This is a genomic window from Mucilaginibacter ginsenosidivorax (assembly GCF_007971525.1).
GTDB classification, from domain to species: Bacteria; Bacteroidota; Bacteroidia; order Sphingobacteriales; family Sphingobacteriaceae; genus Mucilaginibacter; species Mucilaginibacter ginsenosidivorax.
The window spans coordinates 1,320,089-1,377,759 of sequence record NZ_CP042437.1 but is presented as its reverse complement, the minus strand read 5'-3'; the positions used below and the strand labels follow the sequence as shown (position 1 = coordinate 1,377,759).

Genomic DNA, 57,671 nt, shown 5'->3' with positions numbered 1-57,671 from the left:
GGGCAGTGCGGCACCAACTTCAATTTTAATTTTCTCGGCAGTACGGTCGCCAATCATGATGTTATGCTGGCGGCGGATGTATTGAACGATGTCCGAATCGAAGTTATCACCAGCAACGCGGATAGACTGATCGCAAACAATACCCGATAAAGCGATAACCGCAATTTCGGTAGTACCACCACCAATATCAATGATCATGTTACCCATAGGCTCTTCCACATCAATACCAATACCTACTGCGGCAGCCATTGGCTCATGTATCAGGTAAACCTCTTTGGCGCCGGCAATCTCGGCCGAGTCGCGCACCGCACGTTTCTCAACCTCGGTAATACCCGATGGGATACAGATAACCATACGTAACGATGGGAAGAACCATCCTTTACCCTGGTTTATCATTTTTATCATGCCCCGTATCATGTGTTCGGCAGCGTTAAAGTCGGCAATTACACCATCTTTAAGCGGGCGAACAGTACGGATATTATCATGTGTTTTACCCTCCATTTGCATGGCCTGGCGCCCAATGGCAATAACCTTGTTGGTAGTCCTGTCGAACGCCACGATGGACGGTTCGTCAACAACAACTTTATCATTATGTATAATAAGGGTATTGGCAGTACCCAAATCAATAGCAATTTCCTGTGTAAAAAAGTTAAATAAACCCATCTAATGTTTCCCTTGAAATAATCTGCAAATTTTATAAAAATACGCTTAATAAAATTACATACTTGCAATTAAAAGCGTTAAAAATTAATATTTATTGTTTAGGAAGTTGATTTAGTTGGATTGGGTTGATTATGTTGATTAAGTTAAATACACTCCGCACTTTTCTTAACCACTCACCTAATCAACTCAATCAACCATTCACTTTTTTTCAAAAATTAATGCTTAAAATGACGCACTCCTGTAGTTACCATCGAGATGTTTTTTTCATCGCACATGGCTACAGATAGTTTATCGTTTATTGATCCGCCTGGTTGCAGTACCGCGGTAACACCGGCTTCGGCAGCCAGTTCCACACAATCAGGGAACGGGAAAAACGCGTCGGACGCCATCACTGCACCATTCAGATCGAAGCCGAAACTGTTGGCTTTAATAACGGCCTGTTTCAACGAATCAACCCTTGAGGTTTGCCCAACGCCACTTGACATCAGCTGGCCGTTTTTGGCAAATATGATGGTGTTTGATTTGGTGTGTTTTACCACTTTATTGGCAAAAAACAAATCTTTTAATTCCTGCTCAGTTGGTTTGCGGTTGGTAACCGGGGTCATTTGTGCCGGGCCCTCAATAACCGCGTCTTTATCCTGCTCAATAACACCATTCAGCAAGGTTTTAAATTGCTTAACAGGTAATTCAACCGGTTGGCGAACTAAAATAATACGGTTCTTTTTTGCCTGTAATATTTGTACTGCTTCGTCTGTATAGGCAGGCGCAATCAGCACTTCGTAAAATATCTTGTCAATCTCGGTAGCGGTAGCGGCGTCTATCTCATCGTTGGCAATAATTACACCACCAAAAGCCGAAACCGGGTCGCAAGCCAGTGCATCAATCCAGGCTTCTTTAATAAACGAGCGCGAAGCAATGCCGCAGGCATTGGTATGTTTCAATATGGCAATGGTTGGCTCGCCGGTAAATTCGTCAATTAACGCAACTGCCGCGTCAACATCTACCAGGTTATTGTATGAAAGCTCTTTACCGTTCAGTTTGTTAAACATGGCATCCAGGTTACCATAAAACGTACCTTTCTGGTGCGGGTTTTCGCCGTAACGCAAGGTTTGGCTGGTAAGGATGCTTTGTTTAAACACCGGTAGCGGCTCTTCCTGGTTAAAATACTGGAAAATGTGTGTATCGTAGTTTGAAGTAATGTTGAATGCCTTTTGCGCAAATGATTTACGCTGATCGATAGTGGTAACGCCATCCTGTGTTTTCAGGATGTCTTCCAATATGCCGTAGTCGTCTTTTGAAGCAACGATGGTTACATCTTTAAAGTTTTTTGCACCGGCACGGATCAGGGAAATACCGCCGATATCAATTTTTTCGATCACGTCTTCGGCACCTGCGCCAGATTGTACAGTTTCTTCAAAAGGGTAAAGATCTACGATAACCAAATCCAACTCAGGAATTTCGTATTCGGCCAGCTGTTTCTCATCACTATCAAAGCTACGGCGGGCCAAAATGCCGCCAAACACCTTAGGGTGCAGGGTTTTAACACGGCCGCCTAATATAGACGGGTACGAGGTAAGGTCTTCAACAGGTATTACATTTACCCCTAAATTGCGGATAAAAGTTTCGGTACCACCGGTAGAATATATATTAACACCAAGGCGATTTAACTCGAGAATTATAGGCTCTAAATTGTCTTTGTAGTAAACAGAAATTAAAGCATTTTTTATTTGAACAGACTGGCTCATTTACAGTGATTTTTTGAGCCGCAAAGGTAGTGATATTTTTTGTTAGTCGGGAAGGGAAATTAGTCCGAAAGTCGGGAAAGTCCGGAAGTCCGAAAGTTTAATTAAAGTTTTACAAATCAGGCACTACTATCGGCTCTCGATATCGGGTTTTACAATTTATAACACGATCTTTTTTTGCTTTCGGATTTCCGGTCTTTCAGAATTTATAGCCTGAATATTTTTTGCTTTCAGACTTCCGGACTTTCCCGACTTTCGGACTTTTCACAATAAATAACTAACTTCACCGCCCGAAATAGTACATAAATGAAATTATTAGAAGGAAAAACCGCACTTATCACCGGTGCATCAAAAGGAATAGGCCGTAAAATAGCCGAAAAATTTGCCGAGCACGGCGCTAATGTAGCTTTTACCTACCTGTCGTCTGTTGAAAAAGGACAGGCTTTAGAGCAGGAATTGCAAAGCTTTGGCACACAGGTTAAAGGTTATCGCTCCGATGCCTCAAAATACGACGAAGCCGAAAAATTGATAGCCGATATTATTGCCGATTTTGGCACCCTTCATATTGTGGTTAACAACGCCGGTATCACCAAAGATGGTTTACTGATGCGCATGACCGAAGAAGCCTGGGACGAAGTGATGAACGTTAACCTGAAATCTATCTTCAACGTAACCAAAGCCGCTTCAAAAATCATGATGAAAAACCGTAACGGTGTGTTCATTAACATGAGTTCGGTTGTTGGTGTGCAGGGTAATGCCGGGCAGGGCAACTATGCCGCTTCAAAAGCAGGTATTATTGGGTTCTCCAAATCAATGGCTAAAGAATTAGGCTCACGTAATATCCGTACCAACGTTGTGGCGCCCGGTTTTATCAAAACAGAAATGACCGAAGTATTAGATCCTAAAGTTGTTGAAGGTTGGGCTGCTGCCATCCCGCTTAAACGCGCCGGCGCTACCGAAGATGTGGCCAATGCCTGCGTTTTCCTGGCATCAGATATGGCAACCTACATCACCGGGCAGGTTATTCCTGTTGACGGTGGGATGTTATAATTGTAAGTAAAAATTCAAAAGTAAAAATTCAAAAGCTCGCATGGCGGGCTAATAAAATACAACAAGAAAGGCAGGCGTAAAGCTTGCCTTTTTTATTGTAAACCTCTCACCAGTCTTCTAGGTTCCGCTATCGCGAGGTTTCAACTCGTGACTAATATGGTTGCAGCTTTTAGCTGCCTTCTGGCAACTTCAGCTACTCCGCTGTCGCGAGGTTTTACCTCGTGGTTAAACATGGTTGCAGCTTTCAGCTGCACAAAGTAAACCTGCGCATTAGCACAATATTGTTTTTTACCATCATACTATTAAAGGCCGAAAGTAGTTAATTTTATAAAGCTTCAATTTTACTTGAATCGTGAAAACACTCCTGCTTACTTCATTGATATGCTTAGTTTTTTTTGCAAGCTATGGACAAAATAAAAAAGTATCAGCAAAAAAGAAAGCGGAGAGGCATGTTTACGACTCAGTTGAAAAACCTCCTGAACCTGTTGGAGGGTTAGGGGATTTGACCAGGCTGATTTCCCGAAATTTGAAATTCCCTAATACTTGCGCTGATTATGCTGGTAAAATAATTGTGAACTTTGTTATTGAACCAGACGGAAGTATCGACAATAAAACAGTTATGCGAGACCCATCCGGCGATAAGCATTTATTTGCCGATCAGGTTTTTAAAATAATCGAATCTGTAAAATGGAAACCCGGTAGGCTGAACGGCAAACCTGTAGCTACCTGGTATGCTCTGCCGCTTACAATCTGCCTGGGAAGTGATGATTAATTCCCTGCAATTCGGCATATTTTCTGATATTGCACCATAACGTAAAACGTACAACGTAATACGTATCACTTATAATATGCTATTTCTATTTTCACTTACATGGGGTTCGGTTTCGGGATGGTGGGTGCCCGCCTGTTTGCTGTTAGGAATTGTATATGCCTGGCTGCTTTACCGGCAACCGGTAAACCTTGGCAAATATTACAGGTACGGGCTGTCGGTTATCCGCGCGGTGGTGGTTTTTTTTATCGCGATGCTGCTGGTATCTCCGTTGGTAAAATCCATCAAGTACGATCCCCAGAAACCTTTGGTGTTGATAGCGCAGGATAATTCATCATCCATCAATACATTTAAAGCCCCCGGTTTTAATGCCGGTAAACTGGTAGGTGATCTTGCAAAACTTAAAGAACAGCTGGGCGATAAATACGATGTGCAGGAGTTTAATTTTGATAAAGACCTGAATAATGGTTTATCTAATAAATTCAACGGTAAGCAAACCGATTTAGCAAATGCCCTGCACCAGCTAAACAACAAATTTGTAAACCAAAACATTGGTGCGCTGGTTTTAGCTACCGATGGTTTATATAACCAGGGTAACGATCCGCAATATGAAGCCAAAAACATCAAGACGAGTATTTATGCCATTGCCCTTGGCGACACGGTAGCCAAACGCGATTTGTTGATTGGTAATGTGAACTATAATAAAACCGCTTTTTTAGGTAACGATTTTGAGGTAGAGGTATTAACCGCCGCCTACCAAAGCAAAGGCGAAGATATCCATTTAACCGTTGCCGAAGATGGCCGGCAAGTATTCTCGCAAACTATCCCGGTAACCGGTGCCGATTTTAAGAAGCTTGTACCTGTTAAGTTAACAGCCGATAAAAAAGGAGTACGCAAATTCACCATCAACATAGCCCCGGTTAAAAACGAACTATCAACCCAAAATAACACCGAAGTTATTTATGTAGATGTATTGGATGCCCGCCAAAAAGTGTTGGTGCTTTATCAAAGCGCGCACCCTGATATCACGGTCATTAAACAAGCTATCGAGACAAATAAAAATTACGAGGTGAAAACAGCGCTACTGGCTGATATGACCGGCATAAAATTGCCCGATTACAGCCTTATTGTATTATACCAAATTAATGCAGGTACCCTTGCGCCTGTTAAAAAATTCATTGCCCAAAGCAAAACCCCGGTTTGGTATATTTTAGGTTCGCAAAGTGACCTGCAGGCATTTAATGCTGAGCAAAGCGTGGTAAAGATAAGCGCCGGCCGCAGCGAAACTCAGGAAGTTTATGCCTTGCCCGAAGCTGGTTTTGCCGCTTTTACCCTGTCCGACTCGTCACGTAAAAAAATCAGCAATTTACCGCCATTGCTGGCGCCGTTTGGTAGCTACGGAACAGCCGCGGGCACCTCCATTTTATTAAAGCAAAAAATTGGCGCCATTGGCACAAGCTATCCGTTGCTTGCTTTTGGTGATGAGGGAGGCCACCGCACAGCTGTTTTAACCGGAGAGGGCATCTGGCGCTGGCAGTTATCGGAGTTTCAAAACTTCGGCAACCGCAATGCTACAGACGAGTTGTTGAGCCAAACAGTACAGTATTTAACAGCCAACACCAACCGCCAGCGTTTCCGCGTTTACCCGGCCCGCAACGTATTTGACGAGGGCGAAAACGTGATCCTGAACGCCGAGTTATACAATGATGCACTTGAATTAATTAATACGCCGGATGTAAAAGTAGACCTGAAAAGCAGCACAGGCAAAAACTACAGCTTCCTTTTCAGTCGCAGTGGCTCAAGTTACCAGTTAGACGCCGGAGCCTTACCTGTTGGCGAGTACAGCTATACTGCATCAACCCAAAACGGGAAAAGCCAGTTTAAAGCAGCTGGTCAGCTTACCGTTAAAGCTTTAAACCTGGAAACCCGCCAAAGCGCAGCCAATCACCAATTGTTAAAAGCGCTTGCCCAACAAAGCGGCGGCCAAATGTTGGGGCCTGACCAGCTGAGCCGGCTTGCAGATATGATCCGCAAGAACGACAATATCAAAACCGTGGTGTATGAAGATAAACACTATAGTGACATCATTGATGTAAAATGGCTGTTTGTGCTGATAGTGATTTTGCTAAGCAGTGAGTGGTTTTTAAGGAAAAGGGAAGGGGAGGTATAGGGAAAGAATCAAGAGTCAAGAATCAAGAGTCAAGAAATCAAGAGGGTACAAAATCCGGAGCCAAAAGCAGGTGGCTGTACGATGCCTTCCCAACGGAGGGTGCAGTGTGTAAACATCTGTATAAGTAAAGAAAATTGTCATTTCGATAGAGCATGCGTGGGGTTTTGCGGGAGCGCGAAAGAGAAATCTTATACAATTTGCATCGCACCACGCAAGTTTGCAAGCATGACGTAAAGTATAGTTTCTCCTCACGCCAACGCTCAATGCCCGCCCCAGTTCGTTCGAAGTGACATTTTTCTATTTATTGATAAGTTTCCAAAAGATGTGTACACACAATAGCCCGTTGGGAGGGAATCGCACGAACCCATATCTTTTAAGTATTTTCAAACACAAAACCCACTAATGTCATCTCCCGAAACTATTCCGTTAAATATATCAGGTAAGCACAAACTGTTAGGGTTAGATCACTTGCGGGCGTTGGCTATTACCTATGTTTTATTGTTCCATTACCAGATTTTTGCACACCCGGACTGGGAGAACAAAGTGGGTGGTTTCGGGTGGACAGGTGTAGACCTGTTTTTTGTTTTAAGCGGTTTTTTGATAGCGGGACAGCTTTTTAGTACAGTTGCAAAAGGGAAAGCGATTTCCATGCGGGAGTTTTTTGCCAAGCGCTTTTTCAGGATCATTCCGCCTTACCTGTTAATACTGGGCTTGTATGCAGCTTTCCCGGTTTTACGCGAGCGCGAACAAATGGCGCCGCTTTGGAAATACCTGACGTTTACATTTAATTTCGGTTTAGATTATCGTTACACAGGTACGTTCACCCACTCCTGGTCGTTATGTGTAGAAGAACAGTTTTACCTGGTGCTGCCACTAATGTTCTGGTTGTTTGGCTATTTTAAGGGAGGACGGAAAGCTATATACCTGCTCATCGCTTTGTTTTTGGCAGGTTTTGCTATCCGTTATTTCAACTGGCACCACTTTGTTGAACCGGCGTCAACATCTGATCATTTCGGGGCTTTTTTTAATAAATACATCTACTATTCAACTATAAACCGGCTGGATGGCTTGCTGGTTGGGGTAGGTATAGCCGGTGCTTATACATTTTACCCGGCCTTTAAAGCAGCAATAAATAAATATGCCAACATGGTGATGTTGGCTGGGTTACTGGTTTTAATTGCGGCTTATTTTGTTTGCACACCACAGGCTGCCTTTAGTACCGCCATTTGGGGATACCCTTTAATTGCATTAGGATACGGGCTGATAGTAGCGGCAATAGTATGCCCGGGTAATTTTTTGTATCATATCAAATCGAAAGTAACATCGCAAATTGCTACCCTTTCTTACGGCATATATCTTAGCCATAAATTAATCATTCACGTTACCCAGGCCCTTTTGGAGAAGGCCGGATTGGATAAAAATGGCAACCTGATGATGTTGTGTTGTTTTTGCGCTTGTATTGTTGGTGCTTTGGTGTTGAGATACCTGGTTGAAAGACCAACAATGCGGTTGAGGGATAGGGTGCTACAGCGATGGAAGCAGGAAACGGCCTGATGAAAAAATGCGGGGCAGGACTATTGCCTTCCCGGATGAGCGTTTTTTTGCAGCGCGCTACACCGGAATACCTAAAAACAAAAAAAGCGATGATCCAAAATCACCGCTCTTATATAGTTTCATATCTCAAAGCAACCTACCTCAGGTCAACCACTTCAACGCCGGGGTGTGCTTTGGCGTCCCAGCCAAATGTACTGTCGGCAATAGGAGCGTTGGGGGTAAAGCTTTTTACAACATAGTTGTATTTGTTGCCGTTTTTATCGAATAAAAGGGCGCTATAGATCTGTTTTTTAGCTTTATCAACCAATAGGCGTACTTTAAAAATGCTCGCTTTTTCGTTTTCGGGTGTCAGGTCGATAGCCTGGTATGCTTTGCCGGCAATTTTTTGTTCGCCGGTGTAAAGGTATTTATAGCCTTTTTCGTAGATGGTAAAAATCTGCGAAGGATTGCTTAACCCATCACCGCCTTTGCCTGCATCGCCTACCTGTACTTCTTTGTCTTTTTTAAGGTAAGTCCACTGGCTTTTACCATCGCTGATGATCTCTTTATCCACATCCTTTGCCGATGCTGAGCTGTATAAAGTAACCCTGTATTTGCCGGCTTTCGCTTTTGATATCAGCGTACCTGTCTGGGTTTCTTTTACGCCGGCCTGCTGGTTATCAAGGGTGAAAGAAAAATCGGCTTTAATAAGATCGTATGATTTGTATTTGGCGCTTACCTGGTTTAAAATCACTTTAGCCTGGGCATCTTTCTGGGCAAAAGCATTGGTGCAGATAGTTAGCGCTAACAGGGTGTATAAGATTGTTTTTTTCATGTTTGTTTTATCATCAACAACTATTCATGTTAATAGTTATTGGTTTGGAGCATATTTATTGTATTTGGTTTAATCTTTGCCTTTTTGAAGGGTTTCCAGGTATCGTTCAAGGCTGTATTCGTCGGGGTACAGTACATCACGGGCTTTGCTGCCTTCAAAGGCGCCCACAATGCCGGCGGCTTCCAGCTGGTCAATAATCCGGCCGGCGCGGTTGTAGCCCAGTTTCATTTTACGCTGAATGAGCGATGTTGACCCCTGCTGGTGCAATACAATCAAACGGGCTGCTTCTTCAAACATCGGGTCGCGGTCATCCGGGTCGTACTCTTTAGGGCTGCTGGTTTCGCCTTCGCCAAGGTATTCCGGCAGTAACAGGGCGGTAGGGTAACCCTTTTGGTTACCTATAAAATCAGATATGGCCTCAACCTCTGGTGTATCCACAAAGGCGCACTGTAAGCGGATAAGGTCGCTGCCGGTTGAAAATAACATATCCCCGCGGCCAATCAGCTGATCGGCGCCGCCCGCATCCAAAATGGTACGCGAATCTATTTTAGATAGCACCCTGAATGCCAGCCTGGATGGGAAGTTGGCCTTAATAGTACCCGTAATAATATTTACCGATGGCCTTTGCGTTGCAATAACCAGGTGTATCCCCACGGCACGGGCCAGCTGGGCAATACGGGCTATAGGTACTTCTACCTCTTTACCGGCTGTCATCATCAAATCGGCAAATTCATCAATTACCAGCACTATAAATGGCAGGTAACGGTGTTTTTCGGGGTTGCTTATTTTACGGTTAACATATTTTGCGTTATACTCTTTCAGGTTACGTACCTGCGCATCCTTCAGCAAATCATAACGCTGGTCCATCTCGATACAAAGCGAGTTAAGGGTATTTACCACTTTTTTGGTATCGGTAATAATGGCATCGGCCTCATCGGGTAGCTTGGCCAAAAAGTGCCTTTCTATCTTACGGAAAAGTGTAAGTTCCACCTTCTTAGGGTCAACCAGTACAAATTTCAGTTCGGCGGGGTGTTTTTTAAATAGCAAAGAAACCAATATGGCATTTATACCAACCGATTTACCCTGGCCGGTAGCACCAGCAACCAGTAAGTGGGGCATTTTGGCCAAATCGGCTATAAAAACCTCGTTTGATATGGTTTTACCCAAAGCAATAGGCAAATCCATCGTGGTGTTCTGAAACTTCTCGGTCATCAGGATCGACCGCATCGATACCATTTCGGGGTGTTGATTAGGCACCTCGATACCAATAGTTCCCTTGCCAGGCATAGGCGCGATGATACGGATACCCAAGGCGGCCAGGCTCAGGGCGATATCATCTTCCAGGTTTTTGATTTTGGAGATGCGGACACCTGGTGCAGGTATAATTTCGTATAAGGTAACCGTTGGGCCAATGGTGGCTTTTATTTTATCAATCTCGATGTTATAATGGTTCAGCGTTTCAACAATTTTGTTTTTGTTGGCTTCCAGCTCTTCGGCATTTACCGAAATTTTGTTTGAACCATGGTTTTCCAGCAAATCAAGGTGCGGAAATTTGTAGGTGGCAAGGTCAAGCCGATGGTCATAAATGCCAAATTGGTTTACCAGTTCCTGCGCTTTTAAATCGTCGGCTTTTTCAACACTTAATTCGGGCAAAGGGCGGTTAACGTCGATAGTAAGGGGTATTTCGGTTTCGTCCTCGGGGTCCGCTTTTGCGGTACTGGTAGGTGTAAGCACAATAGGCTCATGATAAACCGGTGTTTGCTCCAGCGGCTGCTGTTTTACAGGCTCGGGTTTAACAACGTTAACCGGGCTTAGGGGTATATCTTTTACACGGTTGCCGCGGGGCCATTCAACGGGTAGGTCAATTTCGTCGTCAATCAGTTCAACGGGTTCTGGTGATATATCTTCGACAGCTATCGGGGTAACCTTTTTTTCCTTGCGGGAAGGTATTTTAAAATCGATGTTATAAGCGATAACCAGCACGGTAAGCGCAGCAAATACAAGCAGGCCGCCGGTACCTGCAGGCCCTATCTGAGCATCAAGCAACCGGTTGCTCCAGTAGCCAAAGCCGCCCTCTAAAAAGTGAGGGTAATCTATTATAAACGCGTGAAAATAGCCAATGGCTGTTGATACAAATACAATACTGAAAATAGAGTAAGCGATTGTTTTAGGAAGCGAAAAAAGCCTTACTTTAAACAGCAGGCGGTAACCCAACACAAAAAATACAAACACAAACAGGAACGATGCTACGCCGAACCATTCATAAATAAACTGGTTGCTTAGCAGCGCGCCAAATTTACCCAGCCAGTTTTGGGCAATATGCGGCGTACCGGTATCGGCAATTTCCTGCACGGTTTTGCCGGTGGCCAGGTTATGCCAGCCGCCATTGGTTGATGAAATATAACTTTGGTCTTCCTGCCAGGTAAACAGGTACGATGTAAAGGCGATAAGGAAATAGATGGCCAACAAAAGCGAAAATAAGCCCGCTATTTTTACGCCACGCCCGTTTTCCATGTCAAAGCGGGGCATTTTAGGGAGCAGTTTTTTGGCTTCCTTCTCTTTTTCGGCCTTGCCGCCTGGCTGGCGTGGCTGATTATCGTCCTTAAAACTATTTGATTTAAACTGATTTGCTTTTACCGGCATCCTGATGTAACATCCTTTAACTGCAAACTTACATAAAATTTCACCTATGTAAACTTTGCAAAAACAACATATAAATTTTTATCTGCAGTTAGGTCAAAAGCGTTTAATCGCGGGTTTTTAGCCCCAAGTCGTAGGTTCTGAGTCGAAAAAGACAATCAAACTTATGGCTTGCGATTAAGTACTTATGACTTAACATTACCCTCATCAACCACCCAAAAAATACTAAGTGTTGAAATATAAAGTTAGCAGATTAAACAAATATTTAGGCGTATTTTTATTTTTTTAGTATAATTGAAACAATGGCGCGCTTTACGTTCAATGCGTAGGTTTTGCCTTTATTTATGTGCAGATAATGAGTATAGAACAGGTTGAAGAGTACATTGCTGCTGCCGATTTAACCGGACTGGCACAGCTGCTTGCCCAAAACCCTAAGCTGGCCACAACATTAACCAGCCAGCGGGTTTCGCCGCTGATGTTGTCATGCTATTACAAAAAGCCAGGCGTAACCGAACTATTGTTAAAATACAGCGGCGAGCTCACCATGTTTGAGGCCGCCGCTGCCGGTAAGCTTGATTTGATAGCCAACCTTGTTTATGACAAACCCAACTCGCTTGATGATTATGCCGATGATGGTTTTACCGCCCTTGGGCTGGCCTGCTATTTTGGCCACTATGATGTAGCCCGCTACCTGGTGCTAAAAGGGGCCGATGTTAACCGGCCTTCAAACAACGGTTTCCATGTGTATCCCTTACATTCGGCGTGTGCGGGCAGCTATACGCAAATAGCCAGGATGCTGATAGAAAACGGGGCCCTTATCAACATCAAACAACAGGCCGGCGCCACTCCGCTGCACTCGGCAGCCCAAAACGGCAACACCGAGCTGTTGATACTATTACTGGAAAACGGCGCCGAAATTAATACCCGCATGGAAGGCGGCAAACTCCCCGCAGATCTGGCCCGCGAAAAAGGTTTTGATGAGATTGCGGAGATATTGGAATAGGGGAGAGGTAGAGCCAAGAATTAAGAGTCAAGAATCATGATGGAGGGGGCTAGGGCGAGATAATATTAAACATTATGTCATTGCGAGCGATAGCGCGGCAATCCCGTCACATGCATGGCCAATTTGCATAGTTCGCGATTGGTACGTGCTTACCTATTGCATATTTGTTTTCGATGTGTGAGGACCTGTCAGTCTGAGCCTGTCGAAGACTTATGCCGAGAGGCCTTTGCCCGCTATGCTTCGACAGGCTATCCATGACGTATCCAATTTCCCTGTCATCCTGAGGTACGAAGGATCTATCAGCTATGCATGACCGATAGAAAAGTTCGCGAATAGATGCTTCGTTCCTACCCATGACAAGTTTCATTTTCTGTCATCCTGAGCGATAGCGAAGGATCTATTGTACGCCATGCATAACCGCCAACAAAGTTCGCGAATAGATCCTTCGTTCCTCAGGATGACAGTGGTTTATTTTTAATTGTCATTCCCTCTTTCAGAATTTCGCTAAATTTTACCACTCAGCATGACAGTCTTTTATTTTTGAATGTTATTTCCCCTTCAGAATCCGTGGATTTTACTACTCAGCATGATAGCCCTTTTTACGACGTCATTTCTTCTTCAGCGTTTCGCCAAATTTTATCACTACCCATGATGTGTTGAAAATTCCAGACTTACGAAGTTTTTAAAACTTCGTAAGTCTTTCGCATGCATATATTCTGTCCATTTTTAAATTCTGAAAATTCTGATTCAAACAAATGCGTAAGGGATTGGCGCGGATACCGGCCAATGTGGTTAAGGCCTGTGCAGTATGAGCAAAAAGCCCGACCCCAACTTCTACCAGTTGGGGTTACGCCCTATTACATTAATACACTTTCTTCCTTTTGCTTCTCTCCAACCTTCTGCTTCTCCAGCTCCTCAAAATATTTTTTCTTTACAACGGTGGTCATTTTATGATCGCCGGTATGGCTCCAGCCGGGGGGCATTACAATGTACAGGAATTTGTTTTTGATACCGGGGGCTTTGTACACATCTTTGGCTAAAGCCACTATTTCGCCAAAGTAAGCATCCAGGAAACTGTTTTTGATCATGGGGCGGCTAATGCCATATTCTATGGGGATGTTGCGGTCTTCGTTTTGGTAGGTACCAAAAACACGGTCCCAGATGGGGAGCAGGTTGCAAAAGTTGGTATCCATATAGGTTACGTTGCGGGCGTGGTGCACCCGGTGGTGCGATGGCGTAAGGATAATATTGTTCAGGAAACCCAGGCGGGCATCTTTCATGGCATTTTCGCCAATGTGGATAAAGGTGCCCCAAATGCCATCAATAAACATAATAACACTTAGCATAACCGGGCTAACACCTAATAAAATACAAACTGTAGTACGGATAAAATCGGCATATGGAGCCTCTAAAAAGAAATGCGCATTGCTGATGGCGATATTCATGCTTTCGGGCGCGTGGTGAGTGGAGTGCAGGCACCAGAACAACCTTACCTTATGACCAAAATAGTGGTACAAAAAGTGGGCAAACTCCCAAACTATATAGCCATATATAAACCAATACCAGGTGAAAGTGGTCTTGAATATGGCATATTTTTCGAACTTACCAATACAAAACACTACCATAGCTATGACCAAGAATCTGCTGATAAAGGAGTTTAAAACAAACGAAAAAAACGACAGTTTATAATGGATAACATTAAAACGTTTATAAAAAGCGCCGCGAATTATCTCGAGCAGCAACAAAAAAGGCATGATGGGGAATAGCATAGCCTGGAAACCTTCGTAGGTAAGCAGCCTGCCGTAATTGCCCGATTTTACAATGTCGGTTAAGCTACCCCAGCTGCCCCAGCCAAAAAAGCCTTTAAAAAAATCAAGTATGTAATTGAAAAAAGTACTCATCTGAATTTTATAATTGGTATAACCGGCAGGTTAATGTATATACATTACAATATTATAAAAATAGATTTGTAAAATGAAAAGATTTGAGTGCTGTAACAAATAACAATTTGCCTTGTGATGCGGCGTTTAGTAAATAAAGGCTTCCATATGCTGTACATATTCTTCAAACTCCAGCAGGTAATTGGCATCCTGTTCAAAATACCTGGCCTTTTCATAATCTTTCCCGGCAAACAGTTTAATGGAGTCATAGGAATCCCATTTGGTAACCGTCCAGAAATGGCAAACGTCGCCGTCTGTTTTGCGCCATATCTCGGCAGATAGGTTGCCTTTTATGTTTTTGTATTCGGCGATGCCGGTATCTTCAACATATTTAAGGTATAAGTCGGCATCGGTGGCTTTTGTACGGCCGTGCCAGATCCGTGTGATTACTTTTTCCATAAACTATATAACGCCGGCTTTAAAAGTTTGTTTAAGGGCCAATTTGCCGGTATTTTAAACGTCGACGTAAAACAGAACGAATACGTGGATGTTATTTGTATAATTTAATATAAATGAAAATCCCGGCCAAAGCGGGGCAAAACACAACTATGAATGTTTACCAACAAAAATGGCTTACAGTGCTACACCATGCCAGTTTACCCGGATGGAAAATAGAGGCGCGGGGAGATGATATTTTTATTGAAATGCCCCACGTAACCGACCTGAAACTAATACGCGATAACCTGCCCGAAACACTGGCGTTAATGTCGTTAGATATAACAGGGCCAAAAGAAAGGTTAAAATTTATTATCCATAACGGTTACGAACAGTTTGATTACCTGCTAAACCCGGGTGATGCGGATTTGAATAAGACCTAGGTGCTAAACTACGGCATTGCGAGTATCCATCAGGTAAACCCTGAAAAGTCGTCATAACTTGCGACGGATATAGTTAAACAGATATTCTAAAATACCATCATTGCGAGTAACCACCAGCTGTGCTTGAAAAAACAGTGATGACGTGTGCAATGGATATAGTCAAACAAATGTACTAAATTACCGTCATTGCGAGGTACGAAGCAATCCCAAACTATGTGGGACTTAGCACGTCGGTGATTGCTTCGTACCTCGCAATGACGGATATTTGATATTGACAGTCAGTGACTTATAAACACATCATTTAAAGCAGCTGGATGAATTATTCGCTCCGCAAACTCTTCACCGGGTTTGCTTTTGCAGCCTTCACGGCCTGGAAACTTATGGTTACCAGTGCAATGGTTATGGCCGCCAGGCCGCCTATGGCAAATAGCCACCAGCTTATATCAATACGGTAAGCGTAAGCCTGTAGCCATTGGTGCATGTAATACCATGCAATGGGTGCGGCAATAGCAAAGGCTATGGTAATAAGCATGATAAATTCTTTTGAAAACAAATAAACTATACTGCCGGCGGTAGCACCAAGAACTTTACGGATACCAACTTCTTTTATGCGCTGCACCGCCATAAATGAGGCCAGGCCATATAAACCCAGGCAGCTAAGGAATATGGCTATTGCCGCAAAAATTTGATATAAAGCCGATAGCTGGTTTTCCTGTTTGTAAAAACCGGCAATTTTATCATCCAAAAACTTGTATTCGTAAACAAAATCCGGAAACGTTTTCCCTAATATTTGTTTAACCGATTGCAGCGTGGCGGCGATGTTTTTGGTTGCCAGCTTTACGCCAACCTGGTTGTACATGGTTACATTTGTAGTTACAAGTAATGGTGCAAGGTCATGCCGGAATGATCTGTCGTTAAAATCTTTCAGCACGCCAACAACAGTACATTTTATCTGGTCGCCCCAAATGCTTATCTCCTTGTTCAATATATCTTCCGGCTTTTTTATTCCTAAACTTTTCAGGAGCGATTCATTAACCAGGAACTCTTTTGTTATGTTGGATGGCTGCAAATTTCGGCCGGCTATCAGCGTTAATTTATAAGTTGGTATATATCCCTCGTCGGCAAATTTGGTTATCGCCTTAAAATCGGTTTCTTTTAGGGCATGGTTAAACCGCATACTGCTCCATGTATCATTGGCATCTTCAACCGGCGTGTTTGAGCTGTAGCTTACTGCCTGCACACCGTTTACCGATAATAATTGCTGCTTTAAATAATCCAGCCTGCTGATGCGAAGACTATCTACCCGGAACGGCACATTTACAATGGCATCTTTATCAAAGCCCAACGGCTGATCCATGAAATAATTCATTTGCTTTACAATAACCAGCGTGCCGATGATGAGCGCCTGCGCAATGATGAATTGAAACACTACCAGCCCCCGCCGTAACGAAATTCCGTTTGCCGGGCTTGCCGTAAGCTTGCTTTTTAAAGCATTAACCGGGTTAAACCGCGATAAAACGATGGATGGATAAAAACCCGCGAGTGCGGTTACAACAATTGTTACCGTTACCAGGAATAAAATAATGGCGGGGTTGTTGAATATATTGAACGAGAGCGAAAGTTCCAACAGTCCACCCACATAAGGCAATGCCAAAATGGTAAATACTGCTGCAATTAATACAGCGCCGGCAACTATCAAAAATGTTTCAATAATAAACTGGGTTTGCAACTGGCCTTCGCTGCTTCCTAAAACCTTACGTACACCAACCTCTTTTGCCCGGTTAACAGCTTGCGCGGTAGATAGGTTGATAAAGTTTACGCAGGCAATTAACAGGATAAATGCCGCAATCAGCCACAATACATTTAGCAGCTGATGGCTGATGGTTTTATTGCTGTAATTACCCACTTGTGTATCATAATGCACCGCGCTTATTGGCTGTATAATATGGCTATCCTTATTGGCAGGTGATTGTACCTTTTGTGAATAAGCCCGTAATTGCTGGTTAAAATTTTCGACGGACGTGTTGGGCGGCAACAAAACATAGCAACCAAAGTCGGGAATGGTGTTCAGCCAATCGGTAGATTTTTCCAGGTAACTCCCTGTAAAACCGGTTCCAAAGGCAACCACCAGTTTCAGCTGAAAATCGGTATTTGCCGGTATGGTGGCCAGGATGCCCGAAACTTTCAATACATCGGTACCGTGCTCAAATATGTAGCCGCCTCCCTGCAATTTAATGGTTTTACCAATTGCCGTTTTCCAGTCGCCGAAATATTTTTCTGCCACCTCTTTGGTAAGCAATACATTGTTAGGGTCTTTTAATGAAGCGTACGAACCTGCAAGCAGCGGAAAATCAAATATTTTAAAAAATGACGGATCGGTATAAAATACGCCGCGCTGCTCTTTAAATACCTGGTCGGTATTTCCATTATTATCAAGCGTAATTAACTGATCATTCTGGCTTGCAAAAACCGGGGCTAATTCTATTTGAGGGAAAGCCGTTTTTAACCCTAATGGCATTGGAAAAGGGACATCTTTCCCGTAGGTAATATTCGCCGATTCGGCATGATGGTACTCGGTTAACACCCTATAAGTGCGGTCTTTTTTTGCATGAAAGCCATCAAAGCTGGTTTGATATTGTATGATGATGAAAATTACCAGGCAAACGGCAATGCCAACAGCCATACCAATAATGTTAATAGCCGCATAGCTTTTATTACGTGTAAGGTTACGCCAGGCTATTTTAAAATAATTTTTGAACATATAATTGCGATTTAATTTGTGAGGAGACCACATAGGGGTGGTCTCCCGGAACGAAATTACCGTCGCAGAGCGGGGCGAACGCCCCGAATTATAAGATGGGCCTTCTTTTTTCTGGTGGTTTTTATATTCAGCCGGGCTTTTGCCGGTTATTTGTTTAAACGTACGGTTAAAAGTTGTTTTAGAATTGAAGCCCGATTCAAATGCAATGCCCAACAGGGTGATATGGTCATAAGCGGTATCCTGCATTTTCTGAACAACAGCAGCAACGCGATATTCGCCGATGAAATCATTAAAGCTTTTTTTGAGTGCCGTATTGATGATTCGTGATAATTCATGGGTACCCAGCCCAAGCTTTTCGGCCAGCGAGCTTAAGCTGAGTTCCGGGTCCTGGTAGTACAGGCCGGTTTGTACGGCTTTTTTAAGCCAGGTAGCTCTTTGCTTCATTTCGGCCGGAAGCGGTGGGGTAAACAGGGCAGGTGTTTCGGCCGGTACACTTGTTTCCTGCCTGAAAAAAGCAACTGCCGCCAGCCAGATGACCATTACCGCTAATAAAGAGTACAACGGGTAATAGGCATGTATACCTAACTGATGATGGTAGTAAAAATAATCTATGGCGATATAAGGCATCCACAATAGCCATAGCAGGCCAAAAAAACTTAGCAAGCGATGCAGCCACCGCAATTGGTACCGGTACCGGTCGTTCACCGTATTAAATTCCAGCTGTTGGTAAAAGCGTTCTATCAGCCTGAAAGATAAATACAAGTATAGGCTGACAGAAATAAACGCGGCAATATCCAGCACCTGGTTCAGTTGCCTGAAAATCAGTGTATCATAAGCGGGAGCAGCCGTATGGATGCTCTCCCTGACCTCCAATATCCAAACCGATAGCTGCAGCAGGCATGGGCTAAAATGGAGCAGATCCTTCCGTCGGAATTGATATTCGGGCCGGGTTATTTTAAGCACATAAAAATAGATGAGCGGGCCAGGCGCCATGGAAAATTGCAGCGGCAGCCAGCTCCAGCGGGGAATATAGCTATCCAGCCTAATGTCAACGCCCAATACCCAGGCCATCCACAAAACGGTAGTTGCCAGGGCCAGGCCAATAAACTGGTTTGCGGCCCGGTTCACTCCTTTGGCCAAGCCTAACTGCAGGCTAAAAGTTAGCCCGATAAATATCGCCCCCAGAAAAACCAGGTCGAACAGGCTGATATGGAATGTGTATGGATTCAATTGAAATAAATAACTTCCAAATTACAAATATCCTGATAGATAGGGAAGGGGAATTTGCATTATGTGGTACGCTGATAAGATCAGCCAAAGTGCCTGTTGCGGTTTTTTATCCTAACAACGAGTGTTTTTCGAATGTAGAGGAACCGGAAATTTAGGTTAGAACCCCAATGATTAATTCATTGCTTTTTGAAATGAAATATTAACAAACTTATAAAGGGCGAATGTAGATCACTGAGCCCTTTTTATTTTTAACTCGTTTTCTATTTCCTCAATAGTTGGTAAACTTGATCGTAAATTTTGGGGCAATGACCTGGTTAATTCGAATTCCGAAACTCCTATGGGTTTACTCATATCTCTTAACGCATACTCTGCCATAACCTTATTTTTAGTTTGACAAAGAATAAGACCAATAGTTGGTTTATCGGTAGGATGTTTTATAAGATCATCCACCGCCGAACAATAGAAATTCATTTTGCCTGCATATTCTGGCTTAAAGTCACCTCTTTTTAAGTCAATAACAACAAAACATCTCATTTTAAGATGGTAGAATAAGAGGTCTAAATAGAAATCTTGATCACCGACAACCAATTTATATTGCCTGCCTACAAAAGCAAAGCCAGCGCCTAATTCCAATAGAAACTTTTCTACATGCTTTATCAGCTCAGTTTCCAATTCTCGCTCCGTAAATGGCTGTGTAATCGTAATAAAGTCAAAGATGTATGGATCCTTTAGTGTTTCCTTTACCAGTTCAGATTGTGAATCGGGCAAAGTTTTTGAAAAATTATTGATCGCCTCTCCTTGTCGAAGATGAAGGTTACTTTTTATCATTAATGAAAGCACATCCCTGCTCCATCCATTTAAGAGCGTTTGCTGTACATACCAAAAACGTATCTCCTTTTCTTTAATCTTTTGCATTAGCAAAATATTATGCCCCCATGGAATTTGTGAAACAGCCTGTTTCATAAATTCGTTTTTAGTATGATTGGTGTTTTCTAATTGTGAAACAGTCCGTTTCACAATTATATTTTCAGTATCATATTCTTTATAAAACTGAACCATAAATAAAAGATTTCGTTCAGAAAAACCTTTTACCTCCGGTAGCTCATTTTTAATATCATTGGCTAACCGGGCTACGACCGTCGCTCCCCAACCTTGTTCGCTTTGAAGTTGCTTGATAGTTTTGCCAATATCCCAGTACAGCATCATCATTTCGGCATTTACCGCGAGAGCTGCTTTAATTTGTGCATTGCGAATTTTTGCCTTTATATCTGCTAACAAAGATTGATAATCTTTAATATTCATAATGATGCGGTAATGATTTAATGATAAACTTAAAGAATGATGAGCAAGATGCCAAATTGGTAGTAAAAGGTTGCTGTATCCAATTTATAACGCCATTCCCTTAAAAAGCGTTCTCAATAGTTAAACTTTTAATATCATCGGAATAATCATTGCTGGATGAAATTGAGCGCTTATAGCTTACACCCCGGCACTAAGAATCGAGTTTAGCTTTGGTAGATACCAAAACTACAGAAAGGCCCATGAGCGCAATAAGCACAAATGAGGCGCGTAATGTGGCAACGCCCGCAATGAACCCGATAACCGGGGGGCCAACAAAAAAGCCCAGGAAACCTATGGTTGATACCGCAGCCAAAGCAACGCCCGGCAGCATAGTTTTTGATTTGCCGGCAGCGCTGTACACCATGGGTACAACGGATGATACACCTGCACCAACTAACAGGAACCCGAATATGGCGGTGTAAAAATTAGGGAAAATTACAGCGATAGTAAGGCCGGTGGCTGTTAAGGCGCCGCTTACCTGTAAGGTGCGTTTTAATCCGTACCTATGGGCAAATCCATCGGCTACAAACCTGCCGATAAACATGGTACACATAAAAGCGGTAAAACCAATACCCACCCACTCGGCAGGCGCAAGCACAATTTTTTTGAAGTAGATAACGCTCCAGTCGAACATGGCCCCTTCGCATATCATCGAACAGAATGCAATAATGCCTAATTTAATGAGCGATTTATCGGGCATAACAAATGCAGGCCCTGCGCTGGCTACTTTATCATCTTTTAAATAACGGGCAGATATAGCCAGCCCCGTTATGATAACCAGCAACATAAACAAAAAGTGATATACGGGCGCTATTTTAAATGCAATCATTAGCGTGCCAAAGCCGCCGCCAACAAAACCTGCCAGGCTCCATAAACCATGGAAGGATGCCAATATAGGCCGTTGGTATATTTCTTCGGCCGCCACGGCCTGTGTGTTTACCGCAATGTTAACGGCGTTACTGCTAAAGCCAAAACAAACCAGGCAAATAATAAGCTGAAAAGTGTTTTGGGCCAGGCCCAAAGTAACCAATGCGCAGGCATAAACCAGTAATGCGCTGATAAGCAACCTGCGGCTGCCAATTTTGGTAATAACCCAGCCGGAAAATGGAAGCGATGCCATCAGCCCAACGGGTAGCGAGAATAATACGGCGCCAAGGGCTGCATCAGACAGGCCCATGGTTTGCTGTACAGTAGCTATCCGCGACGCCCAGCTTGAAAAGCTTAGCCCGGCCATAAAAAACATAGCGCCCACCGCAATGCGCAGTGTTCTTTTGTTATTTAAAACCGGTAGGGCGGGTGCATCTATCATTACTATCTGTATTGAACTAAGTGTATTTTTTACACTTAGTTGTGTTGGTGCAAATATAGGTGTTTTATTGACACAATGAAAATGCTAAATCGTTTTTTACTTTAGCCTGTGTTTTTTGAAAATAAAAATGCTAAATCGTTTTTTACTTTGGCCTGTATTTTTGAAAATAAAAAAGCAGTTGCTTTTAAACAACTGCTTTGCAAATATGACATTGGTTTGGGTAAGGTTATTGCTTTAAGTTAAACGACCCCTTAACATGATGGGTATTAGATGATGCGTCCGTCTCGTCGCCATTAAAAGTGCCTTGAACGGTGCCTTTCATATTGGATGTATGCGTTAAAATTGTTGCTTTAGCTTTACCTGTGGCCTGGCCTGTAAGTTGTAAAGTGGGCGTATTGATGGCTGCCAGGAAAATATCATAAGTACCCGGTGTTATGCCCGTAAAAATTAATGAAAACGAAGTTGTCAAGTCTTTCGGGTTAATCATTGAAAGCTGTGTAGCGCCGTTTGGATAAAGCAGGCTAACGCCCGGATCGCCCGGCGAATAAATAATAAATGCCGTGTTTGTATTATAAGTAACTATTGGATTGGTATCCACCTGGTATGATATAGTGCCAACCGCGCCAATAGGCAGGCCGCTACCATCATTACTGCCCGTTCCAGTCCCTGTACCAGTTCCAGTTCCAGTTCCTGTTCCCGTTCCTGTCCCGGTGCCCGTTCCCGTTCCCGTTCCTGTACCAGTTCCCGTTCCTGTTCCAGTTCCAGTTCCAGTTCCAGTCCCGGTGCCCGTCCCCGTTCCTGTACCCGTATTGGTAGTGTCTATTTTGACAGCATTAGCCGGTATAACATCGCCGCTAAGCCTGCAGCTGCTTACAGTAGCAATAAAAAATAAGCAGATAAATAAATTATAGTATATTTTTCGCATACACACATGATTGATTATCAATCCGTTTTACTGCCTTAAATATAATATTGTTTCGTGTTATTTAAAAATGTTTAAAACTATTTTTTGAGTTAATTGTATAATGCAGCATTTAAAAAAGGCACAGGTTGAATAACGAAATTTATTTAACCTGTACCTTTTGAAATTTATATCAAATGAAATATAATCGCGACAAAACAAAATGCCGGATTTTGCTGGGATTAATCAGTAGTTAAGCGCAGTCGCCGTCCGGTCCGCACGATTCACCCTCAATAATAGTTAGCGCCGGTTTGCTGTTTTCCTGCTGCCATTCGGCAAACGATTTTTGTATAGTCTCCTGGAAAACCGGAACCGCCTGCGCGCCGGATACGCCATATTTGTTATTCATCACAAAAAACGGAACGCCCCTGATACCCAGTTGCTGCGCTTCGGCAATGTCGTGCTTTACATCGTCGGCATAAGTGTCGCTTTCCAGCACTTGTTTTATTTCGGCCACATCAAGGCCAATGCCGGTGCCCAGGTTTACCAGCGTATTGGTATCATCAATATTTAAACCATCGGTAAAGTAAGCTTTAAACAATGCTTCTTCCGCTTTGTCGCCCAGGCCATGCTTTTTAGCCAGGTGGCTAAAACGATGCGCTTTAAAGCTATTGGCAACAACCGACCGGTCAAAGTCATAGGTGAGGCCAACTTCGGCTGCCATCTGGGTTACGTGGTTGTTCATTTGTTGGGCATATTCAAGCGTCCAGCCTTTTACATCGGCCAGGTATTGGCTAATGTTAATGTTGGGGTCAGTTTTCATATCCGGGTTAAGCTGAAAGCTTTTCCATTCAATTTCAACCTGGTCTTTATGTTCAAATTGTTCCAAAGCTTCCTCAAACCGGCGTTTGCCTATATAACAAAACGGGCACATTACGTCGCTCCAGATCTCTACTTTCATCATCGTATTTAAAATTAATTGCTATACAAATTTAAACTAAGCGTTTAGTATCACCGTAAGGTCAAAGTAAAATTTAAGTGGCCGGTAACGCAATTATATGTTTGCCGGGCTTGTATTTGCAGCCGGTTTTTGTTAAATTTGTATAGAGCAGTAGGGGCGGTTGTCTTTTTTTAAGATGATCGCCCCTGGTTGTTTAAAAAGCAAAGCGCTATTCGTTTTTTGATTTATTTAAATACTTGTATTTCAGTATTTTGTGTATTTAAACATGCTTTTAAAAGTATATCAAAAGTGTGTAAAAGTATCAATAAAGTATGCCAAATATGTATGAAATGTATGCGAAAAGTTACATTTTGGTGCAAAAAAAATCGGCGTCCCAAACGGATAGATAAAGGCTGGCTGGCATACCCAAAACAGGCTGCCCCAATGCGTTTAACCGATCAAAAAAATCCAAACTTAATTAGGATAAGCGGCAGTAAAATAATTGCTTTGTATACCCTGAAATAATTACACCATCAATGCAAAAACGCCATATTACTTTTTGTTTGTTATCCATGTTTGTTTTATGCTGCAACGCAACCATCGCCCAGCAAAAAACAAAACCTGCCGGTACCGGCGATAACCTGTTCAGTGCCGGCTTTGCCTCTGGTTTTATAGGCGGGCTGTATGATAACTGGTATCCCTACAGGCAACTTCAAAAACATGGCGATTTTGGCCTCGGTGCCCCCGGCCACCTGGATGGCGAATTGCTGATGCTGCATGGAAAGATATACCAAACGAGGGCAACTGGTAAAACAACCCTGGTTGCCGATACCGGTAAACTGCCATATGCAATAGTTTGCTTTTTTAAAGCAAAAAGAACCTTTAAACATACCGGAAACTTAAATAAAACGGCGCTTTATGCCCTGTTAGATAGCCTGCTCAGCAATCAAAATGGGATTTATGCTATTCATATTAAAGGTGATTTTAAGCTTGTTAAAACCCGGGCTTTCCCGCCGGTTGAAAAGCCTTACCTGCCGCTTGCCTCCATGCTAAGCAGGCAGCATTTTTTTGAACATACCAACCTGCAGGGCGATCTTGTAGGCTTCCGCATCCCGGCATATATGGAGGGGGCCCATATCAGCGGGTATCATTTTCATTTCCTGTCGATGGATAAAACAGCCGGCGGCCACCTGATTGACCTGGATGCAGCGGATATTACGATAGAAGTTGATACCCTTACCAGCTACACCATGGATTTGCCCCAAACTGCCGATTTCAATAACTTCGACTTTAAAAAGGACCGTAAGGAAGAGATAAAAAGCGTAGAAAACGGGAAGAAGCAATAGTCACCAGAATAAATTTTGCCGCTTATTGTTGTTTATTTAATTTTTTAGATAAATTAGGGTCGATTATAAAACCTTGTATTTAAATTTATTGGCTGGCCGCAACGCCCTAAACACATTAAAAGCTGGTATGCCTTATATCCCGTTAGATGAAAACCTGCCCGGAATTACCGGTTTGCTTAATTACAGGCAGGATACAGCCTTGCCCATAAGGCAGCTTACCCAAATCCTGTTGCGGGGAGAATCGACCCTTACGGAGGGCGAGCGTGAATTGATTGCTACTGTGGTGAGTAACGGCAACCAATGCCGTTTTTGCACCAACGCCCACACCGCCGCCGCTGATGTTTTGTTAGGCGAAACCGAAACTGCCGAAAAGGTAAAAAACGACCCCGACAACGCCCCGGTAACTGAAAAAATGAAACATTTGCTTGAAATAGCGCGCCAAACACAGGTAAGCGGCAAAAATGTAATAGCCGACCTGGTTGCAAAGGCTAAACAGGCCGGCGCTACCGACCTTGAGCTGCACGATACCGTTTTAATTGCGGCTCTTTTTAGCTTATATAACCGTTATGTAGATGGGTTGGCCAGCGTAACACCAACTGAACCTGCTTTTTACAATCGCCTTGCAGGTATCTTAAAAACAAATGGGTACCTGCCATCGGCAAACAGGTACGCCGCCTTAAATGCAGACTAAATGAAGAAATATATACACAGACCAGGAATATTTTGGATTGGGATTATTTTGTTGGTTGTACCGGGCCTGGTACATGCCTACCTGCTGATGCCGTTCCCCGGCAGCCAGGATTTGAATGCTATTACGGTATGTTATTACCTTGAAAAAATTGTAAACCCGCTACGCTTAATAGGTGCAATTTTTATTATTTGGTACCTGTTTAAGTTTTACGCAAAAAACACGCAAAAAGGCAAAATAGTTAAAGCCGTAGTATTGGTGCTTTGCCTTGGCAGCTTTTACATTACCGATTACATGTACAAAGCCGAAACTATGTTTAAGGAAACGGAGGCTGCTAAATTTGCCAACGGTTTATCAAACAAAGTCCCTTTAAATTATTTGGTTGTGGGAGTGGTAAATAATGGTGTTGCCAAGGCTTACCCTGTTATTTATTTGGGCTATCATCATAAAGTACAGGATAATGTGGGCCAGCAGCCTGTTTTGGTTACCTATTGTACCATGTGCCGCACGGGCAGGGTTTATAACCCAATTGTGAATGGCATACGTCAAAATTTCAGGTTAGTAGGGGCAAGGCACTATAACGCCATTATTGAAGACGAAAGTACCAAAACCTGGTGGTACCAGGCTACCGGTAACGCCGCGGTGGGTAAATTGAAGGGCCAGCATTTACAGGAGTTGCCTTATGAGCAATTAACTCTCGGAGCATGGTTGCAAAAGCACCCCACATCGCTTATTATGCAGCCCGATAAGCTGTATGCTCCTGATTATGCCGATCTTAAAAATTATGATCGCGTGCAGTACATAGATAAAGACAGCACGCTGAAAAACAAGGATTCGCTGATCCGTAAAAGCTGGGTTATAGGGGTGATCATTAACGGCCAGGCCAAAGCTTATGACTGGCGGCACATGTTTCACAAGCGGATACTGAACGATGAACTTAACAATAATTCGCTGCTGATAGGCATCGAGAAGGATAGCCTGAGCTATCACGTATGGAATGCCGTGCTTAATGGTAAAACACTTCATTTCGACCTGGATAAAAACGATCAGCTTACCGACAAGGAAACTGCCTCTGTTTGGGATTGGGATGGTTTGTGTACTTCAGGAGCGCAAAAAGGGCAACGGCTTACCAAGGTGCAGGCCTACCAGGAATACTGGCATTCGTGGAAACATTTTCACCCCAAAACCATATTCTGGAAGGAAGGTGAACGCGAGGAGCCTTTGGCTGTTATTTTTGGCTTTTAACTTAACCTAAATAACAGCAAGAATTTTTGCTACATCGCCATCGTTCAGCAGGTCGCCGTTATCGATGTTCGGGTAATATTTGTTTAGGATTTTTTGGATAAGCAGGTAGCTTTCCATCGACTGGATAGGAGGGTTGGCCAGTTCGTTGATGATAGAACCAATCATTTTTATTTTTTTAACCTCATACTGGTTTAGCACAAAGTCAGAAGTCTTTTTTTTGCGGCTTTGAGTAATCAATTCGTCCAGTTTCTTAATTTCCTCAATCAAATCAATCAGCTTTAATACTTCCACTTTTTTCATCGGCGGTAAAATTAAACAAATAAATAATGTAGATGCGCAGATTTTAGATTTCAGAAGAGAGTCATTTGAAAATTTGAGAATTTGAAGATTTGAAAATGAGGCGGCAATAGATTATAATTCAATAATTCAATAATTCAATAATTCAATAATTCTTCCCCTCGTAACAATTCCCCTTCCCAACCGTCTATAAAGCGTATGCTTCAGCTTGAAAAGGGAAAATATTTCGGAATCCAGAATAAGGCTATTCATTTGGATAATCTTATTATTACCGATACCGAGTATACACATGATAAGGTTGACTGGCATACACATCAAAACCCCTACTTTACTTTTTTGCTTACGGGTAGCATGCAGGAAACCAACAAAAAAGAAAGCTATGAATGCAGCGCCGGAACTTTGTTGTTCCATAACTGGCAGGATGCGCATTGCAATATCAAACACCCCGGCTATACCCGTGGCTTTCATATTGAATTGGAGCAGGATTTTTTTGACAAGTACCAATTGCCTTTAAGCCAGATGGAAGGCAGCCTGAAACTTTACAACCCGGTTTTCAAACTGCTGTTCCGCAGTATGTATATGGAAACCAAATACACGGCCGGTATCGAACTGCTTTCAATCCGTGAATCGCTTTTTAAAGTCCTGGGTATGTTAGTCAATGAAAAACACCGGGAGACCGCGAGGCAGCCAGCCTGGGTTAAAAAAATAAAAGAGGTTTTAAACGGCAGTGATATATTCGTTTTATCCTGGGATACACTGGCATCCATAGCACAAGTGCACCCGGTACATTTATCGCGCTGTTTCCCTAAATATTTTAATACCACTGTTGGCGATTACCTTAAAAAACTAAGAATAGAACAGGCAGCCGGGTTGTTAACAAAAGCAGATGTTTCGCTTACCCAGGTTAGCTATGAATGCGGTTTTGCAGATCAGAGCCATTTTATCCGGAGTTTTAAGCAGGCGGTAGGGGTTACACCATTACAATACCGAAAAATAATCACCGCACGTTAACAATGTGCTATTTTGCCGGCATTATTGCCATTACTATTGTGGTATAAAATATATATCATGTTATTAAGCACATATTCAAAAAATAGGTTAACTGCATTACTAATCCTGTTGCTAATCAGTTGTGGCTGCATGGCCCAGTCAGGGATGAAACCATACGAAGGCCACTGGGAGGGCTTACTAAATCATCCGGAGAATTTTAGCATTAATGTATCTGTAAAAAAGTTGGGCGCCAATGCATATACGTTTCAATTGTCATCTGCCGGGAAATCAATTCAAAGGAAATTTGGCTTATCGGCCAATAGGTTTGATATCAAAATAGATAGCAATCTTGCTGTTAAAGGCATTGTCGGGGAGGGGCAAATCCGGCTCTTTATCCGTTCTGTTCAGTGGAGCTATCACCTGGTATTGAAACAGCAACCGGGAAATACTTATGCCGGCCGTTGGAATATTCTTTTTGTGCCCAACCTGAAACCTCAATTTTATATTGATGTGGAGAACACCGATTCTACCAAATATGAGGCCTATATTTTCCTGGGCGATACACGTTTTTCGGGATTTGCCAGCGGCGGATTGACTTTGCAGGCCGATAGTGTGAAATTCATGGACTACCGCACAGGCTTAAAATTTAAAGGCAAATTGTTTAAAGACGCCATTACCTTGCAAGCTGGAATAGCCGGTTTGCCCATTAGCGATGTCACTATACACCGCTCGGCCAAGGATTGGGATTTAACAGGTGGAAACCCCAAAATGCCTTTTAATGGTAAAGTGCCGGCCGATATGCAGGACGGCTTGCCTGTAAATAGTTTAAAAGCCGCCGGTTTGGATGAACGCTATTTAAAATTGATGGCAGATAGTATTAACGCCAATAAAATAACAAATACACATAGCGTTCTTATCAGCCGCAATGGAAAGTTGGTTTATGAACAATATTTTAATGGCTATGATGAAGCAACGGTACATGATCTCCGTTCGGCCTCAAAAAGTATCTCGTCGGCAGTTGTGGGCATTGCTATGGACAGAGGTTTACTAAAGGACACGGCTCAAAAGCTGTTTCAGTTTTTGCCGGAGAGATATAAACACGCCGCCGATGGCGATGCCTGGAAACAAGCTATCAGTATCGGCAGCCTGCTTACCATGAGCTCGGGCTTGGATGCGATAGACTTTGGGATTGATCGTAAATCTGTGGCATCCGAAGATGAATACCAGAACTCGGCCGACTGGCTTAAAACGGTGGTTGAGGCCCCCATGATAAACTATCCCGGAACGCATGCCAATTACAGTTCGGCTAACCCGTATTTATTGGGTGTAATTGTAGATACTGTTGTAAAACAACCACTTGAATTCTTTATCGACGAGAATCTTTTTGAGCCCTTAGGTATATCCAACTATATAGTTTTTGACGATCCTTTGCACCGCCCGTATTTTGGAGGAGGTATGCTGTTGCGCCCGCGCGACCTGTTGAAATTCGGTTTGCTTTATGCCGATGGCGGTAAATGGCATAACAGGCAAATCGTTAGTAAAAACTGGGTTGATGCATCATTTAAAAAATACCTGGTACTTGAAAATCACAATGAGAAAAACGAGTACGGGTTTTTATGGTGGCATTATCACTATAAGGTAAACGGCCAAACTATCAGCACTATTGAAGCCCGTGGGGCGGGTGGCCAGTACATTTTTATTGTGCCGCAATACCAAATGGTAGCAGTTATTACATCTGGCAATTTCAGGAACCGGAGGGTATGGCAACCTGAAAAAATCATGGAAAATTATATTCTAAAGGCGGTAATGGCTAAATAGTGTAAAACGTTGATACAGAATTTTTTTTATAATAATTTGGTAACTTAAGTGTTTAAAAAACATCTTATCTTAGATATCAACAAAATTAAATTATGAAAAGAAAGTTTTTTACTACAGCATTATTGGTTGGCTGCTTTATGGCGTGCCTTGCAGCCATTGCCGATCTTAACGGAAAATGGGCCGGAAAAATTGACATAGGCGGTACCGAGTATCCATTGCTTTACAATTTTAAAGTTGAAGGGGATAAATTAACAGGGACCGCTTTAACCCCCGAAGGCGATGTGCCTTTGACCAACGGTAAAACAGATGGTACAACGTTTTCATTCAGCATAGCTACCAGCGGAATGGATATTGCTCATACCGGCAAATTCTACGGCGATTCAACCGCTATCGACCTGGAAATTAACGGCTCAAAAAATCACGCCGTATTAAAAAGGGCTGAAGAAAAGAAATAAAAACTTTTCAAGTAAAAGAAAAAATCATGTCGAAGCTTGTTTTGGCACCTCATAAACAAAGTTGGCCATTATATAGGTTGGTTTGTGAGGTGCTGAAACAAGTTGCGCGTGATGCGTTGTTTTTTTGATGTGTGAAGCTTAGCCGGGCTGTAGCATCAAGCAGATCTAACGTTCGTTGATGGCTTTGTGATGTTAAAATAACAGCCCTGTAAGGTATTTATAATTTTTAACGGTTCTTCTCCGCACAAAAAAAGACTGCCCTTTTGAGGCAGCCTTCATAAGCAACAAGGTAGTGGAAATATTTTAGTTTACATTTACTTTTAAAATTATGGGGATGATATCGCCACTTTTTGAAGTACCTGTAACACTCATTTTTCCGGGTTGATATTGCAGGCTGCCGATGGGCATCAGGCGATTACCAAGCACCTCTTTAAGTTTATCCATCATAAATGGTTTGGCGCTTTCTTTTACCTGGGTAACAATGTCGCTGATATTTTCTATTTGGTTATAGCTGTATAAAATCACCATATTATCAAGGCCGCTAACATCCGTGGTAATAACCTTATTGTTGCCTGGTATCTCCAACACGGCGTTATCGTAAATACGTGGCACCTCTGTTACATTCCCAATCAGGCCATGTGCAGCGCTGAAAGCTTCATTTTTACTGAAGGGGTATAATACCTCGCCCTTGCCATTAGGATCAATGCTAAATACGTAGATATAACAGTTAGAGCTCACGTTTTTTGCAAAAAGTCGTAAATAATCGCCTTTGCTAAATTCGGCATGCAGTGTATATTCGTTATTCTCGAGTTTTGGACTCACGGCATCAAATACAGGTTTATCCTTTTTATCATCCCATGACTGGAAGCGTTCTATCGCAAAATCGCCGCCAACTTTCACCGCGGCATCGGGAGTGGGCCGGTCATCGAGCGTTACCTGGTAGCCGTAATTGGCAAGCCTTGCAAAGTCCTTATAGCTGATATTGAAGTACCCGCCATTGCCCCAGCCAATGCCCCAACTGTTCATCACCTCGAAGGTTTTCAGATAATCGTTGTAACCTACTATGCACATGGCGTGTGATGCCAGCTTTTGCTCGGCAGCGGGGTTGGGCGACCATAGGAAATTAGTTGAATTTACATCGTAAAAGCTGGAATACAGCTGAAAGCCAGCAACAACAGGCTGATGGTTTGCAATGCTATTACGGGTTTCATCAACTTTTTTAGCCGAATCGGAATTAAGAGGAAACACAGTAGCAAAATCTTTAATTCGGTATGGCAAAGCAATGGGCTTTAAAGGTTCAATATCTCCCAAATGATTATCAGATGTGTAATAAGTTTGGGGGTTAAAATCGTTTATGGAACAAGCCCCTTGTTTTTTTAGTATGGTTAACGCATCGTTCAGCCTTGACCCGCGCTCGCAGCTGTTGGCTATTTGTACATATACAAACATCGGCGATTTGGCATCGCTTGTGATTTTTGCCCTGTCGGTTATATTGTTTTTGTAAGCCCATGAGGTGGTAAGCGCACCATAACTGGCTGCCCAGCACACGCAGGAGTTACATTGCCCCTGGTTGCCAGGATAGGGTGTGTAATTTTTAAGCGAAAATTGTGGGGCTGTAACCGGCGATTTGCTGCCGACTGCCAACCGCGGCGCGCTGTCATATAAAGTATCATCCAATATTAACCCAAACTGCCGGCTATTTTTAAACAAGGTGTCTTGCTGCGATTTTAAATCGGAGTATTGCATATCCGGCTGTGTGAAGCCATGATGCAAGGTGCGCGCGTTAAGCGTCAAGGTTTTTGACTGGGCCATCGCTCGGATACAGCAAACCAGGTTTAATATGATGAATACAAGTAAAAGTACAGGTTGCTTATTCATTTTAAGTGCTTTTTTAGGTGACGGACCTGGCTATTTTATGTAGATGCTTACATCGCCCCGGGGATTTACCATTTTAGGGGTTTGTGTAACCGGGTTGCCGTTTTCGTCTTTCTTACCCGCCTGGCTTATTAGGTCGGCCACCCGGATTTTTACATACTCAAACAATTCATTCATGGTCACAAAGCCATTGCCGTCTTTGTCGGCCTTCATATCCTGCAGTCCATCTTTTATTGCCCTGGTAAAGGCGCCATTTCCCCAGCTTTCATCCTCCCAACTTTTTTCGGTGCTGCTGCTCGAGCTGATGATGGTAATGCCGTTGCCTGATGTTGCCATCTTATTAATTTCACCGGTCACGTCTTGCAGGGCCGCCTTACCTCCATCGCCCAGCCCTGCACCACTGTTGCAGGCATCAATAAAAATAAATTTCTTACAATTTAGTGCCTCCAGCTGGTCAACAACCTGGCTTTTAAAATCGATAGTTGTTTGCCTGCTGTTGGTGGCCTTATAGTCCGATCCTGTAATTACCAGGTGCCCGTTTTCAATCAATCCATGCGATGAGATAAATAACATAAGCACATCCCGTTCATTATATTGTTTACCGGCCCACATTCCAATTTCGTTAGCCATGTTTATAGCTTTAGCATCATCGCCTATCAAAACCTTTGCGCTTACGTCATGAAATAACTTGCCTGCGCCTTTTTGGTCGCTAAATATACTTGCAAAATCGGTTGCATCCTTTTCGGGATATTTTAGGCTTTGCCCTTCGGTACCTATGGCCAGTATGTGCAGGCTTATATCCTGCGGACGATAAACAACTGTGAGATCATCGCTTGGCGCGTAATTTTTGTATGCAAGCCTAATAACGCTTGTATCGAGCCCAACTTTCACGGTGGTTATATAATTATATTGATATGTATTTGCCTTGCGCTTTAAATCTTCTATACTGGCGGTTGTCATTTTATTGCCGTTGCTTACATCGGCATTGTTCATAAACAGGTGAAACTCTTTTGGATCAAGCGGCACATTAGAGTTTACCTTTATTTTAATCTGTATTTCATTGCTGTCAAAAGGTTTTAAAACACCATTTGGCAGGCTGCTGATATCGTCGACCGGCTTAATCCACTGAAAATTTACAAAAGTGTTACTTGCATTGTTCTCCGGCGGTGCAATTGTACTTTGGCTTACCGTGGGCGGTTGTTGCGGCAGAACGGCTGTTGCCTGTTTTATAGGTGCAGTATTAGCAGGCACGTTTATTGCCGCCGTTTCGGTTACAGGAACGGGTTTTACCGGCAAGGTTATTGCCGGAGGCGTAATAGCCGGGCTTGTTGGTTGCGAATTGCTTAAAGATGAACTCCCCGCGGATTTATTGGCCGGCACCGCTGCTACTACTTTTGTAGCCACGGGTATTACTCCACCTTGTTTATTCAATTTAACTTCGGCTTCGTCGCGGTATTGCCAGTAGGGAGTACTATCATCTTCTTTATAATCGGTGCTGGTATCATCGTCTTTTATCGCCAGGTCAAACTTACCCGCCATATAATAAGCGTATCCCCGGTAATTGTAGGCTTTGGGGTTTTGCAGGTCAAGGCCAATGGCTTTGCTGCAATCTTCTATCGCTGCTTCATATTTACCCAGTTTTATTTCGGCATTGCCGCGGTTACGGTAAGCGCCTGCGGCCAGTTTAGGGTCTAAACGAAGCGCTGTATTGCAATCATTTATTGCATCAATATTTTTACCTACCACGGTGCGTGCAAAGGCACGGTTGTTATAATAAGTAGCGTTGGCAGGGTCGATAGCAATAGCTTCGGAAAAATCATTTATTGCCTCATTATATAAATGTACACACACCTTTGCATTGCCGCGGTTGGCATAAGCCGAGGCATATTTGGGCGAAATACGGATAGCGGCGGAAAAATCTTTGATGGACTCCAGCACCTGGCGCTGTTGTTTATCCATTTTATCTGTTTTGCCAAGTATATACCGGCAAGTGCCTCTGTAGTTATAAGCCAGCGCGTTGGTAGGATAAGCTCGAATAGTACGGTTAAAATCTTCAATTGCCTGCTCATACTGGCCAAGGTTAAATAATGATACCGCCCTTACATTGGTTATATCGGCAATATTCTGTCCAAAAGTTAATGCTTTGGTACAATCCGCTATAGCGCCCTCGTTATCTCCTGAGCTTTGTTTGTCTATTGCACTCTTTAAATAACTTTCGGCAGTTTGCTGGGCATTTAGGGTAATGGCTGGAATTAGTAAAAAAAAAGCAAGTAAAAGTTTCTTCATAGATAACAATAATTACAATATATTAAAATATAACATGCGATTTAACTCTTGCTTAAGTTGATCGGGTATGTATTTGGTAAAAAACAGACTGGGGTATAACTCATAATTATTTAAAGGTTAGGTGTTTAGTAGTGATATATCGATATATTCAATTTAAAAGTTAAGCAGGCAACGTATTTCTGAATTATTAGGTTCAGTCCTTGTACGCAACCTAAATAATTTGTTGTGTTTATATTTTAAATATAACTACAAATATTTTAGTTTTTATCTGTGCTGCAATATTTTAAAAAAAAGGTATTTAAAACTTCACCTTCAATTGAATCGGCTTTAAAAATTCTTCAATTTCAAATTTGAATGATGACGCAAATAGCAAAGAACATGTTGGCCAGCTCCATCAAATTTAAGCATTAAACATTGTAAATGAATACCATGAAATGGGTATTTGTTTATAATATACCATTGATTACTTTAGGCGATATTAAACCAGGAGTTAATGTTTTTGACGCGCTTGGGCAAAATATAATATGCGAAGCTCTTGGGTGAGGTAGATATCAGCATCAGTTGGTTTATATATTATTTAGTATTTTTTTGTGGATAATCGAAGTGATAATTTTAGGTTTATTAAATAAATTAAAAATTAAACCCTCTTTAAAATTTATATAAAAAACTGACTAATAGTAAGATGATTGATAAAAATGAGTTGGTGATTTTTCCTTGTTGAATTAATTATTATATTTATAGAACCTGATGCCGAAGCAATTTCTTAATAGTTAATGATATGATTAAACCTTTACAAAAACTTTTCACTCATCGCAAGTTAACATTCCCGATATTGATTAAGGCGATGTTAGTTATATCGGCATTTTGCTGCTCGGGCGTAGCTAATGCACAGGCAGTTATTTATACTGTAAAAGGCGTTGCAATTTCCTGCAAGGTGCAGGAAATTGGTGATGATTCGGTAGCATACAACGAGGCCGCCGACCTTGCAGGCAAGCCCAAATTGATTTTGAAAAAGGAAATAAGCATTATAAGGTATACTAAGGATAATTACGAAGAGCCTTTTAACACCGATGCTATATTAACAACCGCAGGAAAGCAGGTATATGCAAAGGTTATTACAGCCGACGAGGCAAGTGGAGTAATAACTTACACCCTGCCCGGTGCAACAGAACCGGAGAAGATGCCAACAAAAAGTATTCAGTTTGTTAAATACGCCGATGGAACCAGGAAAAGTTTTAATATACCCGGCCAAAAGCCTGCATCGGCGGTTGTAAAACTGCCGCCGAAAGTTGACGTAGAAACCGCGCAAAAAAACAATGGCATGTTAACCATATTGCAAAACTGGAAAAACAAGTACATTGCCCCGCCACTCGATGTGCTTTAACCGCCCGTAAATAGCAAAACCTAATATACTCCTAATCACTATACCCGAAATGAGAGTTTTTTACCTTATAACTTTGTTGTTTTTTGTTTCAAGGGCATCGGCACAGGATATCCTGTACACTAACAGTGGCGAAGCCACCCCTGCCAAAATTGTAGATATCCAGGCCGAAAAAATTAAATTTAAAGACCCCGAAAACGTAACTGGCCCCGATCATTCAAAAAGCATATCCAAGTCCCTTTTTGCATTTAATGCTGCCGGCAGTTATCTGGTGTTTTCGGATAAAAAAGGCGTTGCCGATAACAAAGAGCAGTTCATATCCGAAACACCCCAGCCCCGTGCATTTGATGTTTTGGTTGATAACAAAGGAGTAGCGCTTGATATGAATATTACTGCCGAAGGAGACAACGAAATTACCGGCACCCGTCATTATAAAACTATCAAAGCGCCAAAGGCATCACTTATATTTTTGATCCGCAAAAATGGCACACACCAATTGTTTGTTCCTGCCGATAAAGCCGCTCCTTACCTTATCAATGCCAAAGCAAAAATAGCGCAACTATTTGCACCGGTTATAGCTGGCCCGGTGCCAACTCCTGCTGTTTCGGCAAAACCGGCAGTTGTAGCAGCCGGCGATATTGATGTAGATATGGCATTGTTTAATAAAAAAGCACTTGATAAAACCAAAGAATTGTCAAACTACCTGGCCACAATTTGCTCGGTAAATACATCGGCGACGATAGCAACCAAAACCATCGGCCTTGCAGTAGATTTATTTGTGAACGAAGATGCCAGGGTTGAGGTATCAAGCGTAAACGCATTAACTAAACCACAATACAAGATCCGCAGCTACCTTAACAGGCTGCAAAAATTAAGCGGTCAGTATGATAAAGTTGATATTGAATACGCCAATATAAATTATGCCTCAAAATTTACCCTTGGCGCCGATGGTAATTATTATGCGGTAATAACATTTGTACAAAAGTTTAAAGGGTTTAGTGATGGTAAAATAGTTTATGGCGATGTAACCCGCCGTAATGTAACCGTGGTTTTAAAATCGTACCTGAAAACCGGCGCCGATGGTGATACGAAGAAAGCATGGGACGTTTTCCTGGAAGATATTGGCGTTGTACAAACCCATAAAGCATAAATCATTTTAGCCTTTATCGTAACCTTATTATGTTAAAATATGCGTTTGCTTTTTTACTGGTTTTTAACAGCACCACGCTGTTGGCGCAGGATTATGAGAACGAATATCAAAACATATTTGTATGGCAGGTAAAGCAGGTTAACGAGTTTATTGAACGTTTTAACAACAATGACAGTACATTATTAAAAAAATATACCGGCGATAACGTGTCAGCCAACCTCATAAGCCGCGAAAGGCTGATATTAAGCCTTTTTAATGCCGAGAAAAAAGACTGGGATAAAACCGAAGTAAAAAGCTTTATTAAAAGCGTTGATGATAAAGCAAACCCCAGGTTTTTGAGCATGTATGGCGACAAATGGTACGCCAGCCTTAATTGCGATATTAACTGGAAGGGTAAGCGTGAGAATGTGGTATTAAGCTTAAAGCTGATTAGGCTGCCCTCAAATGGCTATAAGTGGATAATAACAGCAGTTAATGCCAAATTTTTAAACACGGTTGCCCCGGCCAGTGCCGTAAAACAAGCGGAGTTTACAATGCCTGCTGCGGTGGATAAAACCACCTCACTTAACCCCATGAGCCACGGTACCGATTTCATGGATATTTACCAGGTTAATACTGATAAAAAGAACATAGCCAACTATTTTGACGAAGTGCAAAACCTTGATGCGGCAACACAGCGCTTTATACAGGAAATAATTAACAGCAATGCCCAAATTACCAGGGTAAATAATATAACCTACCACTTTAATCAAATTGATGGCTGGGCGTTCGACATTCAGCAGTATAACCGGCAAACACGAAACTCCGGGTGGCTTATAAGTAAACTTACAAAAACATCCGCTAATTAAAATCTCCTCCCCCTGTTATGGATAAAAAATTACTTATCAAAAATTTACGACGCGCAGGCAGCATACTTTTTCTGCTGTTATTTTCGGTGGCTGGTTTTGCCCAAAAGCTGACGCTTAAGGATGCACGCGAAATTAGTTACCAGGCTACAGAAACCGTGAAACGGATACCTGACCTGCTTAACGTTATTAACGATCCTAACAACATAGCCAGCGACCTGATCCAGATTGAAGGCGACAGCTACAAGCCATCGCGAAACCAGCTCTTTTACAACAAGGACATTACCGTTGAGAATGATATTGACCCTCTGGCCTCGCTTGGCAACAGCAAGGATATAAGTATTGATAAGTACATGACCACGCTTGATTTACAATACGACAAATCAACAGATGCTACTATTAACTATAACAACCTGGTGCCTTCCTTCGTCAAAAAAAAGGACTTTGTATTTGTTAACGTTAAGTTCGATGGTGAGTTTAAGGGCAAATACAAGGTTAAAAACATCGCCTATAAAACAAGGCCGCGCATTGCAACTATCAGGATGGTAAGCGGCGGTAATGGCAAATGGTCGGCTTACGTCATGGGTATCAGCTTTTATGACCCGGCGAAGCCAATAGAATCTACAGAGAACAATACAGATATATATACAGATACATCGGCCACGGCAACCGTTGTACCTCCCGATAGTGTATTTAAAGAAAGTAGTTCGTTCCGTACGGCTAAAGAAGAGCAGGAAAAAGCGATTCAGGTCAATTTTAACGAATATGTAAACACCGGCAACGGCTATTTTGCCGATCAGCGTTATAAAGATGCTTTAGAGATGTATGTAAAAGCTCAAAACCTAAAGGCATTTGTTCCGGCGCTTGATAAGAAAGTGATGGATACCAAACGCATGGTTGCCGAGTACACTTACGACAACTTTAAAAACAAAGGAGATAAAGCCAAAGATGAGCGCAGGTATAATGAAGCCATAAGGTTTTACCAAAAGGCGCTCACTTTAAAACCGGAAGCTAACGCCGAAATAGCAGCCGCAACTGCGCCGCTCAATAAAATGCTTATCCTCATTGCATCTCCGGGCAACAAAGTTGGGTCGGGATTATTAGATGAGGCTATTGATGAATGCGACAAAATACTAAAGGAACACAAAAAAGACAAAAGTGAGTACCCGGAGGTGTTTTTTATTAAGGCTAAGGCGTATGAAGCTATGATTGCTAAAAAGCCCGATGAAACCAAAGCAATAGACAGGGCCCTGGAAAATTACTCATTTGCCATACAATATTTCCCAAATTACCTGGATGCCCGTATTGCCCGGGCAGCCTTTTATATAAAATACAAAAACGATTTTAGCAGCGCCATTTCTGATTATGATGTACTAACGTTGAGCGCTACGGATGATGCGCCCGAGAAACCAGGTTATTTTGATACAAAAGGACATTGGAAAGATAAAGTTGGTAATTATGCCGGCGCGCTTGATGAGTACGGTAAGGCGATAGCTTTGAATGATAAAAACGCTGTTTTTTATTTTGATAGGGGAGAAATTTTATACCGGTACGGAAAAACTGAAGATGCCCAAAAGGATCTTGACGCAGCACTTAAATTAAACCCCAAATATGAGGCGGCTTACTATATCAGGGGTTTAAATTATGTGGCAGCAAAAAACAACAGCAGTGCCGGCGCCGATTTTATTGAAGCCGAAAAGTTGGGATTTGAATCTGCGCAGCAACAAAAGATTGATTCTATAAGTAATGCCTATTTCCTATCGGCCGAAGATTTACGTCAAAAGCACGATTTTACTAATGCGGATACCGCTTATGACAATGCGCTCAAAATACGCAAATGTAATGCACTGGCGCTTCATGGCAAGGCCGAGATAAGGTTTACAAGGGCTGTGGAGTTTGGCAAAAAAGATATAGGCGCAAAATCACAGTACCTGGAATCAATTGATTTTAACAGGCGCGCCATTGCCTGTAATAACGATTTATCTGACGCTCATTTTAAAATGGGGCTTGCTCACAACCGGATAACCAATTATGATAAGGCTATAAAGAGTTACGATGAGGCCATCCGCAGTGACAAAAATAACTACAGCGCGTACCTTGAACAAGGTAACACGTACCAGATACAGCAAAAATATGCTAAAGCCGTTGAGGATTTTGGCCAGGCCATCAGTATCCTGAAAGTTAACCTTGAGGCAGCTAAAAATGGCTCAAAGAATGACCTTGCAAAAGAAATTACCCTCAACCTTTCAACTGCCCAGGAACTTTATGGCGAAGCATTGTATAATTCAAAAGACTACGATAATGCGTTAATATCGTTGGACCAATCGCTTAATTATAATGAATTTAATTCCGAGGCATTATACTACCGTGGTTTGGTACGTGTACAGCAAGGCGATTTTAACAAAGCGTATAAAGACTATTACGCCGCCATAAAAATAACGCCCAAATATAAATACTTTTACGCCAACGGTGATGCCTCTTTAACCAATAAAAATTACGAACAGGCCATCAGCAATTATAACGACGCTATAACTGCCGATACCCTATCAACCGTTAGGAATAGGTTTTACCTGCTTGGGCTGAGTTACTTTAAGAATAAAGCATTTGAAAACGCCGCTACAGCTTTTGCCAGCTACGAAAAAGGAGGAGTATTACGTAGCGACAGTTCATTCAACGCCGAGTATGGTTTAACGCTATTGTACAACAACCAGGATACCCTTGCCGTTAAGCATTTAACCCAGGCGTTAACCCAAAAGAGTAATGATGCCAGCGCATTATACAGCATGGGTTGCTCTTTTGCAAAGAAAAGCCAGTTTGATAAGGCAATGGAATATTTTGAAAAAGCCTTTGCCACCAGGCAGCTAACCCGGGATGAAATTAAACTGGCCGAAAATACTTTCCTGGTAGATTTGTATAAAACCAAACCTGTGAAAACCAAATATAACCAGCTGAAAAAGCAGTATACCGATTGACGGTAATAAGTTGACTTAACCTATACGATATTAGTTTTTGCATACATTGGGCTATGCTATAGCGAGATTGAATTGGGACCGCTTTATGTAGCTTATAAAATTGAACAGATTAATTATTAGGAAAATAAAATCAAGAAAAATATTATAATATACCAGGTAAAAGAAAATAAAATCGTGTAAATTATCAATAAACGATCTTGAATTCCCAAAAAAGAGCAATATTGGCATGTATTTTATATGTCTGAATATTGCTTGGTAATAAAAATTTTACATATATTCATCCTGTCATTCCGCCCTCCTGCACAGCCTGATTTGTAAAATGAAAAAGTACTTAGCCCTTTTTTTGTTGCTGCTATTTGTGGGCAAGGTTGGCCATTGCCAATTAAAAGAGATTGAAAGTATCCAAAAACAACTTCCTTTAATAAAAGATAGTTTAAAATACGTTAATGCCCTCAACCGGCTGGGTATGTTAATGTATGAAAGAAATATCGATAATTCATTTTACTACGCAAAGCTTGCGCGGGCTATCTCTGCAAGATTAAAATATCAGCAAGGCGAAGCCGATGCCCTTAATATAATAGGGATAGTTTATGACCTTCGCGGCAATCTTCAACTATCGCTCAGGTATTACAATGATGCCTATAACCGTTATATGGTTTTACACGACTCGGCGAACATTGTTCAGGCGTTGATGAATATCGCACTTGTTTTTGACGAACGTAAAGAAGACAAAAAAGCTGTGGAAACTTTAAAACAAGCGTTAGCTCAGGGTACCGGCCTTAGAAAAGATTCGATAATGTCTTTACTGTATTGTAATTTCCTGTTGATGTACCCCGATTCGGTTGGTGAAGATTTGACTAAAGTATACCTTGACCGGGCACGCCGCATAGCTACTAAGTATAAAGATGAGCGGGTGTTGCTGGTAACAGACCAGGTGCAGGCAAACCTTTACCTAAAAAGCGGTAAACGCGAACAAGCCATAGCGCAACTGCAGAAGGCCGCAGCCGAAGGGATAGCCTTAGATGTAAATTACGTAACCCTTGATATACTAAAGAGCCTTGGCGACCTTTTTATACTTACAGATAGCACAAAAGCTATCGAATATTACAAAAAAGGGCTGGCAATATCTGAGTCAAAAGGGTATCATTTTTATGGTAAAGTTTTTGGTAAAAGCCTGTACAATATCTACATCAATCAAAATAACCCGCGCGAAACCCAACGCTATAGCGGTAAACTACTGGAACTGTATGAGGACGAAGAAGTATTTACCAACACATCCGGGCTTGATTATATTGACTATGCCATAAAAGACCAGCAAATTGAAGCTTTAACGGTAAGGGCCGAGAACCGCAATACGTTGATGTTGGTTTTTGGTTTTCTGCTTTTGCTTACCGCGCTTTCGGTAGGCATATTTTATCGTTTGTACAGGCTTAAGCGCCGTCACAGCGAAACACTGGAAGAGTTGAACCGCACTGTACAGCTGCGCAATCAAAAGCTTGAGGTTGACCATGAATTTAACAACCGCCTGGTATCTATCCTTGCCCACGATTTCAGGCAGCCGTTGGGCACATTAAAAACATTGGCTACAGTTTTGAAAGATCCGGATGCTTTTACCCGCGAGGAATTGATAGCACTGGTAGAAACCATGGAACGCTCGTCGGATGTATCGCTGGAAATTTTCGAGAATATTTTACAATGGATAAAGCAACAGCTATCCGGCTTTAGTTACAGCCCCGTTGTGCTGCCACTAAGGGAGTTGATAGATGAGGCCTTGCAACCATTTGCTATTATGGCGCGGGAAGCAAATATCACATTAATAAACAATGTTGATGGAAATATTAACCTTTATGCCGATAAAGAATTGGTGCAATTTATTCACCGTAATTTTATACATAATGCAATCAAGTTTTCGCCAAAAAATTCAAGCATCACCATTGTTGGATTTGGCGGCCATGACGAGGTAACAGTTTGTGTACAGGACGAAGGCAAGGGCATTTCGCCGGAAAAACTGCCGGGAATTTTCAATTTTAAAATTGACCTGAAGTACAGCAACGAAAAAGAAAAAGGTGCCGGTGTAGCCCTCATGATATGCAGCGATTTCATCGACAAAATGAATGGCCGCATCTGGGTTGAAAATAACAAAGGCAAAGGTGCTTCATTTTGTTATGCATTGCCAGTTATTCAAAAATCATCAAAAAGAACCATTTCAGGTATACAGGTTGCCGCTGATGTGCTTACTGACTTATAAAAATTTTGATTACCACCTGAAAGTTTGTCCAATACCATCAATTTTAAACACCACAGCTATATTAACTTTGCCATTATAGCAAAGCAAACTCACTTTCCTGATTTTTTTTGCCGGGCAGGTATGGCGATGTGCTGGCTAAAGATTTGATGATACACCCTTTTTCGCCTGGGCAGCCTGATGCTTTGGCATAAAGGGTTGGTCTGTTGATAACAAAAGGCTGTAATTGATGTTGATTTTAACACAATGGCGCAAAAATAAGTTTTTTATACCATGTCATGGGTATTGTACAAGCTACAGTACTTTAGTAATTTCACCAGGTAAACCAATAAAATCCAAACCGTTAAGCACAAATAGCATGAAAAAAAACTTACCATTATTTTTGAAGATAGCCACCATCATTATAGGTATTATAACATGTTTCTCCGTTAGTAAAGTATCAGCTCAAAGCGGCGATTATAAAAAAAACAACATCCGGGTTAACTTATCTTCATTAGTGTTGCATAATTATAGTTTCAACTACGAACGTTCAGTTGCCCGTAAAATAACCATCTCGGCAGGATATAAGTTTATGCCCGATACCCGCATTGGCGATGTCTCGTTAATTAATACCATAAGTGATAAAATATCCCATGATGGCGATAATATTGATTACAAAAACACCCGCACCTCAAACCAAACGTTTACCGCCGAAGCCCGGTTTTATACCGGCAAACATGATGGCCCACGTGGATTTTATGTTTCGGTATATGGCAGGTACAACAGTATGAAAGTTGATTATCCATATGTTTATAATGATGGTAATGGCAATAAAGTAAATGTGCCTTTGAATACTACCTTAAACGGCATAGGAGGAGGCGTAATGATTGGCGCCAAATGGCTTATAGCTCAAAAAGTATCCTTAGATGTTTATATACTGGGTTTGCATTACGGCAGTATGAGCGGCGATGTAATAGGAAATACAGATTTGAGCGGCTTATCAGCAAGTGATAAACAGGGGCTTAAGGACGATATTGACAGTAAGTTTGTTTTATTAAACCACAACTACGTTAAAAGTTCTTCCGTTACTAATAGCGGCGTTACCGCCCATGCAAGCGGCCCGTTTGCGGGTATCAGGGGCCTGGGTATTAACTTAGGGTTTTCATTTTAATATTAATTACACGCTGGTGTGGATGTGTCTTCACTCATAACTGGCAAATCCATATTGTAATCAAGCCGATTGGGATCATGTTTCACAAACTATCTATAGCTTTGGGTTGAAAAGGTAAAGCAGAATAATTACTATATTAGCAGGAATGAAGTTGCGGCTAAATTAACTTCATCTCTGCCTATCATAAGCGTACAATAAAATGTGTTTGGAATATGCTCATTGTAGATATAAATAAAAATACGCCAAAGAAAAAACGCAAATTACACCTGTGCCCAAAGTGCAAAAGCAATGGCGGACAAAGAAAGCAGCGACCCTTATTAGTGAAATGGCTTTTATTTTGGTTGCCCATAAAACGTTACCATTGTAAAATTTGTAGCAAAAATTTTATGACTTTCGGCAGTTGGTGATCAGCTTACATCATATCCCAATTGCAGGGCACGCAACGTAAAAACTACATTTCAAACTGGTAAACATATCCGTTTACAGGTACATTTAGCAAAAAATGATCTGCCCGTTTATACTTCACATTCAAAAAACCAATAAGCCGTGTACCGGGGAGCAAGGTGTTTAATTTCAGATAACCCTCATTTATGTTTTGCTTCATCGAATACGGTTTATAGCCCGAAATTGAATCGGCATGAGCGGTGATTGCTTTGTTTGCTATTAACCGGTACCCTTCTGGGTTTAGCGAAGCGGCATTTGCAAAAGCGCTGAAGCCGGGGCTCCATTTTTGTTTATGGCTCACCCGCGACGCGTAAACATCGTATGACAGAACATCAACAGGGATCATTTTATCGTCTTTTTGCAGGATTGCTGTTACCTCTGACGGATCAAAATTAAACTGTTCCGTTGTCCCGTTTTCGATAGTAATATAAATCTCAAAGTAATCGCCCCATAACTGCTGCATCGAAAACCTGGCGGCCACACTTAAACCGGAGGCAGTAGTGTAAAACTGAACAGGCTGACCATCCTGGAATATGACATTTTTATCAGTAAACCTGCCAAGCTTTTTATCTGTTGTAGCCAGGTTTACGGGCATTTTGGTAAGGTAAGAATAGTTTACCGCAACGCCATCCGGCGTGTATACCTTGTAAAAACAATCAATGGGGTTACCATGAACAAAGTCGTTCTCCTGTATTTTAGTTCCTTCTTTATCAAATAGTAATTGCTTGCCATCTAACAACCCTTCAGTATCAAAACTGCCTTGTTTTATCTGCCGCCCTTTTTCATTATAGGTAATAATAGTACCGGTCCACCTGCTTTTGGCATCGTTGCGCTTATCAATATAAAGTGCTTCGCCTTTACTGTAGGGCTTGCCGCTCATATAAAAATCTTCAATTGTACCTACTGGTTTATCGCTGGTGTTAAATTTTACCCTCCTGTAAAAAAAAGCGTTATTTTTATCATCCAGGCCCTTCCCGTTTTTATCGTAATAAAGGGTGGTTACCTCCTGTGCTTTAACTGCAGTGTTTGCAAGCAGCCATAAAGCACATAAAGCGTTAATTGTTAACAGTTTCGGTTTTAATGATAAGGCCATATAACAAATATAACAGATAATTATTATGGTTAAAATGCAATGGCAAATTTTGCCATTTTGGTAAAAAAACGCGTTTCTGAAACCCCGTTAAATTTTATTAGCTATAAGAGTTTTAAAACCCTATTTTTAGCGCCGCAAATAAGGGCACCTACCCGCCCGTTATTTTAGGTTAACAAAACAGCAATGAAAGTTTTAAAATTTGGCGGTACATCTGTGGGCAGCCCCGCCCGCATGAAAGCACTGCTTGACATTATTGACCCCACTGAAAGACAAATTGTTGTGCTTTCGGCAGTATCAGGTACAACAAATAACCTGGTTGAAATTGGACAAGCTTATTTAACCGGAGACAAAAAGAAAGCAATTATCCTGATAAGCGCGTTAAAGGATAAGTACGAATTATTTATAAAGGAGTTGTTTTCTGATACCGAATATCTAAAGCAAGGCAAGGAAGTAATTGATTATCACTTTGCTTTACTTAATAACCTGGCCAACAATAATTTTACCACTGTAGAAGAGAAAATAGTTTTAGCCCAGGGCGAATTGCTGTCAACCACATTGTATCATGTTTACTTAAAGGAGATAGGCGTAGCATCGGCATTGCTGCCTGCTTTAAGTTTTATGAAGATAGATGAGGATAACGAGCCTATTGTTGATTACATCACCGAAAAAATAACGCCCTTACTGGATAAACAGCCAGGGGTTAACCTATTTATAACTCAAGGATTTATTTGCCGGAATGCTTTTGGCGAAATTGATAACCTGCGCCGCGGCGGCAGCGACTATACTGCATCACTTATAGGCGCCGGCATCCGCAGCGAAGAAGTACAGATTTGGACAGATATTGATGGGATGCACAATAACGATCCGCGGATTGTAAAGGGCACACAGCCCATTGCCCAGCTATCATTTGATGAAGCTGCCGAGCTGGCTTATTTTGGCGCTAAAATATTGCACCCGCAAAGCGTGTTCCCGGCACAAAAGTATAAAATACCGGTGCGCCTGCTTAACACCATGGATCCGCAGGCAAAAGGAACGTTGATAACCAATACAAGCGAAAAGGACAAAATTAAATCTATTGCTGCTAAAGATGGCATTACAGCCATCAAAATCCAAAGCAGCCGGATGTTGCTGGCACATGGCTTTTTGAGAAAGGTATTTGAGGTATTTGAGCGATATAAAACATCTATAGATATGATAACCACATCGGAGGTGGCAGTATCGTTAACCATAGATGACACCACTTACCTTGGGGAGATAACCAGCGAACTTAACATTTTTGGCTCGGTAGAGTTGGATGTAAACCATACTATCATTTGCGTAGTAGGTGATTTTGGTGCCGAAAAACATGGCTATGCAGCAAGAGTGCTGGAAGCAGTAAAGCATATTCCTTTAAGAATGATATCATACGGCGGTAGCGACCATAACTTATCATTACTGGTTAAAACCGATGATAAGGTGGAAACCCTGAGAAGCTTGCATAACAGGCTGTTTTAGTTTCGGGATTGGATTTGATTAAGAAAGTAAAATTTATCTTAATAAGATGCATATACAAAAAGCGGCAATTGTTGCCGAAATAAAGGTATTTAATATAAAGAGTTTTAAGGTAAGCTTTCTATCATGATACAATTTATAGCTGGATAAAAGACCGGCAAGTACACAAACAGATACACATAATATAACCGACAGATTATTCTTCATTACTATGTTTAGTAAAGCTAATATAAATAAATTTCAAGAGTTAGATACCCCTTTCTATTATTACGATATGGGGGTATTGCGTGAAACATTGGATGCATGTCGTGATGCCTCGGTAAAACATGGCTTTCATGTACACTATGCCATGAAGGCAAACTTTAACCCCAGAGTGCTGGATATGATCCAATCTTTTGGTTTTGGTGCCGATTGCGTAAGCGGCAACGAAGTGAGGGCAGCAATTGAACATGGTTTTGACAAAGGCAAAGTGGTTTTTGCGGGGGTAGGAAAATCAGACCGTGAAATAAACTACGCGCTTGATGCCGATATTTTTTGTTTCAACGTTGAGTCGGTTCAGGAGTTGGAAGTGATTAATGAATTGGCGGCGGCCAAAGGCAAAAAGGCCAATGTAGCTATCCGTATTAACCCAAATGTTGATGCACATACACACCATTTTATTACTACCGGGTTAGATGAAAATAAATTCGGCATCAATATATGGCAGCTGCCCGATGTGGCTACTGCTTTACGCAAATGTGCCAGCCTGCAGTTTTTAGGTATACACTTTCATATAGGTTCACAAATTACCGACCTGGAGGTTTATAAAAGCCTTTGTACCCGAATTAACGAAATGCAGGACTGGTTTGAAGATCATGGTTTCCCGGTTAAAGTACTAAATACCGGCGGTGGCTTAGGTGTTGATTACTACAGCCCCGACACCAATATTGCCGATTTTGAAAATTATTTCCAGGTGTTTAAAAACTTCCTGAACGTAAAACCAGGGCAGGAAGTACACTTTGAGCTTGGCCGTGCTTTGGTAGCTCAAAGCGCCTCGCTAATATCAAGGGTGTTGTATGTGAAAAATGGCAAAAAGAAAAACTTTCTGGTACTGGATGCCGGCATGACCGAACTGATACGCCCAATGCTTTACCAGGCTTACCACCAGATAGAAAATATAAGCAAGAGTCAAGAATCAAGAATCAAGAATCAAGACAACTCATCACCGGCAACTGCCAACATGCAACTGGCAACCGATATCAAATACGACGTGGTAGGCCCCATTTGCGAAAGCACAGATTGTTTTCAGAAGGATGTTGACCTGCCGGAATCATTCCGTGGAGATCTGATTGCCGTACGTACTGCCGGTGCATATGGCGAAGTGATGGCCTCTGGTTACAACCTTCGCGATAGGGTAGGGAGTATTTATTCGGAATAGCTTGTTTTAAGTCCAAAGTCTTAAGTCCAAAGTCCATAGTCTGATTTTGACTTAGAACTTTGGACTTTGGATTTTCGACTTAAAACTTTAAACCAACCCTGAACTGTACATAGGTACCACCTTCAACTACGGCAAAATATTGTTTTAATTGTATGAAATAAGAGAATGCAACATAAGTCGGCGTTTTGTAAGTCACATAGTCGTTTTTATTGTTGTTGTAAATATTGTCGTTGCCAAATGTTTCGCCAACAAATATCCTGAAGCCCATCTGGGTGTTGGGCTTGCGGCCGTGAAAAACAATTTCGCTGGTTAAGCCACCAGTAAACAATTCGGTACGCGTATCTGTATAAAAGTTAGGATCGCCTGTTACGTCCTTCCTGAATTTGGCATAATCGCCAAACTCATGGCTATAGGCCGCTTCAAAGCCAATGATCCTGATATCGGTACGGCCATCATTATTAATATAGAAGTTGCCTGATAAACGGCCACCCACTGCGCCAAAGAATTTATCTTTAAAATAATGCGCGTCGCCCTGCTGTAAATCGTAATTTGCGTAACTACCCAATGATGTAAATGCACCATAAGCCAGGTTAAAGTTTTTAAACGTATGTGCTTCGCTGATGTTTAACTGGCCGCTTGTAAGCTGATCGGTAAGGTTATTGCCAAAATCGAGCACGAGCCCGGCAGACACATAGGTAGCCGATTTAACACTATCCATCGACATCGGTTTAGGCATGTAGGCTATATCGCTTTTATGCAGCGCCGGTCCGTAAACATGATCGCTGCATGAACTTAACAAACCCAAAATTAACGCTGCTGCCGGTAAGTAAAATTTTATTTTCATAAAGATAAGTTTATCTGGTTTTGATGCTGGTAATATTATTTAATAGTAAGTTAATTTAATCACAATTCAATGGGTTTAATCGTAAATATATCCTCATCAATCATTTAAAACCTGTAGCCAACCCTTAGTTGCGCGTAGCTGCTTACCTCAATAATGGTTATAAAATTATTAAGCTGCATAAAATAAGCCAAGGTTAAAAATCCAGGACCATTGGGCAAGCGTTCAATTTTTAGGGCCTCGCCATCAGTATAATGGTTATAAATACCATTGTTACCAAAGGTGCCGCCGGCAAATCCCCTTAAACCAAACTGATAATTGTGCCGGCCACGAAACACAATCTCGGAGGTGGCCCCCATAGAAAAAAGATTATCGCGACTATCGGCGTGGTAATGCTCTTGGTCGCCTACGGCCTTTCTGAATGAAGCGTAACTACCAAATTCATTGCTGTATGCCGCCTCAAAACCAATGATCCTAAAATCAAAACGGCCGCTATGAATAAAATAGTCTGCAGATAGCCTGCCACCCGCAGCGCCAAAAAACTTGTTGTTGAAATAATAAGGATCAATCTTTGCCAGTTTGTTGTTGTGATAATTACCAGCTACCCCGAAAACGCCATAAGCTACGTTAAAGTGCTTAAAAGTGTTGGCGCGGCTTAAATTTAACTGCCCGCTGGTAAGTAAATCATTATAATGCGAACCCTGGGCAATACCAAGACCACCACTAATGTAATTTGCCGATTTTGCCGAATCTGTACTTATAGGCTTGGGCATATAAGCAATATCGGCAAGTCGCAATGCGGGGCCATAAACATGGTCGCTGCATGAGCTTACTATGAATGCAAGCAACAATGCAGGCATGCAAAACTTGAATTTCATGTATGATTAAGATTTAGTTGCCGGGATTTAAGATTGGTTACTAAATCACAATACGCGAAGCGGGGCTATTTTGCAACAGCTTTTTATAATTAAACTAACAGGTTGTTAAAATACACATTATTAAAGTCGGCAGCATAGTGCAGCACATTGGGTAATGTTTCAAACTCTTCGGCAACATGGGTGGTAGTAAGCACCACAGCTTTCATGCCGGCATTGGCTGCTGCTTCAACACCCTTGGGTACATCTTCAAATACTATACAGTTGGCTGGTTCGGCATTTAAAAGCTTTGCAGCCTTTAAAAATGTTTCGGGATGGGGCTTGCTTAAAAGTACATCATCGGCGCTTACTATCGCTGTAAAATAATGCCTGATGTTCAGATTATCCAGTACAAAGTCGATATTGAACGGGATTGCGGCCGAACCTATAGCCATAGGGATCCCTTTTTGATAAGCGGCTTCTAAAAACGCACTTAAACCGGGCAGAAGTGCCAGATGAGGTAAAAATTCCTGCTGGTATTTTTGCTCTTTTTTGTAAGATAAGTCGTTCATTTCGTCAACCGTAAAGCGGTTGGGCCCAAACATTCTCACCAGTACTTCGGGGTTTTTACCATACATCTCTTTTTTTACTTCCTCCCAGGAAAAATTACCGCCTAACTGGTCGTTTAAAAGCGTTTGCCAGGCTTTGGTATGATAGGGCATGTCATTTATCATGGTGCCATTAAGGTCGAATATAAAGGCCTTCATAGTGTATTTCGAATTTTTGGCGCAAAATACACTTAATAAAAACTAAAAAATGCTTCCATGCGTATATTCATATAATACACCGGCAGAATTTTAGTTAACCAAATAGTTAATGTGATATTTAAAGTGTAGCTAAAATAATAAGGACTGTGTTGTGGTTGTTTTTGCGCGATTATTGATTTTAGCAAGCCCATTGGCCCAAAAGGCCGGAGGGCTTTTTTTATTGATAGCTGGTTTGGTTATCGTGCCGCGCCCCGCTAAAGTTTAATGGTGGCACCAATATCAAAATAAAATATACCGGGTTTGTTTATCATGCTACCGGTAATATTTGCGGGCAGCTTATTTTGCGAAATAGCGTATGAAGGCGTAGTATGAAGTATCAATACCCCCACTTTATAGGCCATTGGCACCGAAAACTCATAATCAAGCAGGTTAAATTTACTAAGCCTGGCTTTTTGTTTAGCCAGCGCTTTTGAGGTATTGGCTGCAAGTTTGTATTTTTTTTGCGTAAGATAGGCGTCGTAAAAATTTTGCGTACCTCCGTTAACCTCAGCCAACGGCGAGATAACCAGGAAATCGTCGTCGTTGATAATTCCTGTAGTTATGAAATCATGGGATAAGCCTGCATTTACAAAAACATCGTTTTTAAACCCTTTACTTACAAAGTTATAATCGGCACCTATAGTAGGAGTTACAATGCCCGAAATGTCGTAGTCAAGGCTCGCGTTAATGGTACTGTTTATTGACGAACCTATTTGGGTACTGTTTTTATTGTAGAATAATTTTGAAAATGAGGTTTCGGCGCTCAGGTTATCAGTAATATCAAAATCATACCCTCCTGTAAGGTTTCCCTCGTCAAGTTTGCCGGTAATTCGGTTGGGTATATAAGTAACACTTCCCGAAAAATATATGCCGTTGCTAAAAGTATACTTAATATCAGGAATTAGCATTGGGGTTTTTATGGTATCTGCCCGCCCCATAATTACGTTGTTGCTCAGGTAGTTGATGCCAAATTTGAATGATCCTGCCTTGTCGTCTTTATCAGTCTTGTCTGTTTTATCAACTTTATCGGTTGGGTTACTTTGAGCAAAAATTTGCTTTGCACAAAGCAAACAAAGGATAGGTATCAATAGTGAAGCGTATATAATTTTCATTCTTTGTTATACATCAATCGGATGATTGCTATTTGGCTTTATCATTATTATAAAATGGGAATACTGGTTGTTATCCCGGCTCCCTACAGCAGGATGGAGAATACGATGTACCCTCCGTTATTAAAGCTCAAGTTTTAATAAACCATATAAAAAAAGCTGCTTGTTTAAAAGCAGCTTTTTTGTATCAAAATTACATTTACCTTACACGTGTTGCATGATGTTTTACCATGTCATGTTTAGTCTGCCTTATTTCTTTCTTTATATCTTTCACTTCTTCTTTGGCTGTCAGGCGTACTTCCCTGGCAACTTTAATATTTTTCCTTGCTGCTTTTACGTCTTCTTTTGCTGTAGCCAGGTTGGCTTTGGCCGCGGCTATAGTTACTTTATCTGCCTTTTGGGCAATGGCTGCATCAAGTGTTGCCTGCGCAGCTGCCAGTTCCGATTCGGCGGCGGTTAAGTTTGTTTTAGAGGTTGTTACTTCGGCTTTGGCCGATGCTACTTCGGTTTTAGCGGCAACAAGATTCACTTTTTCATCTACTTTGGTTGGGCCAGCAGGGCTTGAGGTTTGAGCGAAAGCCACGGCTGAAAATAACGTACTGAGCGTTAACAGAATTATACTTTTCATGACTTTTTTGTTGGTTCGGATTGGTTATGGTTGTTTACGTTTTTTGCAACTATTTAGTTACATACAACTATGACGTAACGATTATCAAAAGGTTTAAGTGTAACTGCCCACAAATATAATATTTATGTAGGCTAATTTCCCAAAACAATTATTTGTTGCATGTGCCATTATGCGCGGGTTTCTTGCCATAGTGGCGTAAATTTAATTTGAAAAATTGAGAATTTGAAGATTTGAAAATTAGTTTGTTAGCGGTTTAATACTTTGAACTTAAATGAGATATGCTGGTTTTTATTTAAGTTTTTGACTAACCAGCCTCTCTTCATCTTCAAATTCTCAAATTTTCAAATCTTCAAATCAATAAAATTTTCCCTACCTTGCCGCCTTTAATAAATAACATAATGCAAAAAGAAGGAACAGTAAAATTTTTTAATGAAACAAAAGGTTTTGGATTTATTACGCCAACAAGTGGTGGCCAGGACATTTTTGTTCATTCGACAGGCCTGATCGATGAGATCCGCGAAAACGACAAAGTTGAATTTGAAGTTGAAAACGGCAGAAAAGGTTTAAATGCGGTAAATGTAAAAGTTATCTAAGTATAATATAACCATTAAGCATACCAGGCATCCGCTTTTTAGTGGATGCCTTTCTTTTTTTAGTCATTGGTCATTTCGCTGCGCTGTCATCAGTCATTAGGCTGCGCCGTCATTGGTCATTGGTATTTCAAAGTCCGAAGATACTAAAGTTCAAAAAGTCTTAACTCTTGTCTCTTGATTCTTCATCCCACCCCAAAACTGGCATTGTTGTTGTTCTAAGCTATTCAGGTTAAATCATATCTACAAAAAAACGAGTAACATGAAAGATCAAGCAAAAATTATAGCCGCACTGTTAGTAGGTGCAGCAGCCGGAGCTGCATTGGGTTTATTGTTGGCTCCTGAAAAAGGCAACGAACTTAGAGACGATATTGCCGACTATATAAACGACCTGGTTGATACCGCTAAAAACAAGGCGCAAACAACTGCCAGTGGCATAAAACAATATAGTAGTGATGCAGTTGAAAGGGCCAAATCAAAATTTAATGGTACTGTTAGCGATCTTTATGATTATAAAGATGATGCTTTGGAAGCGGCAAAATCAAAAGCAAGGGCCGCTACAGAAAAGGCACAACATGTAGCCGAAGAGGTTGTTGATGATGCAAAATCAAAAGTAAAGACTACAGCAAACAACTGGAACAATACTATACAAAATGCATAATTTTTAGTACTAAGCTAAAAACAAAAAAACCGGCCAGAAATTGCCGGTTTTTTTGTTTTAAATATTATTGATCTTATTTAATAGTGAATGTGTTATTATTCTCGGTTGCGTCCATGAAAATGCCACCGTCTAAGGTTACAGTTTGAATTGTTTTGGCAGTTTTAATGTTAACCGAAATCTGTTTTTCGTTTTTTTGCCAAACAGCAGGCGTCTGATGTTTGATTTCAGTTGTTCCATCGGCATAAGTTATTTTCACATCAAACGAAATGGCAAAACCGCCTACGTTTTTAATATCGGCAGTATAACCATCTTTAATCTTGCTAACTTTCAACAGGTTAAGGTCGATGTAGTAATTGGTGAAAAACCAGTTATTAAAAAACCAATTGAGATTAATGCCAGATATATTACTCATAGAGTTAAAATAATCCCATGGTATCGGGTGCTTACCGTGCCAGCGGTCCATATAGCCATGCAACGCTTTTTTAAATAGGTCGTCGCCAAGCATATCTTTCAAGGCAAAATAGCTTAATGATGGCTTACCGTACGAGTTATTACCATAGCCACCCCTCAATTCGTTCGACATGGTGATGATGGGTTGGTCTTCTGCGGATGATGCATCATGAATCCATCCGTTTATCCTGAAGTTTTTATAAAGGGCATCGGCTTTTTCGGCGCCTACTTCGTCGGTGCCAATCAAACGTTCAAAAGTTGTGGCCCAGCCTTCATCCATAAAAGCATAACGGCTTTCGTTAATGCCCATATAGAATGGGAAATAGGTATGTGCAATTTCATGATCCTGAACAAAGGCTGCAAACTGGATATCATCGGTATGGCTGTCATTAACCATCATAGGATATTCCATATCTGCGAAACCCTGGAAAGCGGTCATCTTGGGGAAGGGGTAAGGTACTCCCGGCCAATTGTGTGATAACCAGCTTAAAGAATGCCGGCCGGCCTGCACGGCATGATGAAAATCTTCTGATTTATCTAAAAAGGCAGCCTGCATGCTCGCCCTGCGGTGCGTGGCATCGTCAACAATAGCGCTTGCGGCATCCCATACATAATGATCGCTGATGCCAACGGCCATATCGCTGATGTCATTGGCTTTCCAAACCCAGCTGTTTTGGTCTTTTTGCGCTGTAATTTCTTTTCTGGCAAGGTCGGCGGCAGTTGCTATATGTATGGTCGAGTCGCTGGTCATGGATGTTGCCAGGCGTTTGGCGTATTCTGGTTGTAAAACCTGGTTAGGGTTTTGCAACGTGCCTGTTGCCCAAACTATATAGTTTTTAGGGGTATTTACGGTAAGGGTGTAATCATTAAAATCGTTATAAAATTCCTGCGCATCTAAAAAAGGCAACCTGTCCCAGCCGTTATAATCGTCATAAACTGATACGCGCGGGTAAAAATAGGCCAGGTAATAGGAGGTAGAATCTATCATACCCTCGCGGCCACTTTGTAACGAAATCTGGAAATGCCAGTCGATATCCAGTTTCAGCGAATCATGCGGCATTAAAGGTTTTGTTAAACTTACTGCCATATTGGTTGAAGCCCCTTTACTATTAACTTTTTTAGCCTCGCCGTTAATCAAAAATTTATCAAACTGAATGCCACTGGTCAGATAATCTTCTTCTGCATCGCCAAACCGGGCAACACCTGGTTTGTGGATATTCAAAATCAGCTTCATATTAAGCCTTTTCAACGTATCAGGGCTATTGTTTACGTAACTTATGGTTTCTGATCCCTTAATATTCCTATCTGGCGGTAGGGCAGTAATGGTAATATTGTAGGTGCCATGGTTTTGCCAGTATTTTTGCCCGGGTTTACCATCGGCCTGTCGCGTTCCTTTTGTAAACGCTTTTTGAATGTCACGTGGCATGTACAAGGATTGGGCTCTTACCTGCGTCAACGCAAAACAAGATAACGCGCATAACGCGATTGGTTTGATCAGTTTCATAAATATAAATAAATTCAGTGTGTCAACTTTTGTAAAGATGCTTTTAACATCAAATAGTTACAAACTAAATAAAAATTTAATGCACCTACTTATTGGTCAGTTTTTCGTAACAAAATTGTAACATCTTTTTAATTGAGAATAAATAGTTTGCGATTATGGGAAATATTTTTTTTATTTGTTCAAGTTATTTTAATAGGGGTATTAAATAACTAATATTTAAGCCATCCGAACTTGTTTGGGTGGCTTTATTTTTTTATGATGACCCTTGAAATCTAACTTACCCCTCGCTAAGGTACTCCTGTGATATAAGCATAAACAGGCGGTCGTTGTCTGTCGATTCGTCAAAACATTCTGTAAGTAATTGGTTAACCTTGTCATATTTCAACAATTTGGCCACCATCATCAGCATTCGGCAGGATGTAATATTAACATGCTCAAGTAATTGCAGGTACATAATGATGTCCATATCGCTCAAAATAGTTATTTCCTGTTTTTCATCCAGGCAAAACTGATCTTTGACAATTGATTTTATGGGATTACAGTTTTTATCCGATGGCGCTTCGCCCATATAGGCATAAACTTCGTCCATACGGGCTATCTGTTTTTTAATATCATCCCAAAACTCGTGAATGGCAAGCTGTAGATTATGGAAGGATGCCAGGCTTATAATATGCTCCATGTTATTATTGAGATAACACTTGCCAAAATAAATCCGGTTAAGGTTGTGTAAAAAAACCTGTTTTAGCGAATAGTGGTTTAAGTAATTAGGGGTATTACCGCTCATATCTTTAAAAATAAATGTTGTGATCAGTAGATTAGCCTATCGGAAGGATAACCAAAAGTAATACTTATAGGGTTAATTTTATTTTATATTTTAATGTGCCTATATAAGCTAACTTTGCCTGCTGATAAGCATGACTATGAAATATAAATTAGGCGATTTTGTTCGGTTTGTTGACGAAAAAATGGAAGGTTTTGTAACCCGAATTATTGACGACCAAATGATAGGGGTAACCGGAGATGACGAATTTGAAATTCCGGTGCTGGCCAGCAAAGTAACAACGGTACACGGCTATGAACCTGCCGGGGCAAAAAAAGCAGCTATAGTTGATGAAAAGCCTGTTGATTTGGGAGTATTTGAAAAAAAAGGCATTTATATTGGTGTGGTGACTGATGTAAAGGCACCGTCGGTAGTTCATTTTCATTTGGTTAACACTACATCATTCCACCTATTGGCTGCCTTTAGTACCGAAAAGCAGCAGCTATTTAAAGGCGAGTTTGCCGGCATAATAGCTCCATCATCCACAGAAAAAATTTACTCGGCTCAACTGGCCGATTTGCAATTATGGCCGTTGTTTACTTTCCATATTGTTTATAACACCAAACAGAATATCG

The 57,671-nt window shown here is 41.6% G+C and carries 45 protein-coding genes (2 of these 45 running past the window's edge); 23 read left to right on the top strand and 22 right to left on the bottom strand.

The features are described 5' to 3' along the window. Together FSB76_RS05565 and purH are read right to left on the bottom strand one after the other, a co-directional pair. Positions 1 to 663, bottom strand: the 5' portion of a protein-coding gene (locus FSB76_RS05565) for a rod shape-determining protein (protein WP_090651245.1). It extends 360 nt beyond the left edge of the window; the window shows 663 of its 1,023 coding nt (coding positions 1–663); its start codon is at positions 661 to 663; the stop codon falls past the left edge of the window. A 215-nt stretch (positions 664 to 878) separates the two neighbouring features. Then, on the bottom strand, positions 879 to 2,408 hold the full coding sequence (gene purH, locus FSB76_RS05560) for a bifunctional phosphoribosylaminoimidazolecarboxamide formyltransferase/IMP cyclohydrolase (RefSeq protein WP_147052584.1): 1,530 nt from the start codon (positions 2,406 to 2,408) through the stop codon (positions 879 to 881). A gap of 303 nt (positions 2,409 to 2,711) precedes the next feature. Here purH and fabG point away from each other — a divergent pair, with 303 nt between their 5' ends. The 4 genes from fabG (at position 2,712) to FSB76_RS05540 (ending at position 7,948) form a co-directional block, all read left to right on the top strand. Next, positions 2,712 to 3,455, top strand: a complete 744-nt coding sequence (gene fabG, locus FSB76_RS05555) for a 3-oxoacyl-[acyl-carrier-protein] reductase (protein WP_090651241.1) — start codon at positions 2,712 to 2,714, stop codon at positions 3,453 to 3,455. A 352-nt stretch (positions 3,456 to 3,807) separates the two neighbouring features. Continuing rightward, positions 3,808 to 4,227, top strand: coding sequence for an energy transducer TonB (locus FSB76_RS05550; RefSeq protein WP_158642845.1), 420 nt, complete (start codon positions 3,808 to 3,810; stop codon positions 4,225 to 4,227). A 76-nt stretch (positions 4,228 to 4,303) separates the two neighbouring features. Continuing rightward, positions 4,304 to 6,394 (top strand): hypothetical protein, encoded by a 2,091-nt coding sequence (locus tag FSB76_RS05545; protein WP_147052582.1) that lies wholly within the window; start codon positions 4,304 to 4,306, stop codon positions 6,392 to 6,394. Between the two features lie 402 nt (positions 6,395 to 6,796). Beyond that, positions 6,797 to 7,948 (top strand): acyltransferase family protein, encoded by a 1,152-nt coding sequence (locus FSB76_RS05540; protein ID WP_147052581.1) that lies wholly within the window; start codon positions 6,797 to 6,799, stop codon positions 7,946 to 7,948. 136 nt (positions 7,949 to 8,084) lie between these two features. Here the strand turns inward: FSB76_RS05540 and FSB76_RS05535 are convergent, their stop codons facing one another. Further along, positions 8,085 to 8,762, bottom strand: a complete 678-nt coding sequence (locus FSB76_RS05535; RefSeq protein WP_147052580.1) for a LolA family protein — start codon at positions 8,760 to 8,762, stop codon at positions 8,085 to 8,087. Between the two features lie 69 nt (positions 8,763 to 8,831). Then, complete coding sequence (locus tag FSB76_RS05530) at positions 8,832 to 11,405, bottom strand: FtsK/SpoIIIE family DNA translocase (protein ID WP_147052579.1); 2,574 nt, start codon at positions 11,403 to 11,405, stop codon at positions 8,832 to 8,834. 352 nt (positions 11,406 to 11,757) lie between these two features. Between FSB76_RS05530 and FSB76_RS05525 the strand changes: the two genes are divergently transcribed. Continuing rightward, positions 11,758 to 12,405: an ankyrin repeat domain-containing protein gene (locus tag FSB76_RS05525; protein WP_147052578.1), complete on the top strand. Its 648-nt coding sequence runs from the start codon at positions 11,758 to 11,760 to the stop codon at positions 12,403 to 12,405. An 857-nt stretch (positions 12,406 to 13,262) separates the two neighbouring features. Here FSB76_RS05525 and FSB76_RS05520 read toward each other — a convergent pair. Then, positions 13,263 to 14,306 carry a sterol desaturase family protein gene (locus FSB76_RS05520; protein ID WP_147052577.1) on the bottom strand — a complete coding sequence of 348 codons (1,044 nt, stop codon included), beginning with the start codon at positions 14,304 to 14,306 and terminating at the stop codon, positions 13,263 to 13,265. 126 nt (positions 14,307 to 14,432) lie between these two features. Further along, on the bottom strand, positions 14,433 to 14,744 hold the full coding sequence (locus FSB76_RS05515; protein ID WP_147052576.1) for an antibiotic biosynthesis monooxygenase: 312 nt from the start codon (positions 14,742 to 14,744) through the stop codon (positions 14,433 to 14,435). Positions 14,745 to 14,857: 113 nt separating this feature from the next. On the opposite strand from FSB76_RS05515, the gene FSB76_RS05510 reads away from it, so the two are divergent. After that, positions 14,858 to 15,163 carry a hypothetical protein gene (locus FSB76_RS05510; protein ID WP_147052575.1) on the top strand — a complete coding sequence of 102 codons (306 nt, stop codon included), beginning with the start codon at positions 14,858 to 14,860 and terminating at the stop codon, positions 15,161 to 15,163. A gap of 319 nt (positions 15,164 to 15,482) precedes the next feature. On the opposite strand, the gene FSB76_RS05505 is transcribed toward FSB76_RS05510, so the two are convergent. From FSB76_RS05505 to FSB76_RS05485, 5 genes are all read right to left on the bottom strand, one after another. Further along, complete coding sequence (locus FSB76_RS05505) at positions 15,483 to 19,154, bottom strand: ABC transporter permease (RefSeq protein WP_147052574.1); 3,672 nt, start codon at positions 19,152 to 19,154, stop codon at positions 15,483 to 15,485. Positions 19,155 to 19,382: 228 nt separating this feature from the next. Beyond that, on the bottom strand, positions 19,383 to 20,456 hold the full coding sequence (locus FSB76_RS05500; RefSeq protein ID WP_192910128.1) for a PDDEXK nuclease domain-containing protein: 1,074 nt from the start codon (positions 20,454 to 20,456) through the stop codon (positions 19,383 to 19,385). Positions 20,457 to 20,646: 190 nt separating this feature from the next. Continuing rightward, positions 20,647 to 21,804, bottom strand: a complete 1,158-nt coding sequence (locus tag FSB76_RS05495) for an MFS transporter (RefSeq protein WP_147052572.1) — start codon at positions 21,802 to 21,804, stop codon at positions 20,647 to 20,649. 226 nt (positions 21,805 to 22,030) lie between these two features. Then, positions 22,031 to 22,729: a hypothetical protein gene (locus tag FSB76_RS05490; RefSeq protein WP_147052571.1), complete on the bottom strand. Its 699-nt coding sequence runs from the start codon at positions 22,727 to 22,729 to the stop codon at positions 22,031 to 22,033. 229 nt (positions 22,730 to 22,958) lie between these two features. Continuing rightward, on the bottom strand, positions 22,959 to 23,669 hold the full coding sequence (locus tag FSB76_RS05485) for a DsbA family oxidoreductase (RefSeq protein WP_225976430.1): 711 nt from the start codon (positions 23,667 to 23,669) through the stop codon (positions 22,959 to 22,961). Between the two features lie 512 nt (positions 23,670 to 24,181). Between FSB76_RS05485 and budA the strand changes: the two genes are divergently transcribed. The 3 genes from budA (at position 24,182) to FSB76_RS05470 (ending at position 26,924) form a co-directional block, all read left to right on the top strand. Continuing rightward, positions 24,182 to 24,991, top strand: coding sequence for an acetolactate decarboxylase (gene budA / locus FSB76_RS05480; RefSeq protein WP_147052570.1), 810 nt, complete (start codon positions 24,182 to 24,184; stop codon positions 24,989 to 24,991). 73 nt (positions 24,992 to 25,064) lie between these two features. After that, a complete protein-coding gene (locus FSB76_RS05475; RefSeq protein ID WP_225976429.1) occupies positions 25,065 to 25,682 on the top strand; it encodes a carboxymuconolactone decarboxylase family protein in 618 nt (205 codons plus the stop codon). Then, the gene (locus tag FSB76_RS05470) at positions 25,683 to 26,924 is read left to right on the top strand and encodes a DUF3179 domain-containing (seleno)protein (protein ID WP_147052569.1); all 1,242 of its coding nucleotides are present in this window, start codon (positions 25,683 to 25,685) and stop codon (positions 26,922 to 26,924) included. A gap of 6 nt (positions 26,925 to 26,930) precedes the next feature. Here the strand turns inward: FSB76_RS05470 and FSB76_RS05465 are convergent, their stop codons facing one another. Further along, positions 26,931 to 27,224, bottom strand: a complete 294-nt coding sequence (locus FSB76_RS05465; protein ID WP_147052568.1) for a hypothetical protein — start codon at positions 27,222 to 27,224, stop codon at positions 26,931 to 26,933. A 195-nt stretch (positions 27,225 to 27,419) separates the two neighbouring features. On the opposite strand from FSB76_RS05465, the gene FSB76_RS05460 reads away from it, so the two are divergent. The 3 genes from FSB76_RS05460 to FSB76_RS05450 all read left to right on the top strand — a co-directional run bounded on the left by FSB76_RS05460 (position 27,420) and on the right by FSB76_RS05450 (position 30,484). Then, the gene (locus FSB76_RS05460) at positions 27,420 to 28,232 is read left to right on the top strand and encodes a helix-turn-helix domain-containing protein (RefSeq protein WP_147052567.1); all 813 of its coding nucleotides are present in this window, start codon (positions 27,420 to 27,422) and stop codon (positions 28,230 to 28,232) included. A 57-nt stretch (positions 28,233 to 28,289) separates the two neighbouring features. Then, on the top strand, positions 28,290 to 30,029 hold the full coding sequence (locus FSB76_RS05455; RefSeq protein WP_147052566.1) for a serine hydrolase domain-containing protein: 1,740 nt from the start codon (positions 28,290 to 28,292) through the stop codon (positions 30,027 to 30,029). A gap of 92 nt (positions 30,030 to 30,121) precedes the next feature. After that, positions 30,122 to 30,484, top strand: coding sequence for a glycoside hydrolase (locus FSB76_RS05450; RefSeq protein ID WP_147052565.1), 363 nt, complete (start codon positions 30,122 to 30,124; stop codon positions 30,482 to 30,484). Positions 30,485 to 30,787: 303 nt separating this feature from the next. Here the strand turns inward: FSB76_RS05450 and FSB76_RS05445 are convergent, their stop codons facing one another. Together FSB76_RS05445 and FSB76_RS05440 are read right to left on the bottom strand one after the other, a co-directional pair. Beyond that, positions 30,788 to 32,362, bottom strand: coding sequence for a C1 family peptidase (locus FSB76_RS05445; RefSeq protein ID WP_147052564.1), 1,575 nt, complete (start codon positions 32,360 to 32,362; stop codon positions 30,788 to 30,790). A 30-nt stretch (positions 32,363 to 32,392) separates the two neighbouring features. Further along, the gene (locus FSB76_RS05440) at positions 32,393 to 34,645 is read right to left on the bottom strand and encodes a tetratricopeptide repeat protein (RefSeq protein ID WP_147052563.1); all 2,253 of its coding nucleotides are present in this window, start codon (positions 34,643 to 34,645) and stop codon (positions 32,393 to 32,395) included. A 778-nt stretch (positions 34,646 to 35,423) separates the two neighbouring features. Here FSB76_RS05440 and FSB76_RS05435 point away from each other — a divergent pair. The 6 genes from FSB76_RS05435 (at position 35,424) to FSB76_RS05410 (ending at position 44,388) form a co-directional block, all read left to right on the top strand. Then, entirely contained in the window at positions 35,424 to 36,029 is a 606-nt protein-coding gene (locus FSB76_RS05435; RefSeq protein WP_147052562.1) for a hypothetical protein, read from the top strand. Between the two features lie 49 nt (positions 36,030 to 36,078). Next, complete coding sequence (locus FSB76_RS05430; protein ID WP_147052561.1) at positions 36,079 to 37,176, top strand: hypothetical protein; 1,098 nt, start codon at positions 36,079 to 36,081, stop codon at positions 37,174 to 37,176. 29 nt (positions 37,177 to 37,205) lie between these two features. Then, a complete protein-coding gene (locus tag FSB76_RS05425; RefSeq protein ID WP_147052560.1) occupies positions 37,206 to 38,024 on the top strand; it encodes a hypothetical protein in 819 nt (272 codons plus the stop codon). A gap of 17 nt (positions 38,025 to 38,041) precedes the next feature. Beyond that, entirely contained in the window at positions 38,042 to 40,993 is a 2,952-nt protein-coding gene (locus FSB76_RS05420) for a tetratricopeptide repeat protein (RefSeq protein ID WP_147052559.1), read from the top strand. A 319-nt stretch (positions 40,994 to 41,312) separates the two neighbouring features. After that, complete coding sequence (locus FSB76_RS05415; RefSeq protein WP_147052558.1) at positions 41,313 to 43,241, top strand: tetratricopeptide repeat-containing sensor histidine kinase; 1,929 nt, start codon at positions 41,313 to 41,315, stop codon at positions 43,239 to 43,241. 355 nt (positions 43,242 to 43,596) lie between these two features. Continuing rightward, positions 43,597 to 44,388 (top strand): DUF3575 domain-containing protein, encoded by a 792-nt coding sequence (locus FSB76_RS05410; RefSeq protein ID WP_158642844.1) that lies wholly within the window; start codon positions 43,597 to 43,599, stop codon positions 44,386 to 44,388. A 451-nt stretch (positions 44,389 to 44,839) separates the two neighbouring features. Here FSB76_RS05410 and FSB76_RS05405 read toward each other — a convergent pair whose 3' ends face one another. After that, entirely contained in the window at positions 44,840 to 45,925 is a 1,086-nt protein-coding gene (locus FSB76_RS05405) for a toxin-antitoxin system YwqK family antitoxin (RefSeq protein ID WP_147052556.1), read from the bottom strand. A gap of 183 nt (positions 45,926 to 46,108) precedes the next feature. On the opposite strand from FSB76_RS05405, the gene FSB76_RS05400 reads away from it, so the two are divergent. Next, positions 46,109 to 47,419, top strand: coding sequence for an aspartate kinase (locus tag FSB76_RS05400; RefSeq protein ID WP_147052555.1), 1,311 nt, complete (start codon positions 46,109 to 46,111; stop codon positions 47,417 to 47,419). A gap of 208 nt (positions 47,420 to 47,627) precedes the next feature. Next, positions 47,628 to 48,833: a diaminopimelate decarboxylase gene (gene lysA / locus FSB76_RS05395; protein ID WP_147052554.1), complete on the top strand. Its 1,206-nt coding sequence runs from the start codon at positions 47,628 to 47,630 to the stop codon at positions 48,831 to 48,833. A 79-nt stretch (positions 48,834 to 48,912) separates the two neighbouring features. Here lysA and FSB76_RS05390 read toward each other — a convergent pair whose 3' ends face one another. From FSB76_RS05390 to FSB76_RS05370, 5 genes are all read right to left on the bottom strand, one after another. After that, positions 48,913 to 49,677, bottom strand: a complete 765-nt coding sequence (locus FSB76_RS05390) for a hypothetical protein (RefSeq protein WP_147052553.1) — start codon at positions 49,675 to 49,677, stop codon at positions 48,913 to 48,915. 104 nt (positions 49,678 to 49,781) lie between these two features. Further along, a complete protein-coding gene (locus FSB76_RS05385; RefSeq protein ID WP_147052552.1) occupies positions 49,782 to 50,552 on the bottom strand; it encodes a hypothetical protein in 771 nt (256 codons plus the stop codon). Positions 50,553 to 50,641: 89 nt separating this feature from the next. Further along, the gene (locus FSB76_RS05380; protein ID WP_147052551.1) at positions 50,642 to 51,295 is read right to left on the bottom strand and encodes an HAD family hydrolase; all 654 of its coding nucleotides are present in this window, start codon (positions 51,293 to 51,295) and stop codon (positions 50,642 to 50,644) included. A 254-nt stretch (positions 51,296 to 51,549) separates the two neighbouring features. Further along, the gene (locus FSB76_RS05375; RefSeq protein ID WP_147052550.1) at positions 51,550 to 52,446 is read right to left on the bottom strand and encodes a hypothetical protein; all 897 of its coding nucleotides are present in this window, start codon (positions 52,444 to 52,446) and stop codon (positions 51,550 to 51,552) included. Between the two features lie 196 nt (positions 52,447 to 52,642). Then, positions 52,643 to 53,071 (bottom strand): hypothetical protein, encoded by a 429-nt coding sequence (locus FSB76_RS05370; RefSeq protein ID WP_147052549.1) that lies wholly within the window; start codon positions 53,069 to 53,071, stop codon positions 52,643 to 52,645. Positions 53,072 to 53,469: 398 nt separating this feature from the next. Here FSB76_RS05370 and FSB76_RS05365 point away from each other — a divergent pair, with 398 nt between their 5' ends. Beyond that, the gene (locus FSB76_RS05365; protein ID WP_090644815.1) at positions 53,470 to 53,664 is read left to right on the top strand and encodes a cold-shock protein; all 195 of its coding nucleotides are present in this window, start codon (positions 53,470 to 53,472) and stop codon (positions 53,662 to 53,664) included. A gap of 259 nt (positions 53,665 to 53,923) precedes the next feature. Next, the gene (locus tag FSB76_RS05360) at positions 53,924 to 54,322 is read left to right on the top strand and encodes a YtxH domain-containing protein (protein WP_147052548.1); all 399 of its coding nucleotides are present in this window, start codon (positions 53,924 to 53,926) and stop codon (positions 54,320 to 54,322) included. 73 nt (positions 54,323 to 54,395) lie between these two features. Here the strand turns inward: FSB76_RS05360 and FSB76_RS05355 are convergent, their stop codons facing one another. After that, positions 54,396 to 56,198 (bottom strand): M1 family metallopeptidase, encoded by a 1,803-nt coding sequence (locus FSB76_RS05355; RefSeq protein WP_225976428.1) that lies wholly within the window; start codon positions 56,196 to 56,198, stop codon positions 54,396 to 54,398. A 355-nt stretch (positions 56,199 to 56,553) separates the two neighbouring features. After that, entirely contained in the window at positions 56,554 to 57,060 is a 507-nt protein-coding gene (locus tag FSB76_RS05350) for a DUF892 family protein (protein ID WP_147052547.1), read from the bottom strand. Between the two features lie 136 nt (positions 57,061 to 57,196). Here FSB76_RS05350 and FSB76_RS05345 point away from each other — a divergent pair, with 136 nt between their 5' ends. Then, a protein-coding gene (locus tag FSB76_RS05345) for a Smr/MutS family protein (protein ID WP_147052546.1) crosses the window boundary here: on the top strand, positions 57,197 to 57,671 show its 5' portion. The gene runs 473 nt beyond the window's last position; 475 of the gene's 948 nt are visible here — the first part of the coding sequence; its start codon is at positions 57,197 to 57,199; the stop codon falls past the right edge of the window.

Coding starts and splice junctions, on each gene's coding strand:
- purH (WP_147052584.1), bottom strand. CDS start 2,408: ATGAGCCAGTCTGTTCAAATAAAAAATGCTTTAATTTCTGTTTACTAC.
- fabG (WP_090651241.1), top strand. CDS start 2,712: ATGAAATTATTAGAAGGAAAAACCGCACTTATCACCGGTGCATCAAAA.
- FSB76_RS05545 (WP_147052582.1), top strand. CDS start 4,304: ATGCTATTTCTATTTTCACTTACATGGGGTTCGGTTTCGGGATGGTGG.
- FSB76_RS05540 (WP_147052581.1), top strand. CDS start 6,797: ATGTCATCTCCCGAAACTATTCCGTTAAATATATCAGGTAAGCACAAA.
- FSB76_RS05535 (WP_147052580.1), bottom strand. CDS start 8,762: ATGAAAAAAACAATCTTATACACCCTGTTAGCGCTAACTATCTGCACC.
- FSB76_RS05530 (WP_147052579.1), bottom strand. CDS start 11,405: ATGCCGGTAAAAGCAAATCAGTTTAAATCAAATAGTTTTAAGGACGAT.
- FSB76_RS05525 (WP_147052578.1), top strand. CDS start 11,758: ATGAGTATAGAACAGGTTGAAGAGTACATTGCTGCTGCCGATTTAACC.
- FSB76_RS05520 (WP_147052577.1), bottom strand. CDS start 14,306: ATGAGTACTTTTTTCAATTACATACTTGATTTTTTTAAAGGCTTTTTT.
- FSB76_RS05515 (WP_147052576.1), bottom strand. CDS start 14,744: ATGGAAAAAGTAATCACACGGATCTGGCACGGCCGTACAAAAGCCACC.
- FSB76_RS05510 (WP_147052575.1), top strand. CDS start 14,858: ATGAAAATCCCGGCCAAAGCGGGGCAAAACACAACTATGAATGTTTAC.
- FSB76_RS05500 (WP_192910128.1), bottom strand. CDS start 20,456: ATGAATATTAAAGATTATCAATCTTTGTTAGCAGATATAAAGGCAAAA.
- FSB76_RS05495 (WP_147052572.1), bottom strand. CDS start 21,804: ATGATAGATGCACCCGCCCTACCGGTTTTAAATAACAAAAGAACACTG.
- FSB76_RS05490 (WP_147052571.1), bottom strand. CDS start 22,729: ATGCGAAAAATATACTATAATTTATTTATCTGCTTATTTTTTATTGCT.
- FSB76_RS05485 (WP_225976430.1), bottom strand. CDS start 23,669: ATGATGAAAGTAGAGATCTGGAGCGACGTAATGTGCCCGTTTTGTTAT.
- budA (WP_147052570.1), top strand. CDS start 24,182: ATGCAAAAACGCCATATTACTTTTTGTTTGTTATCCATGTTTGTTTTA.
- FSB76_RS05470 (WP_147052569.1), top strand. CDS start 25,683: ATGAAGAAATATATACACAGACCAGGAATATTTTGGATTGGGATTATT.
- FSB76_RS05465 (WP_147052568.1), bottom strand. CDS start 27,224: ATGAAAAAAGTGGAAGTATTAAAGCTGATTGATTTGATTGAGGAAATT.
- FSB76_RS05460 (WP_147052567.1), top strand. CDS start 27,420: ATGCTTCAGCTTGAAAAGGGAAAATATTTCGGAATCCAGAATAAGGCT.
- FSB76_RS05455 (WP_147052566.1), top strand. CDS start 28,290: ATGTTATTAAGCACATATTCAAAAAATAGGTTAACTGCATTACTAATC.
- FSB76_RS05450 (WP_147052565.1), top strand. CDS start 30,122: ATGAAAAGAAAGTTTTTTACTACAGCATTATTGGTTGGCTGCTTTATG.
- FSB76_RS05445 (WP_147052564.1), bottom strand. CDS start 32,362: ATGAATAAGCAACCTGTACTTTTACTTGTATTCATCATATTAAACCTG.
- FSB76_RS05440 (WP_147052563.1), bottom strand. CDS start 34,645: ATGAAGAAACTTTTACTTGCTTTTTTTTTACTAATTCCAGCCATTACC.
- FSB76_RS05435 (WP_147052562.1), top strand. CDS start 35,424: ATGATTAAACCTTTACAAAAACTTTTCACTCATCGCAAGTTAACATTC.
- FSB76_RS05430 (WP_147052561.1), top strand. CDS start 36,079: ATGAGAGTTTTTTACCTTATAACTTTGTTGTTTTTTGTTTCAAGGGCA.
- FSB76_RS05425 (WP_147052560.1), top strand. CDS start 37,206: ATGTTAAAATATGCGTTTGCTTTTTTACTGGTTTTTAACAGCACCACG.
- FSB76_RS05420 (WP_147052559.1), top strand. CDS start 38,042: ATGGATAAAAAATTACTTATCAAAAATTTACGACGCGCAGGCAGCATA.
- FSB76_RS05415 (WP_147052558.1), top strand. CDS start 41,313: ATGAAAAAGTACTTAGCCCTTTTTTTGTTGCTGCTATTTGTGGGCAAG.
- FSB76_RS05410 (WP_158642844.1), top strand. CDS start 43,597: ATGAAAAAAAACTTACCATTATTTTTGAAGATAGCCACCATCATTATA.
- FSB76_RS05405 (WP_147052556.1), bottom strand. CDS start 45,925: ATGGCCTTATCATTAAAACCGAAACTGTTAACAATTAACGCTTTATGT.
- FSB76_RS05400 (WP_147052555.1), top strand. CDS start 46,109: ATGAAAGTTTTAAAATTTGGCGGTACATCTGTGGGCAGCCCCGCCCGC.
- lysA (WP_147052554.1), top strand. CDS start 47,628: ATGTTTAGTAAAGCTAATATAAATAAATTTCAAGAGTTAGATACCCCT.
- FSB76_RS05390 (WP_147052553.1), bottom strand. CDS start 49,677: ATGAAAATAAAATTTTACTTACCGGCAGCAGCGTTAATTTTGGGTTTG.
- FSB76_RS05385 (WP_147052552.1), bottom strand. CDS start 50,552: ATGAAATTCAAGTTTTGCATGCCTGCATTGTTGCTTGCATTCATAGTA.
- FSB76_RS05380 (WP_147052551.1), bottom strand. CDS start 51,295: ATGAAGGCCTTTATATTCGACCTTAATGGCACCATGATAAATGACATG.
- FSB76_RS05375 (WP_147052550.1), bottom strand. CDS start 52,446: ATGAAAATTATATACGCTTCACTATTGATACCTATCCTTTGTTTGCTT.
- FSB76_RS05370 (WP_147052549.1), bottom strand. CDS start 53,071: ATGAAAAGTATAATTCTGTTAACGCTCAGTACGTTATTTTCAGCCGTG.
- FSB76_RS05365 (WP_090644815.1), top strand. CDS start 53,470: ATGCAAAAAGAAGGAACAGTAAAATTTTTTAATGAAACAAAAGGTTTT.
- FSB76_RS05360 (WP_147052548.1), top strand. CDS start 53,924: ATGAAAGATCAAGCAAAAATTATAGCCGCACTGTTAGTAGGTGCAGCA.
- FSB76_RS05355 (WP_225976428.1), bottom strand. CDS start 56,198: ATGCCACGTGACATTCAAAAAGCGTTTACAAAAGGAACGCGACAGGCC.
- FSB76_RS05350 (WP_147052547.1), bottom strand. CDS start 57,060: ATGAGCGGTAATACCCCTAATTACTTAAACCACTATTCGCTAAAACAG.